Genomic DNA, 48549 nt, shown 5'->3' on the forward strand with positions numbered 1-48549 from the left:
TAGATCTCCATTGCTATTGCCACTCCTTGTTCCTCCTGTACACAAGCTCTTTCTCTTATTATACAGGATTTTTATTTTAGTGGCTCATTTTTTTATTATCATTTTGAGGCTAACTGGCTCAGTTTTATTTTAGCATACATAAACAATGTTATTCCTGCAATATTCATCGCATCATCTTTCTGTAATTGACCCGCTTCACGATGTAGAGCACCTGCCAGAACAGGCACACAGGAAAAACAGGGATAATGATACAGAAGATATTATAGCCGTATATCAGCAAGGTGTCGTGTACCGCTTTCAGACCATACGTGGTATGAAATAGCCTAAAACCTGTCACTGCGGAGTAGATGCTGAACATCAATATGAGCACAAACGGCACGAATGACAGATAGAACGACCTGCTGTAGCATTTGGATATAGGACATTTTCCGTCATTGATACGTCCTCTTATCCATGTGGAAATTATCACAGTAATGATACCGCATAACGAGATAATGAAAAGGATACCAAGAACGAGCGTGAAATTATCAAATATGAGATAATGAAGTTCATCACCGCGAACTCTGCATCTGTAAACCAGATCAAGAATGAAAATACCGACACATCCCCCGAATATCTTCATTAATCCTTTTTCATAATTTTTCATAAACTTAGCCCCCCAGTTAAAATTTAAGAAATCTCATGTTTTTTGTTACGTATGCTTTTTACTATGTAAACCACCTGCCAGAAAAGGCAGAATGGGAAAACAGGAATAACACAGAATATCAGTCCCACGATAGCAAATGCGCCTTCAAATGCCTGCCATCCATAGCTCACACTGAAGAAGTGAAAGCCAAAGATACTGCTATAGATACAGTATGCGAGGAAAAGCAGATACGGCACAAATGACACCAGAAACGATATCCTGTAGGCTTTTGAAAAAGGCTTCAATCCTTTTTCCTCACGCTTGCGAAGTTTTTTCGATACAAGAACAGCTGTCAGGCAGAAAACGCTCAGCACCAGGACAACTCCGAACGGAGACATATACACAAGTCCGAGGTAGTCCCAGAACGGAGCCCTTCCCCGCTCTTCAATTAACATGACGATACATCTCAGCAGATATACCATGATACCTGCTTCTGCTATTTTAACAGCGATCTTCTCTTTTTTTGTCATAAGCTCAGCCCCTTTCAGCGCAGCCGTGTTAAACTTGACTTTCTATATTGATTATAATACAGCATCAATATATTTCATAGATGTCATCTGTCACTCAGTAAGTGACATTTGTAACTATTCTATAATATCAAGCTTTCACAGTTGTAAAAGAAGCACAAATGCAAGCGTAATTACTTATACATATCTCCAAAATAAAAAATAATATATCTGAAATTCAAGGCATTCACCTTGAATCCCACCCTATTGCGAACCGCTTATAAAAAGACGTTTTTATCTGTTGTAGAGTCTGTTCAGGCGGCGAATCTTTTTTGCAAGTTCAGGCGTAAAGTCCGACTTATGAGTACGGAACTGCCAGTTGCCTCCGAGAGTTGAAGGCGTATTCATTCTTCCCTCCTTCGGACTTTCAAGGAAATCCTGTATCTGTGCAGCTGCCACCTCTGCGACACTTCCCCAAGCAGCGCGGATAACAGCGGCAGGTATCTCCTTTTTCTTTTTTACGTTGAGGTACTGTTTAGCGAATTTCAGCGACTTCTTATCGAGGGTCCCCACCCAGCCGATAAGAGTCTCGTTATCGTGAGTACCCGTATACGCGAAGTAATTGATGCTTGAATAATTATGCGGAAGATACTCATTTTTTCCATCACTGAATGCGAACTGGAGCACCTTCATACCCGGATATCCGCAGTTATCCAGCATAGCTCTGACCTCGGGAGTAATAAATCCCAGATCCTCAGCTATGATATTCAGTCTTCCCAGCTTCTCCTCAGCGAGCTTGAACAGCTCATAGTCAGGGCCCTTTTTCCACTCGCCCACAGTAGCGTCCTCGTTGCCGTAGGGAATGGTATAGTAGCTCTCAAAGCCTCGGAAATGGTCTATACGAACGATATCGTAAAGCTCTGTAGCTGCCTTGATGCGGTCTATCCACCATGCGAAGCCCGTCTTTTTGTGATAGCTCCAGTTGTACACAGGATTTCCCCACAGCTGTCCCAGCGGTGAGAAATCATCAGGCGGACAGCCTGCCACAACAGTCGGTCTGCGCTTTTTGTCGAACTGGAATAGCTTAGGTGAAGCCCATGCTTCAACGCTGTCCAGAGCACAGTATATAGGGATATCGCCAATTATTTCAATATCGTTGGCGTTGGCATATTTTTTCAGTTCCTTCCACTGTCTGCTGAACTCGAACTGTATGAACTTATGGAAGCCGATGTCCTTTTTCAGTTCTTTCTTTGCCTCAGTCACAGCCTTTGCGCGGTGCATTGAGATATCCTCGTCCCACTCGTACCACGGCTTGCCGCCGTTCTTGAATTTCAATGCCATGAACAGAGCGTACTCGTCCAGCCACGACTTATTATCATCGCAGAATCGCTTATAATCAGGAAATTTCGTTGGCTTGAAGCGTCCGTAAGCTATTCTGAGCACTTCATAGCAGTGATCGTAAAGCAGGCTGTAATCCACCTTATCGGGATCAGTCTCCCAGTTGTATGCCGAAAACTCATGATGCTCAAGCAGACCGTCCTCCTCAAGCACCTCGAAGTCAATGAAGTACGGATTTCCTGCCTTTACCGAGAACGACTGATACGGTGAATCACCGTAGCTCGTAGGCGAAAGAGGAAGTATCTGCCAGCACCTGACCTCGGCGGACTTCAGGAAGTCCACGAATTCAAAGGCAGAACGCCCCATTTTTCCGATACCGTACTCCGACGGCAAACTTGATATATGCATAAGTATGCAGCTTTTTCGCATTATATTCAGCTCCTTTATCTGTATTATCTGCGTAAAACTGGCAATAATCACACTGAGGTGATAAAATGAAGCTATCGCAGCTAATATTTTCGTTTCTTATGGGATATTTTTGTTACAGTCTTGTTGAGATAGTAATGCGCGGTTATACTCACTGGACTATGTCGCTCACAGGAGGTATAGTGCTGATGGTACTTTATGCCATCAACAGCCGAAGCATCACACTTATCCGCAGTTGTTTCCTTGGCTCGCTTATAATAACAGCCATAGAGTTCACAGTGGGGATATTCGATAATCTGATAATGCACTGGAACGTATGGGATTATTCAGATATGCCGCTGAATCTTTTAGGGCAGATATGCCTCCCCTTTTCATGCTTCTGGTTCATACTCTGCATACCTGCGCGGCTGCTTTGCAGGCGCATAAACAGGCAATTCTGTAACAAAAAGGCTGTTCCGACGATAGCCTCAGAACAGCCTTTGTGATCAATTATCAATAGCTCTTGTTAGGATCAGCATCAAAGAAATTATTGCTGCTTTCTGTGTAGTAATCATTAGACTCAAGCGACATAAAATCCTCATCCTCAATATCAGGAAGTCTGAAGCCGCAGCGGCCGCAGAACTGGAATCGCTCATTGATCTCTGCGTTACACTGAGGGCATACCTTGTAGCCCCTTATGCTGTTGAGTTCGTACTTCATCTTCTTGATCCTTCTGCGTCTTGTATCTATATCGTCGCAGAGCTCTTTGAGAGCAGCAGGATCGTCATTATGGCTTTTATAGTATTTTTTACCAATATCTGTGAATATCTCAACAATTCTTTCTTCCTCATACAATATCTTTCTTTTGAGGTTGCTGGCTTCAGAGATATTTTTTGCTTTTTCTGACACACCCCTGCTTGCATCATTAAATTTTTCGAGAATACCCATCTTTCATCACTCCTGTTGAAATTTCTCGTTAAATATTGCTCTATTATTATACAACACCTACTTGATTTCTGTCAAGCGTTTTCAAAATAATTTTACGAAGAAGTGAACTTTTTGTTAATTACTTACATTTCAGCAATATCATTTTCGGTAAGCTGAATAATACCGCCTTCTGTAAGTGCAGCTGCCGCATTCGCATTATCGTCCACTCTGATAACAAATGAAACCGCTCTGTCAGACTTTCCGAGGAAAGCATAGAGATATTCGATATTAACGTTTTTGTTACCGAGAATATCGAGCACACGGCTGAGCTGTCCTGGTGAATCAGGTATGGATATCGCCAGTATTTCTGTGACTTTGACTGCGTAGGAAGCCGCCTTTAAAATCTCGACAGTTTTTTCAGTATCATTGGCGATCATACGAAGGATACCAAAATCCTTTGTATCAGCAACGCTCAATGCACGTACATTGATCTTACTGTCCTTTATCAGCTTCATAACGCCTGCCAGCTGGTTAGGTCTATTATCTACAAAAACCGAGATCTGTCTTACATTTGACATACGGTCTTCCTCCTTTATATTTTGATTATTTCTGCGTCAGCAAGAGGAGCATTTATTGCAGTATCTGCTGCGAAAACGTCATTCATACATTACGAGTACAGAAAGTTCATCGACATACTCGTTTACATGGGTCTGAGCATCGTGACAGAGCCCTGATGATGTACTGAACTTGATATCAAGGACTTTGACATTTGCTATGAACTGGTTAAGCTCATTTTCAAACGCCGCAAATCGCTCATACTTCTCCTGTTCAGGCATATAATTTGTGGAAAATAACTTGATCTTCATAAATGAGTCCTCCTTATTAAAAATAAATAATTATTAAACAGGTTAAATACCTGCTATAACCTTAATCGTGGAGCTTACGCTTATCTATAACTCTTACAGCCTTGCCCTCACTTCTTGTAATGGACTTTGGTGAAACAAGATGCACCTTAGGATTGATGCCGAGCATTGTCTTTATCGCAACGGCAAGAGCGCGTTCCTGCATCTGCATATCCTTGACCTTATCCGAGAACTGGTCCGGATTCATCTCAACACTGATATCGAGGGTATCGGTATTGTTTACGCGGTCGACCTCGATGAGGTAGTTCGGTGAATAACCCTGCTCGATAAGAACAGTCTCGATCTGTGACGGGAATACGTTTACTCCGCGAATTATCATCATATCATCGCTTCTGCCCATAGGCTTAGCCATCTTTATGAGAGTACGTCCGCATGAGCACTTCTTCCTGCTGAGTACACAGAGGTCGCGGGTACGGTAACGGAGAAGCGGGAAAGCTTCCTTGTTGATGCTTGTGAATACAAGCTCGCCTACCTCGCCCTCAGGAAGGACCTCACCTGTTTCTGGGTCGATTATCTCGGGGATAAAGTTATCCTCGTTGATGTGCATACCTGTCTGCTCCGAACACTCGAAAGCAACACCGGGACCGCTTGATTCTGTAAGTCCGTAGATATCAAAAGCCTTGATGCCCAGTGACTTCTCAATGCTTCTGCGCATTTCCTCAGTCCACGGCTCAGCGCCGAAGATACCTGCCTTGAGCTTGAGTTCTTCAGGCTTTATACCCATTTCAGCGATAGTCTCGCCGATATAAGCTGCATACGAAGGCGTACAGCAGAGTATAGTCGCATTGAGATCCTGCATGAACTGTACCTGGCGCTCTGTATTGCCCGAGCTCATAGGAAGTGTGAGACAGCCTACCTTGTGCGAGCCGCCGTGAACACCCATACCGCCTGTGAAAAGTCCGTAGCCGTATGCTACCTGAACAACGTCCTCATTTGTACCGCCGGCAGCAGTGATAGCTCTTGCGCAGCAGTCTTCCCACATATCAACGTCATGCTGTGTGTAGAAAGCAACTACTCTCTTGCCTGTAGTACCGCTGGTCGAATGAATTCTTACACATTCGCTGAGTGGCTTAGCCAGCAGTCCGTAAGGGTAAGCCTCACGCAGGTCAGCCTTGCTGAGAAACGGCAGCTTGTGAAGGTCTTCTGTGCCCTTGATGTCCTCGGGCTTAACGCCCTTTTCGTCCATGAGATCACGGTAATACTTAACGTTTTCGTAAACGTGCTTTACCTGTGCCACGAGTCTTTCGTCCTGAAGCTTTTTCATATCTTCCCGCGACGCACACTCGATCTCTTTGTTCCAATATCTTTCCATTGGACTTCTACTCCTTATTTATGGATTTATTATGTTATGATATTATGTACAAGTTTGTTGCGGTTAGTTATTTGCGCTTAGCTTAATTACAACGGAATTTAACATTCTTCCTATTTTCATAGCGTTTTCCGCTGTAAGTTCTCGGCAGCTATTCATACTGCCTCGGTTTTAACTAATCACTAATAACCAAAAACTATTTTGCTGCCTTGCCCAACTCGAAAGCCTTCTTGTTGAGCTCTAAGAACTTAGGCGGTACGCACTGCTCCAGTGCCTTCTGCCAGAGTTCGTCAGGGTAGTCCATGCGTGAAGCGAGTACGCCCATGAGGACAACGTTTGAAGCCTTTGCTGTACCTGCCTGCTCAGCCAGTGAAAGAGCGTCAACAGCCACAAGCTCAGCACCTGCTGCCTGAAGCTTTTCAACAAGGTTCTCAGGATACTTTGCAGCACCTGTGATAACAGGCATCGGGTCTATCTGCTGTGTGGAGGTGATAAGCTTTCCGCTCTTCTTGAGGTAAGGGAGACATCTTGCAGCTTCGAGGAGCTCGAAGGAAATAACTGCATCAGCCTCACCCTTTTCGATAACAGGTGAATACACCTTATCGCCGTACTTTACGTGTGTAACAACAGAACCGCCGCGCTGGCTCATTCCGTGAACTTCGCTGACCTTAACGTCATAGCCCTGTGCAAGAAGCACATTGCCGAGAAGTCTCGATGCGAGCAGTGAACCCTGTCCGCCGACACCTACGATCATAATAGATTTTGTTTCCATTTTATATTACTCCTTAATGATAATAATTCTTAATAGTTCTTTCTTCCGAACTTATAAAACAGCCATACAGAACCGACAGCGCATAAAAAGTAATTCTCGATGAGAGATATTTTAAACGAGCTTTCCATTCTGAGATCTGAGAGCAGCTCACTGAAATTCTCCGAACAAAGCGAATATGTGGGCTTTATATTTCCGAGTATCAGATCATAAACAACGTCCTTGCTGATATAGCTGCTTGATTTCGGGCTGTCGAATCCAAGAATATCGCTCATCTCCGCAAGTCTTATCTGTACCTCATGTACCCATGATGTACGTACTGCAAGATAGACCGCGACCCCCATAACGATCAGGCATATGATACCGCCTGTTCTCAGCTTGAAGCCGCTTCTGTGTGTGGCGATGTAATACCCGAAGAATACTCCTGCTGAAAGCAGTACTCCGCATATCGAACCGATCAGACCCGACCTTGCAAGCGTCATGATCATGAAAAATCCCGGAACAGCTCCGATAATAGCTCCTATCGCGCCCTTGAACAGCGTAAAGAATTCCGTATCCGAGTTTGCATTTGCCCTTGACATTGCATAGAAATCAGGCATTTCCCTATATCCTGAATCCTGCTGTCCATAGCTGTTGTTTACAGAAGAACCTTTTGTAAAATTTTCCATTATGTATTACTCCATAGAGATCAGATGCTGATGCTTCCGTTACCGAACTTTGAAAAAGCACCGTAACCGCCTGCTACTGCAAAAATCAGATTTTCAAGGAACGACCATATGAACTTGCCCTTCAGATCCACCTTGTCGAGAAGCGTACCGAATTCGGACGATATCTCCGAGAACGAAACATCTCTTATGCCGATATACTCATAAAGCACCTCACTTGTGAATTTATCGACCTCGCCCGCAGCGAAGCCCAACTCGTCCTGTAATACCTTTGCTATCTCCATACACCACGATGTACGCACAGCTATATAAACGCCTATGAGCATTACCACTCCGCAGATGACGATTCCAGCCATCTCAGATGGCGGATTGTTTTTTGTCATGAACTTGTATCCGAAGAACATACCGCCAGCCATAAGAGCACCGCATATAGCTGCGATAAAGCCTGCGCGCGCAAGCAGTATTATAAGTATGATACCCGGTATCGCACCGACTACAGCTCCGAGTATGCCTTTGAGCAGTGATACGAAATCAGTATCCTTCGTGCCGAAGTCGCTGTAGGAAGCTGTACTGCTGTAGCCGCCGTAGTTTGAAGAGCTGCTTCCGTAATTTGATGCACTGTCATAGGAAGAAGTGCTGCTGTAGCCGCTCTGTGAATTGCTGTAGCCTGAAGGCTGAGTTGTATTTGCCGTATTATTTGCAGATACATTGTTGATATCATTCATCCCTGCATTATTGCCGATACCATTTGTTAAATCGCCCATTTTCCTTTTCCCCCGTAAAAATGTTATAATAATTCAAGTTCGCCGTCAACGAATCCTATTGCAGCACCTTCTGCTCCATTCAAAATGTTGGAATACTTGCCGTTTTTGAGATACTCCACGACCATTTCCTTGAAAAGCTCCTGAGCGTGAGGCCAGCCTGTATCATCTTCGTCGGAGGTATCAATTGTAAAGATATCCTCCTCACTGCTCCATATCTCCTCGCAAGCCCAGTCGCCCTCCTTGTCGGCGGGGTCGAACTCACTTGCAGCTATGAGCTGTACACCATAGATGTGTTCCTCATCGGATTCTTCATAGAGATTGAAGCAGAAAGCCTTTGTTTCCTCGGGCATATCGTTATTTTCGAGGAGAGCGTCCAGCCAGTGTGCGAACTCCTCATATATATTCATCTGTAACATAATTTTTCCTTTTCGGAACGCCGGGAGCGTTCCCTACAGTCGGTCATTCGTATTTATTGCGTTATCTGCGGACGGATAATATCCGCCGCTGCTGATCACTCGATAGCGCCTACCTTGCACTGTTCCTGACAGATGCCGCAGCCTACGCAGAGAGTATGGTCTACTACAGCCTTGCCGTCGCGCATTGAGATAGCAGGACAGCCAAGCTTCATACACATCTTACATCCTACGCACTTATCTGTATTTACCTTTACAGGCGGATTGTGCTTAACGTACTTCAGAAGTGCGCATGGACGGCGTGAGATAATGACTGAAGCCTCGTCAGCAGCAAGCTCCTCCTTGATAGCAGCTTCTGTCTCGGCAAGCTTGTACGGATCAGTAACTCTTACGCGCTTGATACCGATAGCCTTGCAGAGTTCTTCAAGATTAACAGCCGCAGCAGGATCTCCCTTGAGGTTCTTGCCTGTTGTTGGGTTCTGCTGATGACCTGTCATACCCGTGATAGAGTTATCGAGTATGATAACTGTTGAATTTGAGTTGTTGTAAGCGATATTTACAAGACCTGTCATACCGCTGTGCATGAATGTGGAATCACCGATAACAGCAACGCTCTTGTGCTCGGACTCTGCTCCTCTTGCCTTGTTGAAGCCGTGAAGTCCCGAGATAGAAGCTCCCATACAGATAGTTGTGTCGATAGCGTTGAGCGGAGCTGCTGCGCCGAGAGTATAGCAGCCGATATCGCCCGATACTGTTACGCCCAGCTTCTTCAAGCAGTAGAACAGACCTCTGTGTGGACATCCTGCGCACATTACAGGTGGACGTACAGGGATATCGTCTTCAAGAGCAACGAAGTCCTTCTTCTCGCCAAGAAGCTTCTCTGCGATAACAGACTGCGGAAGCTCTCCGATATAGCCGAATATCTCCTTGCCCTTAACGTTGTTTACGCCGATGTTGCGGCAGTGTTCCTCGATTATGCCGTCGAGCTCCTCGATAACGTATACCTGCTCGTACTTAGCAGCGAAGTCCTGAATGAGCTTTACAGGGAGAGGATTTACCATACCCAGTTTAAGTACGGAAGCCTTGTCGCCGAGAGCCTCCTTGACATACTGGTATGCTGCACCGTTGGTGATAACGCCGAACTCAGCCTTGTCCGATATCTCCACTCTGTTGAGAGGAGTTGTCTCAGCGTACTCGATGAGCTTCTTTGTGCGCTCCTCAACGAATACGTGTCTGCCCTTTGCGTAAGCAGGCATCATAACGAACTTGCTCGGTGTCTTTTCGTAGTCCTTGAGCGGAAGGTCATTGCGGTCTTCCATTTCGACGATGCTCTGTGAGTGAGCAACTCTTGTGGACATTCTTACTATGAATGGTGCGTCAAACTTCTCGGAAAGCTCGAATGCAAGCTTGACGAACTCCTTACATTCTGTTGAATCAGACGGTTCCAGCATAGGTACCTTTGAAGCGATAGCGTGATGACGGCTGTCCTGCTCGTTCTGAGAGGAGTGCATACCCTGATCGTCGGCAACTGCGATGACCATACCTGCATTTACTCCTGTATATCCTGCTGTATAGAGGGGGTCTGCTGCAACGTTGAGACCAACGTGCTTCATTCCGCAGAAGCTTCTTGCGCCTGCGATAGAAGCTCCGAGAGCTGTCTCCATAGCGACCTTCTCGTTTGGTGCCCACTCTGCGTAGACCTCGTCGTACTTAGCTACTTCCTCTGTGATCTCAGTGGAAGGTGTACCAGGGTAGCTTGATACTACACGGCAGCCAGCTTCGTATAAGCCTCTTGCAAAGGCTTCATTTCCCAGCATTAATTTTTTCATCTTATATATTTTCCTTTCATGTTAAAAATTATCATATTTATCAAGTCCTTAGCCATCGGGGAGCAGCTCCGCCGCTTGCAGGGGCGAATATGGTTCGTCCGTATGCTATTGTTCATATTCGGGCGCACACTGTGCGTCCCTACAAAAAGCTAATGGCTAATAGCTAATTTCATCGTGCAGCCACCTTGCAACTCCGTCCTCGTCGTTAGTGCCGATGACTATATCTGCGGCAGCTTTTACCTCGTCCCTTGCATTGCCCACGGCAATTTTCCTGTCAGCCTGCGCGAACATGGGCAGGTCGTTGAGGTTGTCCCCGAAAGCGACTACCTCGTCAAAGCCGTACCTCTCACGCAGAAAGCGTATGCCGTTGGACTTTGATGCCTTAGCCGAAAAGGCCTCCAGAAACCACTTTCCTGTGTATGTGTCCTTGTAGAAAGCACAGTCAGCGTCCTCCATGCCGTCGATAGTCTCCTTGACGGGGAGAAGCTTTTCATAGTCCGTCAGTGCCGTGTAATATATAGTCATATCATCGGCAGCTTCAAGCAGCGAACTGCACTGCACATAGGGCTTGTTGTAGTTATTTTTCCGCACCTCTGCAAAGGCTTTCATAACGCGGCTGGTTATCTCGGTGTAATAGCAGGTAAGGACTCCTTCATTGAAGCGGTACATAAAGCACTCGGCATCAGCTCTGCGAAAGGCTTCGACGATCTTCTCCGAAGCGCTCACGGGTATGTACTGATTGGCGATATATCCGTCCGCAGACAGGTCGTAGATGCTCACGCCGTTCATGAGTATACACGGCACATTTATATCAATTGCCGATGTTATAGGCTTTGCCGAATACACCGATCTCGCCGTGGCAAATGTAAAGTACAGCCCGTCCGAGATGAGCGAGTTGATGATATCTGCTGTTTTCGGCGATATTTCGCCATTTGAATTCAGAAGTGTACCGTCAAGGTCTGTGATGTACAGTCTTTTCAATTGTCACAGTCACCTCCGAAAACAGCTGCAAAGATACGTATATATAGTATTATAGCATATTCAGTCAAAAAAGTGAAGAATTAATTTTATCCATAAGAACAATTTGTATATTCCGACGGATTTTCGATTCTTTGAATGGTAATCATGCATAAACGATTCAATAAATCGCACATTTCCCTGCCTTTTTCATTCTATATCGTTTCATGCTAAAACTTTCAGCCGCAGATTTGATTTATATTTTCGACTTAACGTATGCCGTGATCCGTTCATAACAAAAAAATCCCCACCTTTAAGCAAGGTGGGGATAAAGGGTGTGTTTATGTTAATTTTACTTGATCTCAAGTCTTCTTGCCACAGGGGCTTCGGGAGCTTTCTTTGGCAGTTCAATGGTAAGGATACCATTCTTGTATTCGGCACTGATAGCTTCGGGATCAGTGTCGCCGATGTCAAAGCTTCTCTTATAAGAGCCGAACATACGCTCTCTGCGGATATAATTGCCCTTGTCGTCCTTTTCGTCGCTGTTCGTGCTGTGCTCAGCTGATATAGTCAGCTGTGTTCCGTTGATATCAAGCTTGATGTCCTCTTTTTCAAAGCCCGGCAGTTCTGATTCAAGAACATACTTATTGCCGTCATCGCGGATATCGGTCTTGCAGTTGTTTACAGGCATTCTGCCGCCGAAAAAGTCCTTGTCAAAATCATTGAATGCGTTCCACAGATCAAATCCTGTGCCGCCAAAAGGTGTAAGTCCATACATAATTCATGCCTCCAATAATTATTCTGCTTATCCTGATGATAAGCCATCATATTTATCCTATGCAGTTTTCCATGTAATATGCACTTTCCACCGGTATCGCTTCCTTTCGTTTCATTGTCTATATGATACTGCTGCTTTTTGAAAGAAATATCACAGCTTTGTGACGGTATAATGAAAATTAGCACTCTCGCCATGAGAGTGCTAATTTTCTTCCTTTTACTTATTTCCATTCAAACTGCCTGAAAACCATTCATATACTTCGTTAACATCTTTGTTTACTGAATTTATATCGGTCATGCACCGATTCGCGTGGATCTCTACCCTCGCAGGAGTATTATTTTCATCATAATACACCCCATACCAACTCTCGCGCGGAGCTTCTGCTTCAGAAAGTGCATCAGGAACACGCAGCTCGCATTTTTCCTTTGCAACAGCTCCCTGAAGCTTCATGTAAGCTTCTTCGAGTTCAGCTTCATCAATTTTTTTCAAAAACTTTATATCCTTTTCAAGCTTGCCTGCTTCATAATTTGCGATCAGTTCTTCAAGCTTCATACTCATGACATCAGCAGAAAGTATGGTGTAACAGTTGCCGCTGCTGTCGCAGAAACACCCTGCCGCGCCTTTCTCAAAGCTCCTGTAGTACATGAAGCATATCTTTGGTATCGCTTGTTTAATTTTTCCCTTGCCGCAGCCTGTGCAGCAGCCTATCAATAGTATTACCGCCGAAACGGCTGTCAGTGTTCTTTCCATAGTATTTCCCCCCGTAAAATTGCCCGTATATTATTAGTATGGTGAGCAAACAAAACGCTTATCTAATATATAAGTGTCTTGAAAAGGGCATTTCGTTGCACTTTTTACAAAACTTTGTATAGATGCATAAATTGGCACCTCGTTTTTAGTGCAGAATGACCTGCCATATCCCTTTAATTAAATATAAGCCTGCTTTTTCAGCAGTGCCGAGATAGTCCTGCCTATCACGGCAAAATAATTGATATCCATTACCGACCACTTTTTAAAGCGTCTGATATAGCAGAATGATATCATTCCCTTTATCATGCTGTCATCGGTTATGAGATACTGGACGGCTCCTCCTATATTTTCCTCGATAAGCTGTGCCATAGCGTCATCGTCACGCCCTTCCAGCTCATTTACATTATCTATGACAAATATTCCGTCCCCCGAAAATCTCTCGGTATAGTTATTGCTCAGAAGATACGATGCGCTCTTTGAAGCCGCATTTCCGCAGCTGAGTATCAGTCCCATATCTCCTCCGGCAAACACACATATATCGTCAAGTCCGAACTGTGCTCTCACTTGTTCAAGGAGCACCGATACATCAGGTATCCTGCCCAGCACAAGGCTTTCGGCAAGCTCACTGACGAAGCCGAGTTTTTCGTTTGCTTCGCCCTTTCCGCTGAGAAAGGCTATTTTGTTCTCAATGTCCCTTTCAACGGGACCGTGTTTGTTTATGTCGTATATCACATAGCGGTTCTGTCCCTTTTGCTGCGCGATATACAGTGCCTTGTCCGCCTGCATGAAAAGCTCGTCATAGCTCGTGCTGTCAACGGGATATGTCGATATTCCCATAGAGCAGGTGATCCGCAGGCTATCAAAGCGATCGGCAAAGATAAATTCCGTATTTGTGCGTATGGCTCGGAGAACGCTGCGCAGTTCCTCCTCGCTGCCTGTATTCTCAAGAACTATCAGGAAGCCGCCGCCGCTTATCCTTCCGGCAATACCGCGTCCGCTTATCTCTTTTTTTATTATGCCCGCAATATTATATATGACCTCATCGCCGAAAAGATGACCGTAATCATTGTTTACGCTGCCGAAATTGTCGATATCCAGCAGTACGAGATTAACATTGTGCTCGGGCTTTTCGGCAAGTATATCCTGAGCAAAGGCGGTTATCGCCCTTCTGTTGAGGAGTCCCGAAAGCGAGTCTTTGTTGGCTTCAAGGGCAAGATTCACGTCCTTGCTCTTGTTTCTTGCGCTGACCACAGAAATGATCCCGCTGACCTTGCGGTCAAAGGGATCGTCATATCGGGTAATGCCGCGGAAAAGGCACATCTCCTTGGTTTTTCCGCCTGTAAGGACAGATGATTCAAATTCGTGATCGAAACGGTAAACTCCGCTGCTTATGTCCCTGCAAAGGGTGTTGAAGGTCTCGATATACCGCGGCATGACATATTCCGATGCAATTGCATTTTCGCGCCACTTTTCAAGCTCCTCGTCCGCAAGGACTATCTCGCGGAAGCAGTCAAACATATATATCCTTATCTTTTTTGTCTCAAAGCTGTACTCAAAGGCGAGATCGGATACAAGGCTCAAAACATGGCGATATTCGGACAGTCTTCTCTCACGTCTGTAGGCTGCCGATTCCAGAGAGAACACATCGCTGAAGGTCAGGCTGTAGAGAGGTTCGGCACTCTCCTCGCCCATTCGCCTTACAGATGCAAGTATCCAGCGGTATTCGCTGCTTATGCCCTTCATGCGTATTACCGTCCGTCGAATTTCTCCGACAGCAGCGAGTTCCATACATTCCTGTATGCGCGGGAAGTCCTCGTCACAAATTGTGCGGCGTATGGAGTAGACTACATCATTGCCAAAAAAGCCGAAAAAGGCTTCGTCACCGCTCTGAGTGTGAAAGCTCTTGTCAACGACAGCTCTGCCGACGCAGTAAAGCTTCTCGCTGATTGGTTCATCTGCCATTTCCCGACCTCCTCTGCTGTGTTTTTATGTACGGCTTATAGTATGATATCCTCAAATTTGCCGCGAATAGCCTTTACAAGCTCCTGCGGCGACAGGTGTATCTGTACGCCTATGCGTCCGCCGCTTATGTAGAACTGCGGCAGGCTCTCGGCGCTGTTATGCACTACCGTCATGAACTGCTTTTTCATGCCGATAGGAGTACAGCCGCCGCGGACATAGCCTGTTATTTTCGTTATGTCCTTTACGTGGATAAGCTCCACAGACTTCTCGCCTACGCTCTTTGCAGCCTTTTTCATATCAAGCTCCAGTGCTACGGGGATAAGGAAGCAGTAAAAGCTTCCGCTCTTGCCCTGCGCAACGAGAGTCTTGAAAGTCTCGTCGAGAGGCTGTCCCAGCTTTTCGGCGGTGTGGATACCGTCAATGAACTCGTCGCACTCATAGGTCTGCACGGTGTATTCTATTTTGCTCTTATCAAGAAAACGCATTGCGTTGGTCTTTAATTCTTTGCCCATTATATCACCTTTTTATTTCATGCTGCATTCTGCGTATGGCGCGGATTACCCAAAACAGCCACTACATGGATAATTGTTTTTTTATAACAAAGCCACTCCGAGTATAGAGTTTCACGGCTCGCTGATTCCATTCCGCCACTGTAAGCGTTATGGGCTCAGATGTAAATTCCCTGATATGGTTCACAGCCCACATTAGCAGTTTCTTTCCATATCCATTGCCCTGATACTTTTTATTCACTATAAGGTCATCTATCTCTGCACCATAGCAGCCCACGCTGCCGATGATCGTTCCGCCGTCCATGAGAAGGAATATGTCTTTCTTTTTGCTGTCCAGCTGACGAATATCGGAATAGAAATTATAAGGCTTTATTTCCAGTGCCTTACGCATATCGTAAAAGCACTCGTTGTATATCTTCTCATACTGACTGTAATATTCATCACAAAAAGGCAGCATTTCCAGCTCGTTAGAGGCTGTTTTTCCGCCTGTGTATTCCATTTCGTATACGTAAAAGCTTTTCATGATATTATTCCGTTCACCATAAACGGGCGGATAATATCCGTACCTACGCGGAACGCCGAGGACGGCATTCCTTACTTGTCGGCAGCTCTTTTACTGAAAACGCAGCCGCAGTAGTTCTGACGGTACAGATCATACTGCCTTGACAGCTCTATGGAGTGCTTGTAGCCCTCGTGCTTCTTGAAGTCAGAGAAAAGGTAGGCAACTCCCAATTCGTCCTGCAAACGGGCTCCGCACTCGTTGATGAACGTGCAGTCCTTGTGCGGACTGATAGTGAGGGTGGTCGTGAAGAAGTCGCAGGAAATCTCCTTAGCCTTTGCTCCTGCCTTGCGGAGTCGGTACTCTATGCACTTACGGCAGCGCTCTCCGCGCTCGGGCAGGTCTTCAAGACCTTTCGCAAGCTCATAAAAGGGCGTGGGGTCGTAGTCCTCCTCGATAATGGGTATATCAAGTCCCATTTCACGAACAAGCCTTTTCAGCTCATTGAGACGGAATACGTACTCCTCCTCGGGAGCTATATTGGGATTGCAGAAATAAAGCGTTATACGGAAGTATTTCTCCAGCACCGTAAGCGTATGACTGCTGCATGGAGCACAGCAGGCATGGAGCAGAAGCGACGGTCTTTTGCCGTTTTTTTCCAGCTCCGCTATCTTCTTATCGAGAAGCAGTCCGTAATTTACCTTTTGCAGCTGCTGCATTATTTGTCCTCAAGGTTCTTCAAGGCTTTGAGCTCTTCCTTGTTTACTCTTATCTCAGCGTCCTTGAGAAGCTTTACTTCGCTCCTGTCAAGCGTTACAGGCACTTCGGACTTATCGGTCTTTACGCGCAGCTTTCCTGTGATGAGGTTAACGTCCTCGACCTTACCCTTATCGCCGTCGGGAGTTACTACGATAGCGCCTATCTTAGGAGTTATCTTCAGAAGGGCTTCATATGCGTTCTGCTCGTTTTTGAGACAGCACATAAGTCTGCCGCAGGTGCCCGATATCTTTGTAGGATTGAGGGAAAGTCCCTGCTCCTTTGCCATTTTTATAGATACAGGCTGGAAATCGCCCATATATGCCTTACAGCAGAACTCTCTGCCGCAGATACCCAGTCCGCCCAGTATCTTTGCTTCGTCACGTACACCGATCTGGCGCAGCTCTATTCTTGTTCTGAATACAGCGGCAAGGTCTTTTACCAGCTCACGGAAGTCAACGCGGTTCTCGGCTGTAAAGTAAAAGAGCAGCTTATTATTGTCAAAGGTACACTCAACGTCAACGAGCTTCATGTTCAGCTTGCGGAAGGCTATCTTTTCCTCACATATCCTGAATGCGTCCTTTTCGCGCTGCTTGTTCTTCTCAACTATCCTGAGGTCGTTCTCGTCCGCGAGCCTGATTATCGGCTTCAGCGGTGATGATATAAGATCGTCCTCTATCTGGCGGTTGGCGATAACTACCTCGCCGCACTCTACTCCGCGCACTGTCTCAACGATAGCTTTGTCGCCCACCTGCGCGTTGATATCCCCGGGGGAAAAGTAGTATATTTTTCCTACGCTTTTAAAACGTACTCCGACTATTTCTTTCATTAAAAGCTCCTTATCTGAAAGTCTATCCGACTATCTCCATTATCTCAGCCCCCAGCGCTGTCAGCGCCAGCGGTATATTCACATTGCTCTCAACCGCGTTCCAAGCTCTTTCGATACAGCTGTGTATCCTTGCGGACTGATACGCCGTCAGTGCCCGTGAAAGCCTTTCGGCTCCCTCACGGGAGCAGCCTATAGTATCGGCATTCACGTCTTTTTCGAGCACCGCCGCGTCACGCATCAGCTTATCGAGCATGGTCAGCACCTCACGAACATCTTCACGCTCTTTTCCAAGGGCGAAAAGTCCCGCATTGAGAGCATATTCGTCTTTTCTTATTATACTATCAGCAAGGGATTTTGTCAAATCCACACGCTTTCTCAGCTCCTCATCGTTTATATAGCTTTCGCACATACCGATGTTGCCGTGGAAGCAGCTTACAGCCGCTTTTACTGCGGATCGCTCATATCCGCTCTCGGCAAGTGCCTGCACCGCTTCGTCCTCGGTACACAGAGCTGTATTGAAGCATACGCATCGTGAGATTATAGTCGGCAGAAATTCGGACTTTGAACCGCTGGTGAATATGAAATAAGCATAATCAGGCGGTTCCTCAATGAGCTTCAGCAATGCATTCTGGGTCCTCAGGTCAACGTTATGGCAGTCCGCAAATATATACACCTTGCAGCCGCTGCTGTTGTTTGGTCTGACATACGCATCGGCGATGACATCTCTTGCCGCAGTAACGCTGTAATTCCCCAGTTTTCCCGACTTTTCGGGATATATAACATCAGGGTGTATCCCCATTTCTATGTTCAGGCAGGAAACGCAGGCTCCGCACGGTCTGCCCTTATCAGGAGCTTCACACATAAGAGCCTGTGTATAGTATTTTGCGATGAGCTTTCTTCCGCTGCCCTTTTCTCCGCAGATAAGCAGTGAATGTGCAGTCCTTCCGCTTGCAGCCATTCCTGCAAGTATATCAAGAAGCTGCCTGTTCCCGTAGATATTCTTCATGCTCAGATATTTGCAAATGCCGGATTGCCCTTAGCGCGAAGAACAAATTCTACTGCCTGCTTATGGCAGCATATCTCATTTACATCGGCATTTCCGCCGTACTCTCCGTCTCTTGTCCACGGAACAGGCTTGCCCGAAAGGTTTGTGACTATGAGCTTATTCGTGCGGAAGAACGTCATATTCTTATTGGTGACATCGTTTTTCAGCAGAGCTGTGACTATGCCCTTGAGTTCGGTTGCATTCTTCGGCTTTCTCACCAGAAGCACCTCAAACAGACCGTCATCAAGGGTATAATCCTTGAATCTAAGCACTCCACCTGCCTGAGAAGCATTGGTTATCAGACCAACTATATAATCATCTTCATGAGTCTCGCCGTCATGCTCTACGCGCATACGTACCGATTTAAGCTTCCTCAGTTCGGGGAATGCCATTGCAAGGTATGCAGGGTGACCGAATACATTCTTGATGTTCTGCGGAGTTTCATATGTAAGATTTGTAAAAGCTCCGAAACCGACAACATATGTGAAGTATACGTCGTTGAGTCCGCCTATGTCACACTTTACAGGCTTGCCGTGGATAATGGACTTTGCAGCTCTTATCTGCTCATCGGGTATACCAAGGCTCTCGGCAAAATCGTTTGTTGAGCCTGCGGGGATATATCCTATAGGCAGCTTCTTCTCACTGTTCATTATACCTTGCAGGCACTGGCTGAGTGTGCCGTCGCCGCCTGCTACAATGATCCTGTCATAATCGTTCTTGCAAGCATATTCAGCCTGCTTTACAGCGTCTTCACCGCTCTGTGTGGTACGGATATTGATCTCGTATCCTGCCTTTACAAACTCGTCGATTATCTTCGCAAGCTTCTTGTGTATGACTTTTTTTCCTGACACAGGATTGAAAATAAAAAACAACTTCTTCATAATTATGTCCTCCAATATGAATCAGCGGACAGCTGCAACACTGTCCGCTGTATAAGTCTCTGCTTACTTTTTATTGATAAAGTCTTTAAGTGATTTCGGCTCGCCTGTTACATTTGAAAGATATGCATAGTAAGCAAGTACCTTTGATGCGTCAACAGAATCCACCTTTCCGCTTTCGTCAACGTCGCCTGCAAGCACCTGAGCATCAGTGAATGAACCTGTCTTGCCTGTTGAACGAGCTGCATACTCCTTGAGGATCTGGCTTGCATCAACGGAATCAACGTGCTTGTCGCCGTTTACATCGCCATACATTACAGTAGGTGCAGGTGTGGTCGTTGTAGTAGTTGTTGCAGACGTTGTAGTCAAAGATGTTGTTGTCTTTTTAGCAGTTGAAGTAGTTGTCGATGTAGTAGGCTTCTTTGTTGTTGTAGCCGTTGAAGTTGTTGTTGATGTAGTAGGCTTCTTTGTTGTTGTAGTCGTTGAAGTTGTTGTTGATGTTGTAGGCTTCTTTGTTGTTGTGGTCGTTGAAGTTGTTGTTGATGTTGTAGGCTTCCTTGTTGTTGTGGTCGTTGAAGTAGTTGTTGATGTTGTAGGCTTCTTTGTTGTTGTAGTTGTTGAAGTAGTTGTTGATGTTGTTGGCTTCTTTGTTGTTGTGGTCGTTGTAGTGCTTGTTGTCGTAGTTGTGATGACAGGTTCTTTTCCTGCTACCTTTTTATATGTTGCATAAGCAATAGCAGGATACTTGTCCTTATCACTGATATCTTTATATACCTTTCTGAGAAGGTTGCTGTTATCGTGGAGCTTGCCTATCTTTTCGAGAACAGCTGCTGCGATAGCAAGGTGACCCTTCTGGTTGGGGTGGATATCTCCTGTTTCAAGGCTTCCCGTCTGGATATCAATAAAGTAGTTTGCGTGACCGGGCACCTTTGTTGTAGGCTTTGAATCAAGTGAAGTGAACTCTGCCTTGACATCGACTACTTCAATGCCGTCTACACTTTTAAGCTCTGTGTCGAACGTATTCATTATTGTCTCAAATTTGTTTCTCAGCAGATTTATCATAGTAGCCTTGTCGGAATCAGCACCGTATACCTTTGCGATATATGTAGGTTCGAGCTGAAGCGGCTGATAGATGTTCTGAACGAGTATCCTTGCATCGGGATTCACTGACTTGATCTCATCAGCAGCCTTCTTAACATTTGGGATTATCTTGTTTGCGATATATCCTTCGTTTCTCTCGTCGTAATAGCTGAGGTTCGCGCTTATGCTCGAAACAAGGCTGTTGAGCTCAAGTACGTTTGAATAACTGCCGCTGAGATATTCAACAAGTCCGCCCTCGCCCTTGACATTTATCATCTTCATAAGATCGGAAATGCTTGGCTTTTCAGGGATATTATTGAGCGAATATCCCTCATTCAGGAATTTCTGATCTGTCTTGCTTGCTGCAAACTCCAGAAAACGTCTTGCAACATATTCACCGATATCATTTCCGCCGATAGAAATGACAACATACTCGGCGTTGGAAAGGTTCTTTTTCTGCTCTGCGTTCATACCTTCTATGAGCGCAAGGAGCTCACCTGTATTATCGCCGACTACTGAGTAATTGTACACATTGCAGCCGAGGTAGTCGCCGCATATGTCGCCGTAATTATACGGCACATTGCCCCTTACTGTATAACCTGCCGCGATACTGTCACCAAGAATAACAATGCCTGATTTTTTTGCTGCTTTTGTTCCTTCCGCACTGCATGGCATTGCTGCGATAGCTGAAACACCTAATGCTGCCGAAACGATAACTGAGATAAATTTTTTCATGAAGTTTCCCCCTTGATAATAAATTATTGACGGTATAAAAAATACCAACTACGTGTAGTATATAATATTTTTTATCTAATGTCAAGCGGTAATAAATACAAAATGTCCGTATCATGAGAAAAACCTCACGATACGGACAATATTTCCATAATATTATCTTGCGCCATCCATTATCGCATTGAGTATTGCGGTATTCCATGTGAGCGCACTGCGGTTGAAGATACCGAAGCTTGAATCGCCGTCCAGCTTGCCGTTGTCCCAGATAAAGCACTTGAGTCCGTTAGCCTTTGCAGAACTGATATAGTATCTGTAGTAGTCACAGCGTGTTGCTTCGCTTGCCGAGTTCACGCAGCCGCACTCGTCTATGAGAACGGGTATGCCCTTTGAGATGAACTTCTGTTTCAGCTCTGCGAACTTTGCATCTATCTCGCTTCTTCCGCTGTCGGTAAAGGCTGTTTCCGTTCCGTCCGAGAACTTCCACGGAGCGTAGTAATGAACAGACAATATGATGTTTCTGCCTGACGGGATAACCATCTCGTTGAGCGCAACGCTCTCGGCTGATGCAGCATATGTCGGCACGATAAGAGTTCTCTTGTCGTTATTGCCGCCGCTTGCTCTTACGGTATCAACGAATACCTGAGCATACTGATTAACGATGCTGCGCTCTTCCTTTGTACCGCCCATCCATTCCATAGACGAACCGACCGTTCTCGGCTCATTCATTCCTTCAAACAGGAGCCTGTCGCCGTAATCGGCAAAACGAGCCGATATCTGCTCCCAGATGTTTTGCAGGCGCATACTGTTGCCGTTGTAAGTATCGGGCTGCGGTTTGAACCATATATAATCATCGTGATGCATATTCAGTATAACGAACATACCCTCGTCATATGCATAATCGACTACTTCCTGCACACGGTCGAGCCACTCGTTCTGAATGGTAGTCTCGTTCATATGCTCAGCCCACGTTACAGGTATTCTTATGGCATTAAAGCCCGAATCCTTTACATTCTTTATGATCTCTTTTGTGGTCTTGGGATTTTCCCAGCCTGTCTCGGTATCCAGACCCGTTTTGCTGGTCTTGTAGCTTTCGAGGGTGTTTCCCAGATTCCAGCCGACCTTTATCTGTGCAACTATCTCGTCTGCCATTCTGAAGCCGCCGTTCTCAGCCTCAACAGAGGCGGTCGTCGTAGTCTCCTGCTTTTTGGAAGCGGAAGGAGGCATCTTGCCTGTATAGCCCTCGCCCTGACTGTACTTAACGCTTACCGTATTTACAGTTACCGAAGGCTGCTTGCTCCACCAGTATCCGAGCACGAGCTCGTTGTCCTGTGCGATATACGCCTTTGCAGCCTCAGGCACGAACCATGTGAGTTCAAGCTCCGAGCTTTCCGTGAAAACAGCCGTATCGCCCGACTGATAATATCCTGCCGATGAATTGATACCGTAAGCACCTGTATACTTTCCGAAGCCGCCGCCCGAGCTTACATTGAACGTTACGACTTCAGGCAGAGTGCCTTCGGGTATAAAGTCGAGAGGGATATGAACAGTGTTGTCCGCATCGGAATAATTCACGCTCTGACCGACTTCGCAGACTCCCATTCCGTCAACGGGAACTTCTCTCTTTCTCTCGAACTGACACACTACGTTCTCTAATCTAATGCTTTCACAGTTTCCCCACCAGTAACCAAAAAGCACTTCTCCCGCTGCGTGGATATGATCTCTCAGTTCCTCAGGCACGATCCACGTTATCTCGCCGTATGTTCCCTGTGTAGGAGCTGTAAAGTCTGATGACTGATACCAGCCCTTGTCTGTTGCAGCAGCGCAGTCGGAGTCAACGGATATGCCGCAGCCTCCTTTGAAATCCCCTATATTGATGCCATTGTCAGAATAAATAGTGAATGTGAACGAAGTTACCCTGTCGCCGTCCTCTATAAGGTCAGCAAGGGGGAACTTGATCGTGTTGCTTCCATTGGCTCTGCCAACAGTCTTATTGACGGTCAACTGTGAGCCGAGTGTTGCAGAAACGGTCTCAACTGGGCTAATATGCTCGGTTGCCATCTCGGTCGTATCCTCCTCGATTTTTGCGGTAGTATCCTCCTGTGCCTGTGTCTCTTTCTCTTTGGCACGAGAAGAATCTTTCTTTTCTGCGCATCCCACAACTGAAAGCATCATTGCAACAGCTGTTACCAGCGCGATCTTCTTGATCCTCATTTAATAATTCCTTTCTTCATATCTGATGATACAGGAAGTTCAGACATCGCCGCTATCCGCCTGCCGCAACAGGTACTTCACGGCATCATATTTTTGTCTGATATGCCTGAAATGATGTACCCGAACGGATATGCGCGTCAGAACGCTCTTATTAATTATATCACGGCTTTATGCTCATTTCAATACACGATTTTGACTAATATAAGCCTGTAATCTGGGGGATTTATACAATAACTGCCAATAAAATGACTTTTTTCCATTTTAAAAAATGACAGAACGGTGAAATGAACATGATGAGAATGTGACCCTTTGTCAAAGAATTGATTACAATTTTCTGCGCCGCTTGACAAATTATTGCCGCTTGTGTATAATTAGTATAAGATGAGCGAAGTGCACTGCTTCGCATAAATATGAAAAAAATCCCCCCTATATATGAAAGGACGCAAAACTATGAGTAATTTCAGAAAAAGAGTCATCGCACTTGCATCTGTCATCTGCGTTGCACTTACATCTTTCGCTTCATGTGCTGAGCCTAACGATAAAAACAAAGAATCATCAAATCCAACAAGCTCCGCTGACGGCAATGTATCAGACGGCAACGGCAGCAATGACGGAAACGAAAGCAAAGACGGCAATGGCAGCAATGACGGAAACGAAAGCAAAGACGGCAACGGCAGCAATGACGGAAACGAAAGCAAAGACGGCAACGGCAGCGAAGGCGCAAACAACAGCGCTAAGCCTACTCTCGAGCACGTAGACAATGATGCAGGACATACCGTTATCACTCCTTTCCAGTCAGGTTCTCCTGCCGATCTCGCGGCAGCAGGCATCACTCTTCCCGGCGGCAACGAAAAGGTAGACCTTGATGCCGACGATCCTACTTCAAAGAACGATGATGGTTCAGGCTACGTCAGCAAGACAGACAGCAGATACTGTCTCTGGATCGACATTTCCAAGGATAAGAACTACGTATTCAACGGCGATTTCATCGACGTTTACTTCAAGATCAAGGACAATATCCCCGAGAAGGATTACGCTGTAAGATTCAAGACAGACTTCTCAACCATCGAGGGCAACTCCATCACTCCTGATAAGATCATTCAGGGTAATATCAGAGTCGGCGGCAGCATCGACGCTCAGGACGTTTCCAAGGAAACAGGCTTCGTTGCTTACGGCGACAACGTTTCTGCAAAGTCAGGCGATGAGGTATGCTACCGCATCAACCTCAAGAACAACCCCGGTCTCGCAGCTATCCTCGTATGGATCTACTTTGATTCAAACGCTATGGAGGTCGAAGATGTTATCCCTGCAGGCGAATTCGCAAAGATCGCTCGTACATCAACATCTACAGGCTCAAAGCCGCAGTCGTGATAATTATTATAATGAAAGCTCCCGTTTTTTCGGGAGCTTTTTTGTTTTATACAAAGAAAATAAAAAACTCCAAAAAAGGGGTTGACAAAAATGATTTCAGTTGATATAATATAATCATATCAAACATATAGGAAATATAGTAAAACCGAGGTAATCACTATGTATTACATTTCTTTGAAACGATGTTGACCCTGTTCGTCACACCGCTCTTCATTTTTTAATTCATTGATATTCATTATGTAAAGGAGTTATTATTATGGCAACTTATAAAAGAATCACCGATCTTATCGGAAACACCCCCCTTCTCGAACTCACAAACCTCGAAAAGCTTCACGAGCTCAACGCTACTATCCTCGCTAAGCTGGAATACTTCAATCCCGCAGGCAGCGTAAAGGACAGGATCGCTAAGGCTATGATCGACGATGCAGAGGCTAAGGGCATTCTCCGCGAAGGAAGCGTTATCATCGAACCTACCAGCGGTAATACAGGTATCGGTCTTGCTGCCGTTGCAGCTTCAAGAGGCTATCGCCTTATAATCACTATGCCCGAGACCATGAGCATCGAGCGCCGCAACCTTATGAAGGCTTATGGTGCTGAACTCGTTCTTACAGAAGGCTCAAAGGGCATGAAGGGCGCTATCGCAAAGGCCGAGGAGCTTGCTCAGGAGATCGAGGGCAGCTTTATCCCTTCTCAGTTCACCAACCCTGCCAACCCCGCTATCCACGAAAAGACTACAGGTGTTGAAATATGGGATGATACAAACGGCAAGGTAGACATCTTCGTTGCAGGTGTCGGCACAGGCGGTACTCTCAGCGGTACAGGCGCTTACCTCAAGTCAAAGAACCCTGACGTTAAGGTCGTTGCCGTTGAACCGCTCAATTCTCCTGTTCTTTCACAGGGCACAGCAGGCCCTCATAAGATACAGGGTATCGGTGCAGGTTTTGTTCCCGCAACTCTCAACACAAAGATATACGATGAGATCATCACTGTATCCAATGAAGACGCTTTTGAAACAGGCAGAAGCATCGTAAGAAACGACGGTGTTCTCGTTGGTATCTCATCAGGCGCAGCTGTATGGGCTGCTATACAGCTTGCAAAGCGTCCCGAAAACAAGGGCAAGACTATCGTAGCACTTCTACCTGATACAGGCGAGCGCTATCTCTCCACACCTATGTTTGAATAATTACATCTCACAAATATACTACACCGCAAAAGCCAGTCACTAAGGACTGGCTTTTCTCCTTTATATGCAGTAATCTCCGCCGTTTGTGCCGTGCTCGATTATATCTTGAAGTGTTACGCTGTCAAGATAATCCCTGATAGTTTTGTAAAGTCCTTCCCACACGAAAAGTGTTGAGCACTCACCTACTCTCGGACATTCATTCGGCTCAAACTCAAGACATGATACAGGTGCGATGCTGCCCTCTGTAGCTCTGAGTACATCACCGACTGTCAGCTCATCAGCCTTGCCTGCAAGCATATATCCGCCCTTATTTCCGCGGTTCGTTCTGAGAAGTCCCGTTTTATTCAGCAGTGGTACTATCTGTTCAAGATATTTCTTAGAAATATTCTGTCGCTCCGCTATATCCTTCAGTGATACATAACCTTCGTCCTGATGAAGCGCAAGATCATACAGCATTCTGAGTGCATATCTTCCTTTCGTTGATATCTTCAATTTGTACACTTCCTTTCAAGTGATGCCGTCAATAATATATTATTATACCATAGGACTAATATGTTTTCAAGTGCTGATATTCAATTTTTTTAAAATTCCCCTTTTCTTTCGGACAGTACAAGTATTTAGATAATTTTCTAAATACCTCTTGACAAAACTGAAAAATGTTGCTATAATGTATTTAGACGGATATCAAAATACCGCCTTTATTAAGACTAAGTATTTAGACGATCATCAAAATAAAAGAAAGGAGAAGCTATGAAAGACTTCTGGAATGCTATGGCAGACCCTACGCGGCGCGAGATAATCTCACTGTTGCAAAAGCACGACATGACCGCAGGTGAGATATCCGAAAAATTCGACGTTTCTAACGCCACTATATCACATCACCTGAAAATACTCCGAGAAGCTGAACTCATAACCTCGGAAAAAGTTAAGCAGACGATCACATACAGTCTCAATATGACTGTATTTCAGGAATTTCTTGCAGGTATAGCTGCGAAATTCGGAAAAGGAGGAGAATAATATGAAAAATTTGCAGAACGCTAAAACTTTCAACATCGCATCGCTCGCAGTAAGCTTTGTCAACATAGCTGCTGCTGTTTTCGCAGTATCACGTCTTCCCGAAAAAGTTCCCACACACTTTGACTTCAATGGAGTATGCAACAGTTTCGGCTCTCGCTGGGGATTGATGTTCATTGCCTTTATCCCACTGCTGCTCAATTTCATATTCATGCTGACAGCTCGCCTTATCAATGCTAAACAGCCTAAGCTTATCGCTTTGACGAGCTTCGTGATATCAGTTTTTTTCGCTGCTGAGTTCTGGCTTATATATATGGTATCATCAAGCGGCGTACAGCTCGGCGACAAGCTCGAAAGGCAGCCCGCTATTACAATATTGCCTATGATGATGTCAGCATTGTTCATAGTCCTCGGAAACTACACTCCCATCATAGCTCCGAATAAATTCCTCGGACTGCGTGTAAAATGGACTCTCCAAAACCCTCAGTGCTGGAAGATCACACACAGATTCATGGGAAAAGTAATGGTCGTTACAGGACTTATCACAGCCTTACTCAGTGTTATTTCATATGCATTCACGGAAGCAGGTTTTGCCACTGAATTCATATTAACATTCGTTATGATAGCTGTTAGTATATTTATCCCCACTATTTTTGCTTACAATCACCGCAACGACAATTAGTGTAACAATTGCTGCTGCTTTTAGTACAAAATAGTGAAATTATGTCCTAATTATTAACTCCTGACTGTAATATTTTACGATTTTTTTACAGAACGATTACTAATTTATTGCAATTTGGATTTTAATGTGTTATAATGTCCCTGCAAAAATCTTTTATCTTTGGAGGGAAAAACTATGAAAAATCTGTTCGCAAAAATCATCTCATTCACAACGGCAGTATCATTACTGTTCGTATCCACCACCACACAAGTCTTTGCAGCAGGTAAAGCCCTGGGCGACGAATACGACCTCAGCGAACTTGACCTCTCGAAGGCTCAGACCACCCCAGTCATTACCATAAGCCAAGAAGAGATCCCTTATGAAGAAGCTATCTCAAATCCTGTAAGGACTGTCAGTGTCTCTATCTCGGGCGCTCAGAAAGCTTATGCTAATGCAGGCTTCACCATCAGATTTGATGACAGGCTCACGCTCATAAAAGATGAAGATGACGAGCTCGCTGTTCCCGGAAAAGCTCTGAGATCATGTCACTCTATGTTCTGTCATGATACCGATCACGGTTTCAGAGCGATCGTAGCATCTCCTGATAACGTTGGCCGTGACGGAGAAATGTTCAGCTTCACTGTAAAGCTCCCCGACAATATCAGCGATAAGGGGGGTACATTCCCTATCGAGCTCTACTACAACAAGGAGAACGACCTTTTCACCAACATTGATGTTGATGACAACAGCAAGCTCATGGAAGCATCACTGTTCTCACAGGGTATCGAACAGGGCTTCATCAAAGTACAGCCCAAAACTTCACAGCCTATCGGCGATACCAACAACGACGGCAAAATAGATTCTCTTGATGCTACAAGAATACTTCTGCTGGTAGCTCATATCTCCGCAGGCGGTCAGGTCTCGGATATGATGATCGCTATCTTCGACGTAAACGGCGACAAAATAGTTGATTCTCTTGACGCTTCAGCTATCATCGCTTATACACTTTTCAGTTCGCTTAATAATTACGCAACCCCGTTTTTAGATTTCCTTAAAGCAACGGGCATAAGAAAATAAAACAGTTTTTTACGGTTGAAACGAGCAGCACTTTGTGATATAATATTACCAACAGCATTAATTACTGTATTATTATTCATGGAGGAACTAATATGAAAAATAGCCTAAAACGTATCATCGCTGCGATATCAGCAGTATCCATGCTGCTCGTTTCATCATCTTTACAGGCTTTTTCAGCAGGCAAGCCCATGGGCGACGAATATGAACTTAACGGACTTGATGTCTCAAAAGCAAAAACCAAACCCACTATCTATATAAAATCGCTGAAATTATCTTACGAAGATTACGTAAACGCTCCCATGCAGAACGTATTCGTCTGCATAAAAGATGCAGAAAAAGCCTATGCTACAGCAGGCTTCTCCATCAGAACCGACGAAAGGCTCACCATTGTCAAGACCGAGGACGGTGATATCGCGTCAAAAGGTCCTGCTTTATCGCGTGTTACAGCTACTTTCGTACCTGACACCGCGCACGGTTTCAGAGCAGTGATCGCAGGTTCTCAGGATCTTGGCAAAGACGGCGTGATGTTCAACTTTAAGGTAAAGCTGCCCGACGATCTGAAACAAGGCGGAAAATTTCCTATAAATATATACTACAATAAGAATTCCGATCTTTTCACAAATGCTTTAATGGACGAGGACGGACAGCTCATGGAAGCATGGGTGTTCACACAAGGCATTGAACAGGGATATATCGAAGTTGATCCACAAATGATCGACACCACAAGCACTGCGCCAAAAACTACTGCATCAGCTACAACTTCTACTGTAACAACTACCACAGCAGCACCTTCATACACACTCGGAGATGCTAACAATGACGGAAAAACAGATTCCGTTGACGCTTCAAATATTCTCAGGAAGTTCGCTGCTCTCTCCACAGGAGGAACAGCGACCGAAAACGAGATCGCTGTTTGCGACGTAAACGCCGACGGCAAGATAGATTCCGTTGATGCATCGGCAGTTCTTGCTTATTATGCTCTTTTTTCTTCAAACCAGACCGACAAGAGCTTTACAGAATACCTGAAAGAAAAAGGCATAAGAAAATGAAAAAAGCTGCACTATAAGCTTGGTGCTTATACAGAAGTTTTTACGTGAGATATTGAGGAAAACCCTTTTGAAGAAGATTTTCTCTGTATTTCTTCAAGACCGTTATTTCATTTTTTCTATGATAAAGCCCCTTTGTATTAATTACAAAGGGGCTTTATCATAGAAAAAATCAGCTAAAAGTCTTTGGAAAGGGGTACGGGGGTGACTCCCCGCAGTGTGGGGAGATGTCACGCAGTGACAGAGGGGAACGCCTCGGTCAGAGGAACCTTTCCTCAGAAAGGTTCCACCCGATTATTTCGTGTAAAGTTTCTATATGAGTACTCCGCTTAAATGCAGCTTTTATTTTACGATATCATCAGAAGGAGCCTGAATGTCATCAGCAGTTATTTCATACTTGATAACTGTCTCCTTATTATTCGGGTCATCTCCCGTAGGATAGAAGCTCACTTCAAAGCTGTTGGCATTTTCCTCAAGCTTGAAGCCGCCTACCAAACCGCTGAACTGTCCGTTTGACGGGATATCGAACGGGTCTACATAATACTTGTCTTCAGCGAAATGGCTCTTTGCATAAAGCTGAGTCTGTACATCCGAGTAGATATCTCCCTCAGGTATAGTAATATAGAAGTTATTTATTGTGCTGAGGCTGTACGCATTTGCAGTATTGTTCTTGAGCGTGATATCGAAATATATGAACTTCTTTTCATTATCACGCACTCCTGCATCAATAACAGAATTGAGTGTGAAAACAGTGTCATTTGCTTCGACCTCTTTTCCGATCTCACCATTTATAACATTAGTGCCGATCTTTGAAAGGTCAACAGGTGAATGACTTGCTGCTGTCGGACGGGGCTCATTGTTCTCCTTCTGTGCTAATGTTTTCTTTTTATTGCTAAGGCAGCCTGTTGAAGCAGTCGCTGCTATAAGCGCTGCGAGCAGGAGCCCTGAAAGTCTTCTTGTTTTCATTTTTTCTATCCTCCGAATAGTTTACAAACCGATAAACGGCATTTTTATTTATATAAGTATACCACACATCGCAGAGGAATGTCAAGATATATTCACGCTGATATATATTTAGTATGGCTGTCTCTCACAGATGTTCTATTATGTCTGACGGACGTAGCTATCAACACAGCAAGATACGCTCCGCCGCCGACAACTCCCGAAAGCAGAAGCCTTAAAAGCACAGAAGCATCTGTCCTACATATCAGTGACGATGCGAGATATGCAGCTCCACCGCACACAGCTCCTGCGTACAAGACCCTTATAAACGGTGCTGCACTTATCCTTATCTTTGCAGTACATATGAATACTCTCAGGGAGATCACCAGTATTATCCCGTAGCACAACGATGTGGACAATGCTGCTCCGTCCACGCCCATTATCGGGATAAGCAGCAGATTTCCCACAAGCTTTGCCCCTGTGCCGACAAGCATTATCTTCAGGGGAGCTGTCGTCTTTCCGATAGCTTGCAGCATACTGAACAGAGGATACGACACGCACAGGAACACCATTCCAGCCATAAGGCACCGCAGAGCATTCACGCATACCGCTGCTTCATCGCTCTGCCTTGGATAGAGGAACTCCAGCACCTCGGGCGCAAACAAAAGCAGTCCCACCGCCGCAGGCACAGATATGATAACAGCCGTGAGCAGAGCCTGAACCGCTCCCTGCTCCATTGCAGAGCGGTCTTTACTCTCGTAAGCAGCAGTCATGCACGTAAGCGCTCCCTTGCCCAGCATATTCGTTACCGAGGGCACAAGATTGAACACTGTGAGTGCTATACCGGCAAACGAGCCATATATAAAATGCGGAAGCTCCTCGGCAGACACTCCTACAGGCATCGCGGCTCTGCTCCCGAAATAAGAAATGCAGCCGATCACCGTCCACATATCTATAAGTGCAGTAAGATTCGTCACGACAGCGCTGACTCCAACAGGAAGTGCAGTCGCAGTCAACTCCTTTGCTATGGCTCTGCTGCTCATGACGTGTTTCTCTCCGCCGCAGGGTCTGCGCACAAAAAGCCGCATAATCCCAAAAAGAAGAGCCGCTCCAGCTGTTGATGCGGTCACGCCGAGTATACCTGCCGCCGCCGCAGCCGCACGTACATCGGTGACGTAAGGAAGATACCTCAGCACCACATCAGGATGGTCACAGACGTACCTGCACAGCAGAAGTCCCGCACCTGCCTTTATCACGCCCTCTGCCACCTGCGAGAAGGCTGTGGGGTACATATTGCTCATCCCCTCATAGTATCCGCGTTCCACCGCTGTTATGCAGCCAAAGAACACCGCAGGTGCTATCATGGCTACCGCCGCAGCCGCTTCGGGACTGTCTATGCTGTATACGCTGAACGGACGGGCAAGCAGAAGCATGAGCAGACAGCCGAGAAGTCCTGCTCCCGAAAACATCACCAGTGCCACACGCCTCACCTTCAATGCGTTGCCGTACATTCCCAGAGCCGCACTCTGAGCTGTGATACGCGCTACAGCCGAGCTCAGACCTGTTACCGTCAGCGCATAGACAGGCATGAAAAGACTGTATGCACAACTGAAGTAGCTCATGCCTATGCCGCCGAGTATATTAGTGAGCGGTATCTTGAAAACTGCTCCCAGCAGCTTTGCCGCCGCTGCCGATATCATGAGAATTATCGAGCCTTTTATGAAATCCTGCCTCTTCAGTACTTATCCCTCCCGAACCTGTCTTTATGCATAAAAGAAAATAACATTTTCACAAAAATATATGTTGCAGAAATCTGATTTATGTGTTATAATATATAAGATAAGCTAACTGCAAACTATACACAGCTCGCTCCTGCCATTCCATGCGGCAGGACAAGCACAATAAATAATCAACAAACAGACGAAAGGCTGGTTTTTATCATGGATTATAAATTCTCAGATAAGGTAAGCAAACTTCAGGCTTCTGCTATCAGAGAGATCCTTAAATTTACCGCAGACCCCGAGGTCATTTCTTTCGCAGCAGGCAACCCTGCTCCTGAAGCATTTCCAAAGGAAAGGATCGCTGAGATCTCAGCAGAGCTCCTCAGAGATGATCCTATCCTCGCTCTCCAGTACAGCGTCACAGAAGGTTATACTCCGCTCCGCGACTTCCTCAAAGGCTGGATGACAGAAAAGGGCTGTTTCCATAAGGAATTTGATGACCTTATCATCACTTCTGGCGGTCAGCAGGCTAACGAACTCTCCTGCAAGGTGCTTCTCAATGAAGGAGATACTCTCCTCTGCGAGTCCCCGAGCTTCATTGGTTCGCTCAACGCTTTCCGCTCATACAACGTTCACCTCAAGGGCATTGAGATGGAAGACGACGGCATCGACCTCGAAAAGCTGGAAAATGCTCTCAAAACAGAGAAGAACGTCAAGCTGCTCTATCTTATCCCTAATTTCCAGAACCCTACAGGCAAGACAATGTCACTTGCAAAGCGCAAGGCTGTATACGAGCTTGCCTGCAAATACGACTTCATTATACTTGAGGACGATCCTTACGGCGAGCTCCGCTTCGCAGGCGAGAACGTTCCCTGCATAAAGAGCTTCGATACCGAGGGCAGAGTAATATACTCCAGCACATTCTCGAAGATAATCTCCTCAGGCTTCAGAACAGGCTACTGCTCGGCACCTGCTCCTATCATACAGAAAATGGTAGTCTGCAAGCAGGTCGCTGACGTTCACTCAAATATGTGGGCTCAGGTAGTATCCCACAGATTCATGTCGACTGTTGACAGAGAGGCTCACTTCAAGAAGCTCCGCGCTATCTACAAGGAAAAATGTGACCTCATGTGCGATTACATCGACAACGAGTTCTCAAAGAAGATACACTACGTAAAGCCCCAGGGCGGACTATTCGTATGGTGCGATCTCCCCGAGAACTGCGATATGAATGAGTTCTGCCGCAAGGCTGTACAGCAGTACAAGATCGCTGTTGTACCGGGCAATTCGTTCAGCATAGAAACTGACGAAGTAAGCCACTCGTTCAGACTCAATTACTCAACACCTACAAACGAGCAGATAAAGAAGGGCATGGATATTCTTGCCCGCATGACAAGAGAAATGCTCGATTGAGAATAAAAACAATTCTATTTGAAAGGATAATCTATTATGCCAAACAGAATGACAGACAGATATAATGTCACACAGAAATACCTGATGACAAGAGGTCAGGCTATCAACTTCCCTGCTCAGTACTTCGCAGGAACAATCAAGAAAAACGACGTTTTCGGCGTTGTTATCGACATTCCTATGTCTTCCGAGGTACTTACAACTATGGTATGCTTCATCAACGGCGCTGCTAACGTTTACTTCAACAACGGCGGCGAGTATACAGGAGCTTCTCAGAAGTACCGCAACCTCGTTCAGGCTGCTCACACTCTCGTTGCAAACGCAGGTCAGCTCCTTCCGAAATGTCAGAAGACAAAGAGCTATGACCTCCCTAAGGACAGAACAAACTATATCTTCCTTCTCACAAAGGGCGGCGTTTACAAGACAGAGATAAAGGCTGGTCTTATCCCCGAGGAGGAGCAGGAGCTCCGTACATTCTATGTACTCTATCAGCGCGTTCTCAATGAGATCAGAAACTGCCAGCTCAAGGACGAAGCTGACAGAAGAAAAGCTGCTAAGTAAGGAGACCACTGTAAATGGACGATAAAAAGCTGATCTTCAGTGCTATACAGCCAACAGGCACATTTACCCTCGGTAACTACATAGGTGCTATTCGCAACTGGGCTCCTTTACAGGAACAGTTCAACAGCATCTACTGCGTTGCAGATATGCACGCTATAACCGTAAAACAGGAACCCGCAAAGCTCAGACAGAACTCGCTCAATTCATATGCTCTGCTCATGGCTTGCGGAATCGACCCTCAGAAGTCCATACTCTTTATACAGAGCCATGCCCCTACACACGCAATGCTCAACTGGGTGCTCTGCTGTAATACTCAGTTCGGTGAGCTTTCACGTATGACTCAGTTCAAGGACAAGAGCCAGAAGCACCCCGACGACGTAAATGCAGGTCTTTTCACATATCCCTCCCTTATGGCTGCGGATATCCTCGCTTACAATGCGGATCTCGTTCCTGTGGGCGTTGACCAGAAACAGCACCTCGAACTCGCAAGAAATATCGCTCAGCGCTTCAATCAGCGCTACGGCGACTTCTTCACTCTGCCTGAGCCGTATATACTCGATGTGGGCGCAAAAGTAATGTCACTTCAGGATCCTACCAAGAAGATGTCCAAATCCGACGAGAATCCAAACGCTTGTATCCTCATTCTCGATGATAAGGACACTATTATCCGTAAGTGCAAAAGAGCTGTTACAGACAGCGAAGCGGAAGTCTGCTTCCGCGAAGGCAAGGACGGTATCAATAACCTCATGACTATCTACTCCTGTGCTACAGGCAAGGACTTCAAGGCTATCGAAGCTGAGTTCGCAGGCAAGGGATACGGCGATTTCAAGCTCGCTGTCGGTGAGACTGTTGCAGATCACCTTGAACCGATACGTACTGAGTTTGCAAAGCTCAGTGCTGACAAGGCTTATCTCAAACAGTGTTATACAGAGGGTGCTGAAAAGGCTCTCAGATACTCCGGCAGGATCGTATCAAAGGTATTCCACAAGGTTGGATTTGTCGATAGATAAAGCAAAAGCGGCTGTTTTACAGCCGCTTTATAGATATAACTAACTGTAATTATTTAGTAGAAATATACAAACCTTCACCTTACAAAGTGTTATCTTCTACGAAATTAACAAAATTGTAAAAAAAAGGTTGCATTTTGATAAAAATTAGGGTATTATATAACATAGCCCGTCTTTAATGGAGTGTTTTCCTATGGTTGAATATCAGCAGAAAGAGCATTATTCTATTGAGGATCTGCTCGACATTGTCAGACTTCTTAGAGGCGAGGGCGGCTGCCCGTGGGACAGAGAACAAACTCATAAGTCCATTAAGAGCGATTTCATTGAAGAGACCTGCGAAGCTATCGAGGCTATCGACCTCGAGGACGCAGAGCTTCTCCGTGAAGAGCTGGGCGACGTTCTGCTTCAGGTCGTTTTCCATTGCAGGATCGAGGAGGAAACAGGTTCGTTTACCTTCGGCGATGTGTGCGACGAGATCTGCAAAAAGCTTATTATACGTCATCCCCACGTTTTTGGCGATGTCACAGCTAAGACCACCGATCAGGTGCTCAAAAACTGGGACGCTATAAAAATGGAGACAAAAGGTCAGGAAAGATATACCGACACCCTCACAAGCGTTGCAAAATCACTTCCCGCTCTTATGAGAGCCCAGAAAGTCGGCAAAAGAGCTATGAGAGCAGGTATGGACTTCCGCTGTGCCGATGATGCTGTTGCTTGTATCGAAAACGAGAAATCTGAACTCGACGCTGCTATCGCTAACGGCGATAAGGCTAATATTGAGGAAGAGATCGGCGATCTGCTGTTCTCATGCGTGAATGCCGCAAGGCATCTCGGTGTGGACGCAGAACTTGCACTCAAATCTGCTACAGAAAAATTCATTAAACGCTTCTCTGTTACCGAGGAGTTAGTCACAGCAGACGATCTCGACATGAAAAATCTTCCTATTGAGGCGCTTGACACTTACTGGGACAAGGCAAAATCAATAATTAGTAAAACGGAGGAACAAAAAAATGACTAAGACTGAACTTATTAATTCTATCGCAGATAAGGCTAACTGTACTAAGAAGGACGCTTCTGCTGCTCTGGAAGCAACTCTTACAGCTATCCAGGAATCTCTTGAGAATGGTGATAAGGTCTCCATCACTGGCTTCGGTACTTTCGAGGTTCGTGAAAGAGGCGAAAAGACTTGCATCAATCCTAAGACAAAGACTAAGATGGTATGCCCCCCATGCAAAGCTCCTGCTTTCAAGGCTGGCAGAGGTCTCAAGGAAGCTGTTAACAAGTAATTCCAAAAGAGGGACAGTTCGCTGTCCCTTTTTTTGATTTTTATAAATTGAAGGGAGATATTATTATGAGACTCGACAAATACCTCAAGATAACCCGTCTTATAAAGCGCAGAACTGTTGCAAACGATGCCTGCGACGCTGAAAAGATAGTCGTAAACGGCAAGGTCGCAAGAGCTTCTTACGATGTTAAGGTCGGCGATATCATCGAGATAAATATGGGAACACGCCCGCTGAAGGTCAAGGTGCTCAATGTTACCGAGTACGCTACCAAGGAAAATGCGGCGGATAACTACACTGTCATTGAATAAGAAAACGGCTGTACATATCGTACAGCCGTATTTTTGTATTGTTTACTTTGTATTGTGGATATCCCAGCGGAAGGATGCGAATTTACTCGCTCTGGTATTATCCAGCATATTATTGTTTTCGAGCTTTCCGAGGTCAAGGAAACGGTAATTGCTTTTTTCTTCCTTATTTACCGAGAACAAGCCCTTTATCTTGCCGATCGTGCCTACAGGGTGTCTCTGTATAACAGCTCCAAGTCTGTGATTTGCTCTCATAAATGTAATGATATCAGAAGCTGATATCAGCAGCTTGTCGCTAACATTATAGAAGCCCTCACTTGACTTATCTTCTGCATTTTTGAGATAACAGAGTATGAAGTCTACAAGATTATGCACACAGCACATCTGGAAGCCATACTGTCCCTCGCCGAACACAAAATTCGTGCCGTCCTTAGGGTCTGTGATCTTAGCAGTAAGATTATCTGTAAATTCCTTTGTATAAACAGGTGAAAATCTTATTATACAGCCTATGACACCGTTTTTATGATGCTGTAATTCGCTTATAAGCGCCTTTTCTGAGCTATACTTCATGCGAGCATAGTTTGTTACGGGTTTGAGATCGCTGTCCTCACGGATCGGCTCTCTCGTCTTGGGGAACTGATAGACCTGATCTGTACTGAGCAGTATCAGCTTCTTAACGTTCTCCGTCATTGCATAGCGGTAAATGAACCTGTCGATAGAGGCAGAGTCACTCATTTGCTTATCATCGACAATAGGACCTAAGTCATTATCGACTGTACAAGCCGCGTGTATAACAATGTCAAATTTATTGTTTTCAAAAACCTCCGCAATCGCATTTTTGTCTGTTGGATCGCACTGAATCGACGAATAGTGAAGCTTGCCTTCGTTATACCCTGATTCCTCTCTGTCGACAGCTATGACCTCGTAGCCTTTTTTTAACAGTCCTGAGCAAATATGCTGACCTATTAATCCGCAGCCACCAGTAACTAGTACCTTCTCCATGATCATAGCCTCCTTTCTAAAGCTTAAATAATATCAATATTATATCCTCTAATCAAAAAAACTATCAAACATATTTTTTCTTTTTAAATATTTTTATTTAGCCCCAAAGTGAAAAGCTATTCTATTTATATACATTAATCAATATCTGCTGATTCAGGATCAGCATTAATATTTGCAAGATACTTATCCACTGTAGCAGAGATAGCGTCATATGTCTCGTTCCACGGTACACCTCTTGCAGATAATCTCAGATTATCATCAAGGAGGTCTCCGCAGTCTTTGGATATACCCTTGGATATATCTATGACAGGATTTGCCACAGCGAGCTCCTGCATACTGTTTTTCATGTCTATCATTTCCTGAGTCCAGCCATAGTCGTCTAAGAACTGTTTATCTGACAGCGCCTTGGTATCCTCGTCGAGATACAGGAAGCGCTTGCAGTCAAGATATTTTGCCACGCCCTCGGGGTTAGAACCGCCGCTGACGAACATATACGACTCAAGGCCCGTTGGTATGTAATACTCATCGGCTTCGGGGTCTTTTGGCATAGGAACAAAGAATACATCTTCGCCGAATGTTCCTGCCCATTGTTTCTTTTCCTTGTAGAACTCATACAGTCCTACAGGATAAAAAAGCGTCTTTCCTTCACCAACATATTCAGGGTGTTCCTTCCATGCAAAACGTTCACCGATGGCTATACAGCCCTTCTGATAAAGGTCGTACATCCAGTTCTGTACACGTTCCATAGACGGATCACCGATATTACTCACCAGCTTTCCGTTTTCGAGACTAACAGGCGGTTTGCCTATGGTGTTCATAAGTCCGAACTCGAACCACCAACCGTCTATTCCATACTTCTCATTATCATTGTCAACATACCTTTCGAGCATATCCTGGAAAGTATTCCAAGTCCACTCTCCCCTTGCATAGAGGTCTGCAGGGTCTTCGAGACCTGCTTCTGCGACAGTTTTACGGTTGTATACCACCGCTACATTATCGCCTTTAGCATCGACACTTACCATATAATGCTTATTATTCCAGATAAACTGGTCATTTATATCTTTTACATCCTCCCATAAAGGAGAATCAAGATCAATATAATCATCGGCAGGTACGAACATCTTCTTAATAGCGCCCTTAGGGAATGCGTCGAGATTGCCTCCATAGAAGAAGTCTATGCCCTCGCCTGAGCTTATATACTCAGTCAGCTTCTCGTATCTGTCATTATATGTACAGCTGTAGTACTTCACGGAGCCGCCGTAGCGCTCCTGAAAAACAGCCAGATCTGTCGGAACGTTCTTACCTGTGCCGTCGGGATTGATATCCCAGTCAGAGAGCCATTTGATGACACCGTTTTCCAGTTTGTCACCTGTGAGGAGGTCTGACTTTTCCGCATTCTGATGTATCTCTTCTCTTACTTCCGAATCCAGTTCCTTATCGTATTTAGGTTTATCGTCCTTTTTACTGCTGCAAGCAAGGAGAGACATTGACATAGCTACCATAAGCAATGCTGAAATGAAATTTCTTGCTCTTTTCATCTTCAAACTCCTTTTAATATCGCCCATTACTTTACAATTTATCCATCTAATAGTCACAATTATTCTTATACACTTCTTCTTAATTATATCACTTTTGTACTATTTATGTCAATATGTATATTTCATAAGTTTTATACGCATTTGTAGTGCGTTTACCACATATTGTGTATTTATACGGTGATATAATTCAGCTTATATGCACATATCAACCGTGACATCTGTTACCTTTTGCCCTATATGCGCAGTTTTCACGCATATTACATATTGTGCAGCCGCGACCGCCGCGCTCGACGGGGCTGTCCGACATTCCGATGATCGCAGTGACCGATTTTGACGGTATCAGTAAGCTGCTATCTGTCACTGTCAGACCTATTCGGCGCTGGGCGTTCAGTGCCAGCAGGAAGCTTTTCTGAAGTGACAACGGAAAGTCGCCGTACCCAGGGCTGAACCGCCATGTTCTGTAGGGAGCATCGCAGCGTGAGAATATCTCCTCCTCTGCTCTGTCGCAGACCTGCTCAACGGCAGCACTGCACAGGCAGTCGATAGCAAGGGACTTCGCCATATTTGTAACGGCAGTCTGTCTTATGAGCTTATCAGCCTCCTGAGTAAGCGTAGCCGCCATAAGTATCGCCTTATTGCAGCCCCTGAGATGCCGCTTTATGTCCTCACCTGTAAGCGGAACGGACATTGCTCCGAGGACAACTCCCTCATCGGTAAAGGTAACATCTGTTTCGATGTAAACGTATTTCGGGTGAATTTTTTCGCGTACTATTTTTTCCGCGCGGTCAAGAAGCTCCGCAACGGCTTGGTCTGGCGTACCTTTTACGCCCATATACCGTGCTGCTTCTGATTTAGATATAGGGGAAAGCTCCATTATGCACCTATTATCCCTGATACTGCCTCGCTTATCTTGCGGGCAACGTAAGGATTGTTCATAGTGTAAAGGTGGATACCGTCCACGCCGCTTGCCACGAGGTCAACTATCTGATTCACGGCATATGCTATACCTGCATCACGCAGCGCTTCGGGGTTATGTTCGTATTTGGTCATTATGCGCACGAACTTTGACGGAAGGCTCGCACCGCAGGTAGTCACCATGCGCTCTATCTGGTTCTTGTTTACAACAGGCATTATTCCTGCTTCTATCGGCACATCTATGCCTGCTATGGCAGCCTTCTCGCGGAAATCGTAGAAGTGCTCATTGTCAAAGAAAAGCTGCGTTATAAGATGATCTGCACCTGCCTCGACCTTTTTGCGGAGATTTTTGATGTCCTCAACGAGATCTTCTGCATCGGGGTGGCACTCAGGGTAGCAAGCTCCCGCAATGTCGAAATCGCCCTTTGACTTTATGTAGGTTATAAGGTCACTGGCATATCTGAACTCCTCTACAGGAGGAATATCAGGGTTTATATCGCCTCTGAGGGCGAGAATATTCTCAATGCCGCGCTCCTGTGCCTCATTGAGAGCCGAATCTATCTCAGCCTTCGTGAAATTTATGCACGGGAGATGCAGCATAGGTGTTATGCCGCTTTTCTTGATCCTCGAAGCGATCTCCAGAGCGTACTTGCTGTTGCCGCTTCCGCCTGCGCCGAAAGTAACGCTTATGAAGTCGGGCTTCAAGCCGTTAAGCTCGTCGAGAGTGCTGTATATCACATCTATCGGACTTGTTTTCTTTGGGGGAAATACCTCAAAGGAAAAAAGTGTCTTGTTTTTGAAAAGTTCTTTTATATGCATTATTATCCTCCGTTCAGTCTATTGACCAGTCTATCTCTCCAAGACCTCTGGCACGGAGAAACTCATTTGTTTTCGAGAAATGTCTGCACCCGAAGAAGCCGTTGTACGCAGAAAGCGGACTTGGGTGTGCAGCTTTAAGTACAAGGTGCGCGGGATTTGTTATGAACTGCTGCTTAGCCTTTGCATCTCCGCCCCAGAGCAGGAACACCATAGGCTTTTCACGCTCATTCAGGAGCTTTATAACATCGGTAGTGAAGTTCTCCCAGCCCAGTCCGTGGTGGCTTCGTGCCTGATTTGCGCGGACTGTCAGCACCGAATTGAGCAGCAATACGCCCTCCTGAGCCCATTTTGTAAGCTCGCCGTGCTTGCCGAGGTTGTCGATGCCCACATCGTCGCGTATCTCCTTGAAAATATTTACAAGGGACGGCGGCGGAGCTATCCCCTTTCGCACCGAGAAGCTCAGACCATGAGCCTGACCCTCGCCATGATAGGGATCCTGACCGATGATAACGCACTTCACATCGTCGTAGGAAGTGTACTTCATTGCGTTAAAAATGTCATACATATTCGGGTATATCACCTGAGTTCTGTACTCGTTTATCAGCTTCTGACGAAGCTGCAAGTAATACTCCTTGGTAAATTCATTCTTGAGCAGCTCGTCCCAGTCATTGTTGAAGCTTACCATTCTCTCTTTCTCTCCAGTCGTGGTTAAATCAAAACAGGGCGACATTGCGCCGCCCTTCTCATGTTAATTGAAAACAGTGTCCTCGTAGTACTTGAACTTCACGAGGGTATTACGCTTGTATGTAAGAGATCCCTGCTGGTTGAAGGGCACTTTGTCATATGCCTCAGCCGAGCACTCGATCTTCAGCTTCTGACCCTTTCTGGTCACGAAAACAAGCTCATAATATTCATCGACAAGTTTTACCTGTCCTGTGCTTTCTATTACTCTGAGTCGGTCATCGCTTTTTCTTATAAGCGTTGCCATTTCTACGATCGGTTCTGAAGTTCGTTTCTGCGTTGGTTCGTCCGAAGCACTTTTTCTACGGTCTGTCGGAGTCTTTCCGCCAGCCTGCATCTTTCTTGGCATTTCACCGCCGTCTTCATCGGTACGCTCCTCAAGGAAAAGGGAGATCACTCGTCTGAACGAGCTTTTTCCACTGAAAAGAAGCATTATGAGTATGAGTATTATTGCAATTGCCGCCAGTAGAATTAGCAGATTTCTTAGCTGTGGTGTCATTACGTTGCAGGCGTTTAAATACGCCGCTCCTTTCTTAGATTTGTGCTATATGGAATTAGGCTGCTTGTCGCGGATCAGCTGCAACGAGCGAAAATCAGCGTAACAACAGAAAAATTCCATATTAATATTATAATATATTTCACTGCGATTTGCAAGTTGTAATTGCAAAAATTCTTAAAATATGTTATAATAATAAAAAAATACTTTGCGGAGGTATTTATGCAGAAAATTCTTGGATATATGAGGAAGGCAATACATGAATACGGGCTTATAAACGACGGCGACCGAATTCTTGTAGGAGTTTCGGGCGGAAAGGACAGTCTTGTGCTTTTACAGGGACTGGTTTTACTTAAAAGATTTATCGGTATTGACTACGAAGTTGTCGGCGTTACTCTCGACATGGGCTTCACGGGCACAACGCCTGATTTCTCCCCTGTTGCTGAGCTCTGCAATAAAAGCGGCACGGAATACCATGTTATAAAGACTCAGATCGGCGAGATCGTTTTCGATGTCCGCAAGGAGCCTAATCCATGCAGTCTTTGTGCGCGTATGAGACGCGGTGCGCTTCACGATGCGGCAAACGAGCTGGGCTGCAACAAGGTCGCTCTGGGACACAACTACGATGACGCTGTTGAGACTTTCGTCATGAACCTATTCACTGAGGGGCGCATCGGCTGTTTTGCTCCGAGCACTTACCTTACCCACAAAAATGTCACGGTAATACGTCCGCTTGTTCTTGCTCCCGAGAAGGAGATTCGCAGAGCTGCCCGACGCTGTGAGCTGCCTGTTGTAAAGTCTGTTTGTCCTGCCGACGGACACACTAACCGCCAGAAGACCAAGGAGTTCCTTATTGATATGGAGCGCAAGGATCACGGCTTCAAGGACAGGCTTTTCGGTGCGATGAAACGCGCAAACGTGGACGGCTGGGGCGGTATCAACTGGACACCTCCGACACAAAAGGATTAAAAAAAGGCTCTCCAATCGGAGAGCCTTTAATTATTCAGTTGAATGACGACTAATTAATTAGTCTTCCTTCTTTCTGAGTGCGAATGCTGTACCTACAGCGATTGCAAGACCTGCAACTGCTACGCCTACACCAGCAACACCTGTCTTAGAAGCATCCTGGTTCTTACCAGTTGTCTTAGCCTTAGTTGTTGTTGGCTTAGCTGTTGTCTTAGCTGTGCCCTTAGTTGTTGTTGATGTAGAGCGAGAAGATGTTGTTGTAGATGTTGTAGATGAGCCAGATGTTGTAGTAGTTGAAGTTGTTGTAGTAGATGTAGTTGTTGTAGTTGTAGTAGTTGTAGTAGTAGTTGTTGTTGAAGATGTTGTAGTTGTACCCTCGATAAAGATACCACCCTGAACGATACCCTGTGTGAATACGTAAGCCTGCATGAGCTGACCTTCCTCGTCCTTAGCAACGTTTGTGAAAAGGTCCTCAGCTGTTGGCTTTGACTTGTAGATGATCTCTACTGGGTACTTGTCGCCAGCCTTAGCGTTTGCAGGAAGCTTGAGATCGAATGACCAAAGAACGCCATCCTTACCCTTGTCTCCTGAACAGTCTGTAGCTACGAAGAAACCGTGTGTACCGTCAGGCTGGATTTCCTGACCGAGAGTAGAACCAGCTTCGCCCTTTGTAGCGAGCTCGTCATCATCGTTAGGAACTATTGTAAGTCTCTCATCATAAGAGATGTGAATACCAGTTGCAGCGTACTTCTTGTTAGCGCCATCAACTGTTAATGTAATTTTACGAACCGGGTTAGCCTTAGCCTCTTCAATTGTGATATTATCAGTCTTGATTGTAAGAGTAGGCTTTACTGTTGCCTTACTTAAATCAAGGTTTCCAATATCATATTTCTGTTCTCCGCCAGCTGCACCAGCGAAAGCTGTCATAGCTGTTGTTGAAAGTGCAAGAGCAGAAACAGCAAGAGCAGCTACTGTACTCTTTAAAGTATTCTTCTTCATTGTTATTATTTCCTTTCAGATAGTTTTGGATATATATATGTCACCTGCCGCCGTAAAGACGGCAGATTGAACATTCTTTATCTTTATGTCACTTCTTGAATGTCGTTATTTTACTTACTTCTTTATAACGAGGTCCCAGATTTCCTTATCTGTTTCTTTATCGCTTACAGATCTCTTAGCGTAGAATGCAAGGATATTAGAAGCGTCGTTTGCATCAACAAGTCTCTTATCCTTCTTAGTATATCTTGTTACAGGCTTGTCAGCTGATGTGTGAACATCGCCGAGGAATGCTGCGAACTCATCATAGATGTCTGTAGGTGAAGTTACAAGAGTCTTGTTTGCTGAAAGCTTGTTATCGTAAACTGAACCATTTTCGTTTGTGGAGTTCTTTGCATAGTAAGCAAGTACCTGTGATGCGTCAGCTGCGTCAACCTTGTTATCGAGGTCAACGTCGCCCTTGAGAGCGATATAAGCTGTTACTGTAGCAGGCTTACCGTTCTCGAGCTTGAGTGCTTCACCGTTTGCATAGAGAGCAATATCATACTTGAATGAAGCATTGTTGCTCTTATATGTATCTGAAGGAGTTGCTGTACCGAAGTTTACATCAGCAGTGATGTCAGTAACTTCCTCAAACTCTCTTGTATTTACCTTCTCGCCGTTAAGTACGTAACCCTCAACGTATCTCTTGTGGAGCTTAACGTTGCTGAACTGGTTCTTGTCGAACTCGTCTTCAATGTTGAGGTAGAATGCAGTCTCAGTATCATATGTTACATATGAAGCAACGAGTGAAGTTGTAGCCTGTGGGAGAGTTGTTGATGTTGTAGAAGAAGTTGTTGATGTTGTTGATGTTGAAGATGTTGTCTTCTTTGTTGACTCAGTTGTTGAAGATGTTGTCTTAGCTGTTGTTGATGTTGAAGAAGATGTTGTCTTCTTTGTTGATTCAGTTGAAGATGATGTTGTCTTAGCTGTTGTTGAAGAAGATGTTGTCTTCTTTGTTGATTCAGTTGAAGATGATGTTGTCTTAGCTGTTGTTGAAGAAGATGTTGTCTTCTTTGTTGACTCAGTTGAAGAAGATGTTGTCTTAGCTGTTGTTGATGTTGAAGATGTTGTCTTCTTAGTTGACTCAGTTGAAGATGATGTTGTCTTAGCTGTTGTTGAAGAAGATGTTGTCTTCTTTGTTGTCTCTGCTGTTGTTGAAACAGAAGTTGTGATCTTAGTTGTTGTAGCTGTTGTAGTACCTGGTGCTGTTACGAGATTTCTCTCGATTCTTATGTCAACATCACCTGAATCACTGTTTGCAGCAGGCTTGAAGTTTACCTTAACTGTAACCTTTTTCTCAGAAGAAATAAATGTATCCTTCTTCTCATTCTCGACCCATGCCTTAACAGCTGCCTGCTCTGCATCAGGGAAGAAACCAGTTAAAACAGCTGAACCAGCACCGAACTTGAGGTCAACATTATATAATGTGTCGCCGAAAGCACCAAGCTCAGCAGCTGAAGTACTGATGTACTGCTCGCCTACAGACTTAACGATGTTCTCTAACACCCTAACGAAGATAGACTTCTGAGAAATTGCTGTAGCTGTTGCAGGGATCTGGAACTTCTTTGTACGCTTGTGAGCTGCGAGGTTCTCATTAGCATCTGCAATGATGCCAGCAACATTGTCCTCGTGGAAGGATCTTGTTGTAGCGAGTAATCTTTTCTCGTAATTGATAGCCTTATCAATATTTCTTATATACTTGTCGATCTCGTTGTTGAACTTCTGCTTACCTTCTTCTACGATCTCAGCAGGGAACTTCTCTTCGATTGACTGAAGACCAATAGCTCTTACTTCCTCTGTCTTTGCCTTAGCAAATGCTGGAAGCTCTGATAAGCCGTATGTACCGTCAGCAGTTTTGTACTCGCCCTTTACTTCAAACTTTGAACCGTGGTCAAGTGCTGAAGTAAGGAGTGTGATCTTGAATTCGCCGCCGACCTTTACAGAAGAGAAATCAATATCTGTAAGTCCTGGAACGTTAGCGCCCTGTGCGAGCTTTGCAATAGCCTCACCTGGTGTATATGCTATCGGGAGATTGATGTTTGGTTCATCGACCTTACCGCTGATGATGATGTCACCGTCTTCTGTGATAGTGTACTTAACATCATTTACAAGTGAAAGGCCGTAAGCTGCAAGCTCCTTGAACTTTCCTGCCTTGCTTAAGATCTCGTCCTTATACTTGGAAAGATCAATAAGACCGCCCTTTTCCTTAGATCCTGCAAGACGGAGCATTGTATTTACGTGATCATACCATTTTGCCTCAGACTCACCGGGCTTAATTTCAAGCAGCTGCTGAAGTGTAAGCGGATCGCGACCTGTGGACTGAACTTTTGCTGTCTCCTGAACAGCATCATTTGATACAGCGTTTGCAAAAGTGAGACACTGTGTGAAAGCAAGCGGGACAGTTGCGACTGCTGCTACAGCTCTCTTGAATAATGAGTTCTTCATCGTTCTATACCTCTCTAACATGTTTATTCGCGCCTTGAAGGAGTAGAAATTCTGTGTGATAGCTCCCTGCATCAGGCTTAATTTCGGGAAAGGTATCCTAATTTGCCTATACCTCACCCAAAAATTCATAACTACATTTTATCACACAAACGCCAATAAGTCAAGCAGAACAGCGTATTTTTCCCCAAAATTATTGACGATTAATAATATCCTTTTTTGTGCTTATTTCACAATCAAAACGTATATGTTTCGTAATATTTTTGGTCGAATGAACTTTCCGTATTATTTCATTGCTTAAATGGCTTCAATACGAACTTTCCCCCTTCTTTTATATGACGTTTTTGTCACAAAAAGGGTCACTTTTTTCTTTTTTCATGACAAATTATATCACTCTTTTATTTATTCGTCAAGCGGTATTTTTTGTAAAAAAAGCAGGTCTTGCGACCTGCTTTTTAGTGACTTTTATTTGCCAAATCTTAATGTACCAAGAACTTCGTTCCAGATATCATTTACAGACTTGTCATTGTTGTCAGAAGAAGAGTTCTTTGCGTAGAATGAAAGGATCAGTGAAGCATCATTTGCATCTACACGTCTTTCATTCTTCTTCTTGCTCCAGTTGTCTTCGCTCCACTCGTTCTGGTTTACGTCGCCGAGGAATGCAGCAAGCTCGTCAAGCTCGTCAGTTGGTGAAAGTACTGCTAAACCAGCCTTTGTGTTCTGGAGTATTACGTCATATGGCTCTCTTCCATTAGATGAAAGGAGTGCATAATAACGAAGTGCTGATGAAGCGTCTACTGCGTCAACCATATTATCAAGAGTGATATCGCCCTTTACGCCGATGTATGCTGTTACTGTAAGAGCGTTTCCGTCCTTATCTGTAAGAGCTGTATCACCGTAGTATACAGGTACATCATACTTGAAGTCGTCGATAGTTGTTACCTTCGGAACGTGTGTACGTGAATTGTAGATAGACTCAGGTGTTTCGCCGTTGTAATTGATGAGATCCATATTTATGGATGTTCTCTCTACTTCACGACCACCATCATAAACATCAATTATCTTCAGTGTCTTGACCTGACCCTTACTAAAGCCGCCTGTCTTGCCGTTTTCACGGATTCCGTTATCGTGGCTGAAGTAGTAACCTACCTGAGTCTCGATTACAGCGTAAGAGCCCTTGTATCCTTCGCTTGTTGTTGATGTTGTTGATGTTGTTGAGCTTGAAGTTGTTGTCTCAGAAGATACTGTTGTGGAAGTTGATGTCTCACGAGTGAGGTCTGTTCCGCCGATATCTGTACCATTTGTTGATGTTGTGATACTGATATCCTTCTGAGTTGTCTTATTAGTTGTGCTTGTGCTCTCAGTTGTCTTAGAGCCGCTTACTGTTGTGCTCTGAGTTGTCTTAGAACCGCTTACAGATGTTGATGTGTTCTTAGTTGTCTTTGAACCGCTTACTGTTGTGCTCTGAGTTGTCTTAGAACCGCTTACAGATGTTGATGTGTTCTTAGTTGTCTTAGAACCGCTTACTGTTGTGCTCTCAGTTGTCTTA

At 45.1% G+C, this 48549-nt stretch carries 49 protein-coding genes and 1 pseudogene; 14 read left to right on the forward strand and 36 right to left on the reverse strand.

Annotated features, from left to right (window positions below; genetic code table 11):
• Positions 1–163 precede the first annotated feature (163 nt).
• The 3 genes from K6G33_RS12930 to malQ form a co-directional block, all read right to left on the reverse strand.
• Positions 164–646 (reverse strand): hypothetical protein, encoded by a 483-nt coding sequence (locus K6G33_RS12930; protein ID WP_296780214.1) that lies wholly within the window; start codon positions 644–646, stop codon positions 164–166.
• Between the two features lie 23 nt (positions 647–669).
• Positions 670–1155, reverse strand: coding sequence for a hypothetical protein (locus K6G33_RS12935; RefSeq protein WP_296780218.1), 486 nt, complete (start codon positions 1153–1155; stop codon positions 670–672).
• Between the two features lie 270 nt (positions 1156–1425).
• Entirely contained in the window at positions 1426–2949 is a 1524-nt protein-coding gene (gene malQ, locus K6G33_RS12940) for a 4-alpha-glucanotransferase (protein ID WP_296780220.1), read from the reverse strand.
• Positions 2950–2963: 14 nt separating this feature from the next.
• Here malQ and K6G33_RS12945 point away from each other — a divergent pair, with 14 nt between their 5' ends.
• The gene (locus tag K6G33_RS12945) at positions 2964–3380 is read left to right on the forward strand and encodes a hypothetical protein (RefSeq protein ID WP_296780223.1); all 417 of its coding nucleotides are present in this window, start codon (positions 2964–2966) and stop codon (positions 3378–3380) included.
• A 7-nt stretch (positions 3381–3387) separates the two neighbouring features.
• On the opposite strand, the gene K6G33_RS12950 is transcribed toward K6G33_RS12945, so the two are convergent.
• The 21 genes from K6G33_RS12950 to K6G33_RS13050 all read right to left on the reverse strand — a co-directional run bounded on the left by K6G33_RS12950 (position 3388) and on the right by K6G33_RS13050 (position 23459).
• Positions 3388–3822, reverse strand: coding sequence for a zinc ribbon domain-containing protein (locus K6G33_RS12950; RefSeq protein ID WP_296780225.1), 435 nt, complete (start codon positions 3820–3822; stop codon positions 3388–3390).
• A gap of 122 nt (positions 3823–3944) precedes the next feature.
• Complete coding sequence (locus tag K6G33_RS12955; protein ID WP_296780228.1) at positions 3945–4379, reverse strand: amino acid-binding protein; 435 nt, start codon at positions 4377–4379, stop codon at positions 3945–3947.
• Positions 4380–4457: 78 nt separating this feature from the next.
• Entirely contained in the window at positions 4458–4667 is a 210-nt protein-coding gene (locus tag K6G33_RS12960; RefSeq protein WP_173449635.1) for a hypothetical protein, read from the reverse strand.
• Between the two features lie 61 nt (positions 4668–4728).
• Positions 4729–6036: a phenylacetate--CoA ligase family protein gene (locus tag K6G33_RS12965; RefSeq protein ID WP_296780231.1), complete on the reverse strand. Its 1308-nt coding sequence runs from the start codon at positions 6034–6036 to the stop codon at positions 4729–4731.
• Positions 6037–6229: 193 nt separating this feature from the next.
• Positions 6230–6805, reverse strand: a complete 576-nt coding sequence (locus K6G33_RS12970; RefSeq protein WP_296780234.1) for an indolepyruvate oxidoreductase subunit beta — start codon at positions 6803–6805, stop codon at positions 6230–6232.
• 29 nt (positions 6806–6834) lie between these two features.
• Positions 6835–7470 (reverse strand): hypothetical protein, encoded by a 636-nt coding sequence (locus K6G33_RS12975; protein WP_296780235.1) that lies wholly within the window; start codon positions 7468–7470, stop codon positions 6835–6837.
• A 20-nt stretch (positions 7471–7490) separates the two neighbouring features.
• Positions 7491–8231, reverse strand: coding sequence for a hypothetical protein (locus K6G33_RS12980; RefSeq protein ID WP_296780237.1), 741 nt, complete (start codon positions 8229–8231; stop codon positions 7491–7493).
• Positions 8232–8254: 23 nt separating this feature from the next.
• Positions 8255–8647 carry a hypothetical protein gene (locus K6G33_RS12985; protein ID WP_296780238.1) on the reverse strand — a complete coding sequence of 131 codons (393 nt, stop codon included), beginning with the start codon at positions 8645–8647 and terminating at the stop codon, positions 8255–8257.
• A gap of 95 nt (positions 8648–8742) precedes the next feature.
• Positions 8743–10473 (reverse strand): indolepyruvate ferredoxin oxidoreductase subunit alpha, encoded by a 1731-nt coding sequence (iorA, locus tag K6G33_RS12990; RefSeq protein WP_296780241.1) that lies wholly within the window; start codon positions 10471–10473, stop codon positions 8743–8745.
• Between the two features lie 156 nt (positions 10474–10629).
• Positions 10630–11454 (reverse strand): HAD family hydrolase, encoded by an 825-nt coding sequence (locus K6G33_RS12995; RefSeq protein WP_296780243.1) that lies wholly within the window; start codon positions 11452–11454, stop codon positions 10630–10632.
• A 328-nt stretch (positions 11455–11782) separates the two neighbouring features.
• Positions 11783–12208 carry an Hsp20/alpha crystallin family protein gene (locus tag K6G33_RS13000; RefSeq protein ID WP_296780245.1) on the reverse strand — a complete coding sequence of 142 codons (426 nt, stop codon included), beginning with the start codon at positions 12206–12208 and terminating at the stop codon, positions 11783–11785.
• Between the two features lie 216 nt (positions 12209–12424).
• Positions 12425–12958: a hypothetical protein gene (locus K6G33_RS13005; RefSeq protein ID WP_296780246.1), complete on the reverse strand. Its 534-nt coding sequence runs from the start codon at positions 12956–12958 to the stop codon at positions 12425–12427.
• A gap of 177 nt (positions 12959–13135) precedes the next feature.
• Positions 13136–14920 carry a GGDEF domain-containing protein gene (locus K6G33_RS13010; RefSeq protein ID WP_296780249.1) on the reverse strand — a complete coding sequence of 595 codons (1785 nt, stop codon included), beginning with the start codon at positions 14918–14920 and terminating at the stop codon, positions 13136–13138.
• Positions 14921–14955: 35 nt separating this feature from the next.
• Positions 14956–15432, reverse strand: coding sequence for a Cys-tRNA(Pro) deacylase (ybaK, locus tag K6G33_RS13015; RefSeq protein WP_296780250.1), 477 nt, complete (start codon positions 15430–15432; stop codon positions 14956–14958).
• Between the two features lie 61 nt (positions 15433–15493).
• Positions 15494–15952, reverse strand: a complete 459-nt coding sequence (locus K6G33_RS13020) for a GNAT family N-acetyltransferase (protein WP_296780252.1) — start codon at positions 15950–15952, stop codon at positions 15494–15496.
• A 71-nt stretch (positions 15953–16023) separates the two neighbouring features.
• Complete coding sequence (locus K6G33_RS13025) at positions 16024–16647, reverse strand: epoxyqueuosine reductase QueH (RefSeq protein WP_296780253.1); 624 nt, start codon at positions 16645–16647, stop codon at positions 16024–16026.
• Positions 16647–17513, reverse strand: coding sequence for a stage 0 sporulation family protein (locus tag K6G33_RS13030; RefSeq protein WP_173449482.1), 867 nt, complete (start codon positions 17511–17513; stop codon positions 16647–16649). Before K6G33_RS13030 ends, K6G33_RS13025 begins: the two co-directional genes overlap by 1 nt.
• A 22-nt stretch (positions 17514–17535) precedes the next feature.
• Positions 17536–18519, reverse strand: coding sequence for a DNA polymerase III subunit delta' (locus K6G33_RS13035; RefSeq protein ID WP_296780258.1), 984 nt, complete (start codon positions 18517–18519; stop codon positions 17536–17538).
• A 2-nt stretch (positions 18520–18521) separates the two neighbouring features.
• Positions 18522–19439 carry a diacylglycerol kinase family protein gene (locus K6G33_RS13040; protein ID WP_296780261.1) on the reverse strand — a complete coding sequence of 306 codons (918 nt, stop codon included), beginning with the start codon at positions 19437–19439 and terminating at the stop codon, positions 18522–18524.
• A 63-nt stretch (positions 19440–19502) separates the two neighbouring features.
• Positions 19503–21251 (reverse strand): GDSL-type esterase/lipase family protein, encoded by a 1749-nt coding sequence (locus K6G33_RS13045; protein WP_296780264.1) that lies wholly within the window; start codon positions 21249–21251, stop codon positions 19503–19505.
• A gap of 153 nt (positions 21252–21404) precedes the next feature.
• On the reverse strand, positions 21405–23459 hold the full coding sequence (locus K6G33_RS13050) for a cellulase family glycosylhydrolase (RefSeq protein ID WP_296780279.1): 2055 nt from the start codon (positions 23457–23459) through the stop codon (positions 21405–21407).
• Between the two features lie 450 nt (positions 23460–23909).
• Here K6G33_RS13050 and K6G33_RS13055 point away from each other — a divergent pair, with 450 nt between their 5' ends.
• Both K6G33_RS13055 and cysK read left to right on the forward strand, forming a co-directional pair.
• Positions 23910–24830, forward strand: a complete 921-nt coding sequence (locus K6G33_RS13055) for a hypothetical protein (RefSeq protein WP_296780282.1) — start codon at positions 23910–23912, stop codon at positions 24828–24830.
• A gap of 256 nt (positions 24831–25086) precedes the next feature.
• Positions 25087–26013, forward strand: coding sequence for a cysteine synthase A (cysK, locus tag K6G33_RS13060; RefSeq protein ID WP_296780284.1), 927 nt, complete (start codon positions 25087–25089; stop codon positions 26011–26013).
• Positions 26014–26073: 60 nt separating this feature from the next.
• Here cysK and K6G33_RS13065 read toward each other — a convergent pair whose 3' ends face one another.
• A complete protein-coding gene (locus K6G33_RS13065; protein WP_296780286.1) occupies positions 26074–26505 on the reverse strand; it encodes an Rrf2 family transcriptional regulator in 432 nt (143 codons plus the stop codon).
• Between the two features lie 258 nt (positions 26506–26763).
• Here K6G33_RS13065 and K6G33_RS13070 point away from each other — a divergent pair, with 258 nt between their 5' ends.
• The 4 genes from K6G33_RS13070 to K6G33_RS13085 all read left to right on the forward strand — a co-directional run bounded on the left by K6G33_RS13070 (position 26764) and on the right by K6G33_RS13085 (position 29814).
• Positions 26764–27030 (forward strand): autorepressor SdpR family transcription factor, encoded by a 267-nt coding sequence (locus tag K6G33_RS13070; protein ID WP_296780288.1) that lies wholly within the window; start codon positions 26764–26766, stop codon positions 27028–27030.
• Between the two features lies 1 nt (position 27031).
• Positions 27032–27709: an SdpI family protein gene (locus K6G33_RS13075; protein ID WP_296780291.1), complete on the forward strand. Its 678-nt coding sequence runs from the start codon at positions 27032–27034 to the stop codon at positions 27707–27709.
• 174 nt (positions 27710–27883) lie between these two features.
• A complete protein-coding gene (locus K6G33_RS13080; RefSeq protein ID WP_296780293.1) occupies positions 27884–28765 on the forward strand; it encodes a dockerin type I domain-containing protein in 882 nt (293 codons plus the stop codon).
• Positions 28766–28857: 92 nt separating this feature from the next.
• Positions 28858–29814 carry a dockerin type I domain-containing protein gene (locus K6G33_RS13085; RefSeq protein WP_296780295.1) on the forward strand — a complete coding sequence of 319 codons (957 nt, stop codon included), beginning with the start codon at positions 28858–28860 and terminating at the stop codon, positions 29812–29814.
• Positions 29815–30153: 339 nt separating this feature from the next.
• Here K6G33_RS13085 and K6G33_RS13090 read toward each other — a convergent pair whose 3' ends face one another.
• Together K6G33_RS13090 and K6G33_RS13095 are read right to left on the reverse strand one after the other, a co-directional pair.
• Positions 30154–30777 (reverse strand): DUF4352 domain-containing protein, encoded by a 624-nt coding sequence (locus K6G33_RS13090; RefSeq protein ID WP_296780298.1) that lies wholly within the window; start codon positions 30775–30777, stop codon positions 30154–30156.
• A 92-nt stretch (positions 30778–30869) separates the two neighbouring features.
• Positions 30870–32492 carry a polysaccharide biosynthesis C-terminal domain-containing protein gene (locus tag K6G33_RS13095; protein WP_296780338.1) on the reverse strand — a complete coding sequence of 541 codons (1623 nt, stop codon included), beginning with the start codon at positions 32490–32492 and terminating at the stop codon, positions 30870–30872.
• Between the two features lie 201 nt (positions 32493–32693).
• Here K6G33_RS13095 and K6G33_RS13100 point away from each other — a divergent pair, with 201 nt between their 5' ends.
• The 6 genes from K6G33_RS13100 (at position 32694) to K6G33_RS13125 (ending at position 37046) form a co-directional block, all read left to right on the forward strand.
• On the forward strand, positions 32694–33887 hold the full coding sequence (locus K6G33_RS13100; protein ID WP_296780301.1) for a PLP-dependent aminotransferase family protein: 1194 nt from the start codon (positions 32694–32696) through the stop codon (positions 33885–33887).
• Between the two features lie 36 nt (positions 33888–33923).
• A complete protein-coding gene (locus K6G33_RS13105) occupies positions 33924–34445 on the forward strand; it encodes a hypothetical protein (RefSeq protein ID WP_296780303.1) in 522 nt (173 codons plus the stop codon).
• Positions 34446–34459: 14 nt separating this feature from the next.
• Positions 34460–35455, forward strand: a complete 996-nt coding sequence (gene trpS / locus K6G33_RS13110; protein WP_296780305.1) for a tryptophan--tRNA ligase — start codon at positions 34460–34462, stop codon at positions 35453–35455.
• A 190-nt stretch (positions 35456–35645) separates the two neighbouring features.
• Positions 35646–36470 carry a nucleoside triphosphate pyrophosphohydrolase gene (gene mazG, locus K6G33_RS13115; RefSeq protein WP_296780308.1) on the forward strand — a complete coding sequence of 275 codons (825 nt, stop codon included), beginning with the start codon at positions 35646–35648 and terminating at the stop codon, positions 36468–36470.
• The gene (locus K6G33_RS13120) at positions 36463–36738 is read left to right on the forward strand and encodes an HU family DNA-binding protein (RefSeq protein WP_296780311.1); all 276 of its coding nucleotides are present in this window, start codon (positions 36463–36465) and stop codon (positions 36736–36738) included. The genes mazG and K6G33_RS13120 overlap by 8 nt, the downstream gene beginning before the upstream one ends.
• Positions 36739–36803: 65 nt before the next feature.
• Entirely contained in the window at positions 36804–37046 is a 243-nt protein-coding gene (locus tag K6G33_RS13125) for an RNA-binding S4 domain-containing protein (RefSeq protein WP_296780313.1), read from the forward strand.
• Positions 37047–37088: 42 nt separating this feature from the next.
• Here K6G33_RS13125 and K6G33_RS13130 read toward each other — a convergent pair whose 3' ends face one another.
• From K6G33_RS13130 to K6G33_RS13155, 6 genes are all read right to left on the reverse strand, one after another.
• A complete protein-coding gene (locus K6G33_RS13130; RefSeq protein ID WP_296780316.1) occupies positions 37089–38045 on the reverse strand; it encodes an NAD(P)-dependent oxidoreductase in 957 nt (318 codons plus the stop codon).
• Positions 38046–38179: 134 nt separating this feature from the next.
• A complete protein-coding gene (locus tag K6G33_RS13135; protein ID WP_296780318.1) occupies positions 38180–39583 on the reverse strand; it encodes an ABC transporter substrate-binding protein in 1404 nt (467 codons plus the stop codon).
• Positions 39584–39788: 205 nt separating this feature from the next.
• On the reverse strand, positions 39789–40415 hold the full coding sequence (locus tag K6G33_RS13140) for a vitamin B12 dependent-methionine synthase activation domain-containing protein (protein WP_296780321.1): 627 nt from the start codon (positions 40413–40415) through the stop codon (positions 39789–39791).
• A gap of 41 nt (positions 40416–40456) precedes the next feature.
• Positions 40457–41317, reverse strand: coding sequence for a methylenetetrahydrofolate reductase [NAD(P)H] (metF, locus tag K6G33_RS13145; protein ID WP_296780323.1), 861 nt, complete (start codon positions 41315–41317; stop codon positions 40457–40459).
• Positions 41318–41330: 13 nt separating this feature from the next.
• Complete coding sequence (locus K6G33_RS13150) at positions 41331–42002, reverse strand: uracil-DNA glycosylase (RefSeq protein WP_296780326.1); 672 nt, start codon at positions 42000–42002, stop codon at positions 41331–41333.
• A gap of 63 nt (positions 42003–42065) precedes the next feature.
• Positions 42066–42557 carry a hypothetical protein gene (locus tag K6G33_RS13155; RefSeq protein ID WP_296780328.1) on the reverse strand — a complete coding sequence of 164 codons (492 nt, stop codon included), beginning with the start codon at positions 42555–42557 and terminating at the stop codon, positions 42066–42068.
• A gap of 219 nt (positions 42558–42776) precedes the next feature.
• Here K6G33_RS13155 and K6G33_RS13160 point away from each other — a divergent pair, with 219 nt between their 5' ends.
• Positions 42777–43523 (forward strand): ATP-binding protein, encoded by a 747-nt coding sequence (locus K6G33_RS13160; RefSeq protein ID WP_296780331.1) that lies wholly within the window; start codon positions 42777–42779, stop codon positions 43521–43523.
• Between the two features lie 57 nt (positions 43524–43580).
• Here the strand turns inward: K6G33_RS13160 and K6G33_RS13165 are convergent, their stop codons facing one another.
• From K6G33_RS13165 to K6G33_RS13175, 3 genes and pseudogenes are all read right to left on the reverse strand, one after another.
• Positions 43581–44519 carry an NPXTG-anchored protein gene (locus K6G33_RS13165; protein ID WP_296780333.1) on the reverse strand — a complete coding sequence of 313 codons (939 nt, stop codon included), beginning with the start codon at positions 44517–44519 and terminating at the stop codon, positions 43581–43583.
• 114 nt (positions 44520–44633) lie between these two features.
• Complete coding sequence (locus K6G33_RS13170; RefSeq protein ID WP_296780336.1) at positions 44634–47003, reverse strand: hypothetical protein; 2370 nt, start codon at positions 47001–47003, stop codon at positions 44634–44636.
• Between the two features lie 462 nt (positions 47004–47465).
• Positions 47466–48549 (reverse strand): annotated as a pseudogene (locus tag K6G33_RS13175) (hypothetical protein); the annotation flags it as partial.

This window comes from Ruminococcus sp. (assembly GCF_024691275.1).
In the GTDB taxonomy this organism is placed as follows: Bacteria; Bacillota; Clostridia; order Oscillospirales; family Ruminococcaceae; genus Ruminococcus.

Bases quoted from the DNA above. Each gene is read 5' to 3' on its own strand.
- K6G33_RS12930 (WP_296780214.1), bottom strand. From the start codon at position 646: ATGAAAAATTATGAAAAAGGATTAATGAAGATATTCGGGGGATGTGTC.
- K6G33_RS12935 (WP_296780218.1), bottom strand. From the start codon at position 1,155: ATGACAAAAAAAGAGAAGATCGCTGTTAAAATAGCAGAAGCAGGTATC.
- K6G33_RS12945 (WP_296780223.1), top strand. From the start codon at position 2,964: ATGAAGCTATCGCAGCTAATATTTTCGTTTCTTATGGGATATTTTTGT.
- K6G33_RS12950 (WP_296780225.1), bottom strand. From the start codon at position 3,822: ATGGGTATTCTCGAAAAATTTAATGATGCAAGCAGGGGTGTGTCAGAA.
- K6G33_RS12955 (WP_296780228.1), bottom strand. From the start codon at position 4,379: ATGTCAAATGTAAGACAGATCTCGGTTTTTGTAGATAATAGACCTAAC.
- K6G33_RS12960 (WP_173449635.1), bottom strand. From the start codon at position 4,667: ATGAAGATCAAGTTATTTTCCACAAATTATATGCCTGAACAGGAGAAG.
- K6G33_RS12965 (WP_296780231.1), bottom strand. From the start codon at position 6,036: ATGGAAAGATATTGGAACAAAGAGATCGAGTGTGCGTCGCGGGAAGAT.
- K6G33_RS12970 (WP_296780234.1), bottom strand. From the start codon at position 6,805: ATGGAAACAAAATCTATTATGATCGTAGGTGTCGGCGGACAGGGTTCA.
- K6G33_RS12975 (WP_296780235.1), bottom strand. From the start codon at position 7,470: ATGGAAAATTTTACAAAAGGTTCTTCTGTAAACAACAGCTATGGACAG.
- K6G33_RS12980 (WP_296780237.1), bottom strand. From the start codon at position 8,231: ATGGGCGATTTAACAAATGGTATCGGCAATAATGCAGGGATGAATGAT.
- K6G33_RS12985 (WP_296780238.1), bottom strand. From the start codon at position 8,647: ATGTTACAGATGAATATATATGAGGAGTTCGCACACTGGCTGGACGCT.
- iorA (WP_296780241.1), bottom strand. From the start codon at position 10,473: ATGAAAAAATTAATGCTGGGAAATGAAGCCTTTGCAAGAGGCTTATAC.
- K6G33_RS13000 (WP_296780245.1), bottom strand. From the start codon at position 12,208: ATGTATGGACTTACACCTTTTGGCGGCACAGGATTTGATCTGTGGAAC.
- K6G33_RS13005 (WP_296780246.1), bottom strand. From the start codon at position 12,958: ATGGAAAGAACACTGACAGCCGTTTCGGCGGTAATACTATTGATAGGC.
- K6G33_RS13010 (WP_296780249.1), bottom strand. From the start codon at position 14,920: ATGGCAGATGAACCAATCAGCGAGAAGCTTTACTGCGTCGGCAGAGCT.
- ybaK (WP_296780250.1), bottom strand. From the start codon at position 15,432: ATGGGCAAAGAATTAAAGACCAACGCAATGCGTTTTCTTGATAAGAGC.
- K6G33_RS13020 (WP_296780252.1), bottom strand. From the start codon at position 15,952: ATGAAAAGCTTTTACGTATACGAAATGGAATACACAGGCGGAAAAACA.
- K6G33_RS13025 (WP_296780253.1), bottom strand. From the start codon at position 16,647: ATGCAGCAGCTGCAAAAGGTAAATTACGGACTGCTTCTCGATAAGAAG.
- K6G33_RS13030 (WP_173449482.1), bottom strand. From the start codon at position 17,513: ATGAAAGAAATAGTCGGAGTACGTTTTAAAAGCGTAGGAAAAATATAC.
- K6G33_RS13035 (WP_296780258.1), bottom strand. From the start codon at position 18,519: ATGAAGAATATCTACGGGAACAGGCAGCTTCTTGATATACTTGCAGGA.
- K6G33_RS13040 (WP_296780261.1), bottom strand. From the start codon at position 19,439: ATGAAGAAGTTGTTTTTTATTTTCAATCCTGTGTCAGGAAAAAAAGTC.
- K6G33_RS13045 (WP_296780264.1), bottom strand. From the start codon at position 21,251: ATGAAAAAATTTATCTCAGTTATCGTTTCGGCAGCATTAGGTGTTTCA.
- K6G33_RS13050 (WP_296780279.1), bottom strand. From the start codon at position 23,459: ATGAGGATCAAGAAGATCGCGCTGGTAACAGCTGTTGCAATGATGCTT.
- K6G33_RS13055 (WP_296780282.1), top strand. From the start codon at position 23,910: ATGAGTAATTTCAGAAAAAGAGTCATCGCACTTGCATCTGTCATCTGC.
- cysK (WP_296780284.1), top strand. From the start codon at position 25,087: ATGGCAACTTATAAAAGAATCACCGATCTTATCGGAAACACCCCCCTT.
- K6G33_RS13070 (WP_296780288.1), top strand. From the start codon at position 26,764: ATGAAAGACTTCTGGAATGCTATGGCAGACCCTACGCGGCGCGAGATA.
- K6G33_RS13075 (WP_296780291.1), top strand. From the start codon at position 27,032: ATGAAAAATTTGCAGAACGCTAAAACTTTCAACATCGCATCGCTCGCA.
- K6G33_RS13080 (WP_296780293.1), top strand. From the start codon at position 27,884: ATGAAAAATCTGTTCGCAAAAATCATCTCATTCACAACGGCAGTATCA.
- K6G33_RS13085 (WP_296780295.1), top strand. From the start codon at position 28,858: ATGAAAAATAGCCTAAAACGTATCATCGCTGCGATATCAGCAGTATCC.
- K6G33_RS13090 (WP_296780298.1), bottom strand. From the start codon at position 30,777: ATGAAAACAAGAAGACTTTCAGGGCTCCTGCTCGCAGCGCTTATAGCA.
- K6G33_RS13100 (WP_296780301.1), top strand. From the start codon at position 32,694: ATGGATTATAAATTCTCAGATAAGGTAAGCAAACTTCAGGCTTCTGCT.
- K6G33_RS13105 (WP_296780303.1), top strand. From the start codon at position 33,924: ATGCCAAACAGAATGACAGACAGATATAATGTCACACAGAAATACCTG.
- trpS (WP_296780305.1), top strand. From the start codon at position 34,460: ATGGACGATAAAAAGCTGATCTTCAGTGCTATACAGCCAACAGGCACA.
- mazG (WP_296780308.1), top strand. From the start codon at position 35,646: ATGGTTGAATATCAGCAGAAAGAGCATTATTCTATTGAGGATCTGCTC.
- K6G33_RS13120 (WP_296780311.1), top strand. From the start codon at position 36,463: ATGACTAAGACTGAACTTATTAATTCTATCGCAGATAAGGCTAACTGT.
- K6G33_RS13125 (WP_296780313.1), top strand. From the start codon at position 36,804: ATGAGACTCGACAAATACCTCAAGATAACCCGTCTTATAAAGCGCAGA.
- K6G33_RS13130 (WP_296780316.1), bottom strand. From the start codon at position 38,045: ATGGAGAAGGTACTAGTTACTGGTGGCTGCGGATTAATAGGTCAGCAT.
- K6G33_RS13135 (WP_296780318.1), bottom strand. From the start codon at position 39,583: ATGAAAAGAGCAAGAAATTTCATTTCAGCATTGCTTATGGTAGCTATG.
- K6G33_RS13140 (WP_296780321.1), bottom strand. From the start codon at position 40,415: ATGGGCGTAAAAGGTACGCCAGACCAAGCCGTTGCGGAGCTTCTTGAC.
- metF (WP_296780323.1), bottom strand. From the start codon at position 41,317: ATGCATATAAAAGAACTTTTCAAAAACAAGACACTTTTTTCCTTTGAG.
- K6G33_RS13150 (WP_296780326.1), bottom strand. From the start codon at position 42,002: ATGGTAAGCTTCAACAATGACTGGGACGAGCTGCTCAAGAATGAATTT.
- K6G33_RS13155 (WP_296780328.1), bottom strand. From the start codon at position 42,557: ATGACACCACAGCTAAGAAATCTGCTAATTCTACTGGCGGCAATTGCA.
- K6G33_RS13160 (WP_296780331.1), top strand. From the start codon at position 42,777: ATGCAGAAAATTCTTGGATATATGAGGAAGGCAATACATGAATACGGG.
- K6G33_RS13165 (WP_296780333.1), bottom strand. From the start codon at position 44,519: ATGAAGAAGAATACTTTAAAGAGTACAGTAGCTGCTCTTGCTGTTTCT.
- K6G33_RS13170 (WP_296780336.1), bottom strand. From the start codon at position 47,003: ATGAAGAACTCATTATTCAAGAGAGCTGTAGCAGCAGTCGCAACTGTC.